We start from the raw sequence: 57,671 nt of genomic DNA, 5'->3' as shown, positions 1-57,671 counted from the left end.
TTCGGTGGCGGCCGTCTGCCGGTCCAGTACGCGGTGTGCTGTGCCGGAGCGGCGTTCGTCGATGTCGACGAGAGTTGCCCGGGGCAGCATTTTGGCGAGGGTTTCCGGCAGGGACGGGTCGAAGGTGTCGACGTTCACCACTGCTTTCACCCATGCGTCACCCACACGGGCGGCACGCGGGGCGATCTCTTCCAGGGTTCCTTCGAGCCGGACCAGGCGGCGGCCCGCATGGAGCTCTTGCAGATCGATGTGGGGGTTGGTGTCCGGGCCGATCTCAGCGAGGACGACGCACTTGGTTTCGCCGGTTTCGCCGAAGTCCATCTGCAGGGGGCTTCCGGCGTAGTAGGCGGGGAATCCGGAGCGGCCCACGGACTGGGGTTTGTGGATGTGGCCGAGGGCGCCGTAGGCGACATCGGGCAGGGATGCTGCTGCGGCCGCGTACTCGGCGTTGAGGGAGATCCGCCGCTCCGAGTAGGACGGGAGGGCGCCTTCGACGAACAGGTGGGCGGCGTAGACGAGGATGTCGCGGGGGCCGCGGTCAGCGGCCAGGCGGCGGTAGACATCGGCCTGGACGTTGCGCATCCGTTCGGCGTAGGTCGCGGTGGTCAGGTCGGGGTTGGCGAAGTCGTAGGTGAAGCGGTTGGGGTGCAGGTAGGGCAGTGCGCCGATACGCAAGGTGAAGTCCCCGTTCCTGGTCGGGTATTCGGCCAGGAGCAGTCTGTCGGGATGAGCGTCGGTGGCGAAGCGGACCCGGGTCTGGTCGTCTTCGCGGGTGCCCATGTCGCTGAGGACGTACTTGAGGAATGTCAGGACGTGGGTGGTGTCGTGGTTGCCGGCGACGACGACCACGGGTGCGATCTCGCCGAGGCGGCGCAGTGCGTGGGCGGCGCGGCGCATGTCGTCGAGACTCGGCCGGGGGCTGTCGAAGAGGTCGCCGCTGTGCACGATCAGGTCGGGGGCGTAGTCCTCGGCGATGTCGATGATTTCGGCCAGGACGGCGTCGACCTCGCTGTCGCGTCGATGGCGGCCGATCTGGCGGCCCAAGTGCCAGTCGGAGGTGTGGAATACGCGTCCCGTCACGGGTGCCTCCAGAGCAACGGCCTGCGGGGCGAGGCGGGTTGCGTCGCCGCGGCCGGAGGTTCGGTGATGCCGACTATACCGCGAATCACGGGAAGAGTCTGGAAAGCTCTGGAACTCTGGTACCGTCTGGTGCATGAGTGATCCGCTGGACGCCTTGGAGAAGAGCATCGGCACCCTGCGCCGCGCGATCCGCGACGCAGCCGCCGCCGGTGACGCCGAACGGGCCCGCGAGCTGCGTATGCAGCTGCGCCGAGCCGAGCGCGCCTGGGACGCCCTCGTCGACACCGGCGAGCCAACGCCTCCCTCGCCCCCGCCCGCTCCGGTGGCCCGGGGGTCGCAGCTCCCGGCGCGCGAACACGTCCACCGCGCCCTGATGCTCCTTGGGGCCCCGGCGGCTCCCAAACTGATCGTCGGGGTGCACGAGGCGTTCTTCCCGGGAGAGCTGTCCGCCTCCAAGCTCTCCAGCCTGCGCCGAGACGAGGAACGCTCCTACCGCTCCAGCCCGGGCGCCCGGCCCTACTACCTGTGCCCGGCACTGGCGCACGACCTGCTGACCCCGGTGCGGGCCCTGATCACCATCAGCACCTGGCCGCTGGAACGGCGCGTCATAGGCCCGCTGTCCCCTCGCGTGGACTTCCTCACCAGCGCAATCGGCATCGCCGAAGCGGTACACACCGCAGCCGATTCCACAGGTGAAGGGCCCAGTCCGGAGGCCTTGCGGCTGCTGTGGCGTTTCGCGGTGAACATCCCTGACGCCATGCCGAAAGACGCCTCCAGCCATGGCGGAGCGCTGGATCCCCAGCAGGTGGTCATTGCCGCCCGGGCCGAACTGGACGTGCATACGGATGCCGACCGTGCCACCCGTACCGCGGCCGCACGGCAGGCCCGCAAGTCCCTCGGGGACGACGAGCAGTTGTTCGGCGCGCCGTCTCAGGGTGTCACGTACCTGCGGTCGGCCCGCGCCTGACTCCCGTCCCCCACAGCCTCTCTTCCACCACAAGGATCTACGAGATCGTGAAAGCACCAGTCGACGGCCGTCTCGCCGCACTGCGCGGATCCGGGAAGCGCCTGGACTACAACGCCAGGTCACTGGCGGCTCTGGAGAACAATCCTCGCTGCACCCTGCGGGCCCTGCTGGACGCCTCCGGATCCAACAAGGCCGCGATCGCCGCACATGTCGGCCACCCCCCGGCCTTCGGCCAGTCCGTCTTCGCCATCACACGCGGCAACGCCTTCGAGGCGATGGTGAAGGACAACGGCTGCGCGGAGCTCCTGCGGGTCCTGCGCGAGACCCTGGAGCTGACACTGCCGGAGGTGGCGTACGAGGACCTGAACGACGTCGGCGGGAACGGCCGTTCCGACAAGCGCTACGAGCGCACCGAGGAAGTCCTGCTGCGGGCGGCCCGGGGCGACGGTGAGGGCACCTTGTTCGATCACCCGATGCTGCGCCTGCTGATCGGCGGGCACCCGGCGTACCTCGAACCGGACCTGGTCGCCTTTCGCATCGACGGACGCTTCCACGTCATGGAGATCAAGAGCTTCCCGATCATCGACGGACAGGCCGATCCCACGCAGGTGCGGGCCGCGACCACCCAGGCGTGTGCGTACATCATCGCGCTGCGCGACCTGCTCGGGCGGGCCGGCATCGGTGCGGAGGCCGTTTCCGACACGATCGTGCTGGTGGCGCCGAAGGACTTCACCAACCGGCCGACCGCAGCCTTCGTCGACGCCCGCAAGCAGGTGGCCGCCCTGACCCGTCAGCTGTCCCGCATCGAGCGCATCGGGGAACTGGTCGACCTGCTGCCCGACGACCTCACCTTCGATCTCTACCTGGATGAGGACGAGCAGCCCCGGCGCCCGCCCGAGGAACTGGCCGAGACACTGGATCAGGTCCTCAAGACCTACCGCCCGGACTGCCTCAACCACTGCGAGATGGCGTTCTACTGCCGCAGCCGCGCCCGCGCGGAAGCCTCGCTGGACGTCCTCGGCCCGGTGGTGCGCGAGCAGTTCGGCGGTATCGACACCACGACCATGGTCATGGGGCTGGCGCGCGGAGAGCTGAAGCCGAGCGAGGACCAGGTGGAGATGGCCGCGGCCCTGCGGCACGCCGCACGGCTGCGTGCAGAACTGGAAGATCTCGGGGGTGCGGCATGAGCACGCTGTCGGCGCTGGCACACGTGCAGGCGATGGAGTCGATGCGGGCAGTGCCCCTGACCGAGTTCCGGCACCGGCGCCTGTCGAGCCGGCCTCTGGTGATCATCCCGCTGGCCATGGCCGGAGAAGCCGGCGCTCCGCTGGCCGCGATGGTCGGCACCGCCAGGAGGAACGGGACCCTGCTGGTCGTGGCCCAGCCCCGGAACCGCGACCAGCGGTTCGCTTTCGCCGCCGGCCTCGGCCGGATCGTGATGGAGTACATCAATTCGTTCCGCCAGGACCGGTCCGGAGAAGGCGAGCGCTCCCGGTACACCGACACGCCTCAGATCCTGGTCCCCAACCCCGGCGGTGTCAGAACTCTGGCCGACCTGGGACGCATGTGCCGCTTCCGTGCGACGACCGGTCCCTACGCGGTGCCGGAGGTCGTTCCGGAGCTCGGCATGTGGCTGACGTTCCTGGTCGACAGGGCCGAACAGGCCGGTTCCTCCGTGCTGCTGCCCGTCACCGGCATGCTCGCCGAGCACTGGGCAACAGGTCAGAGCACGCTCGAGAACCAGAACCTCGCCTCGTTGATGGCCTGGATCGCTCCCCCGCCGGGTCTGAGTGTCGAGCAGGCCATGGCCGACGCGGAGAACCCGGACGTGTGCCCGCCGGCAGGCCCGTCGACCTCCCCCGAGTTCGACAACCGCGACCTGGCCCCGGCAATCAGGAACTTCGACGAGGCCAGCGCACTGGGCGACCCGCAGGCGCTGGCCGACGCCGAGAGCGACCTACGGGAACTGATCGCAGGACAGATCCAGCCCACCTGGCGCATGGTGTGGCAGGCCATATCGCTCCTGCGTTCTGTGCCCGAGGCACCGCGCGCAGCCAAACGCTTCGAGAGCGACTGCAGGGCGTTCACGGCCTACTCCGACTACCAGGACACCGGAGCCCTTCCGCAGCGCAAGCGGGATACTGCGATCGGCGCGGCCCGGCGACTGGGCCAGTTGGAGCATGCACTGGCCGAGTTCGAGGCCGATATGGCGTTCGACGATCGTTTCGTGCTGGCCGACCGGCGCAGCGCCGGTGAGGCGTTCGCCGGGACGGTCGTGGAGGCCGAACCCGGCAGGATGGTCACCACGGACAAGAACAGTCGGGTGCCGCGGCCGCTCGTCACTGTGCTCACCGAGGACCCTCTGCGGCTGGCCGCCGACACCAAGCTGATCAGCCCGTCCATGCCGACCGGTCACAAGGCCAAGGTCGTATCCGTCCGTCGTGTCGGTGGCACCACGCGAGTCACGGTGGAGATCACCGGTGGGATGGGGCGCGCCCGCGTCCCGAAGCAGGGCACTGTCCCGGAGCTGGGCCAGTATGTCGCCTACCTGCCCGATCCGGGGTGGCGTCCGTCACCGCAGTTCCCTGCCTCCGACGCCACTCCGTGGACACACAGCGCCCCCGACGGAAACGACACCGAATCGGCGGTTCCCGAGAACACCGCAGCAGAGGAGTGGGGCAATGAGGACTGACGACGGCATGACCCCCGACCCTTCCGTGCCCGACCCTGCCGCGGCCACAGAGGCGATTCTCGCGAACATGGCCGACGGCGGGCACCGGGCCGTGGTCGTCGACTCCCCACCGGGCGCCGGCAAGAGCACCCTGGTGGTGCGTGCCGCTCGGGAGCTCACCGAGGGCGGCGAGCGCCCGATCATCGTCGCCCAGACCAACAACCAGGTCGACGACCTGGTCGAGCGTCTGGCCCGGGAGCACCCCGACATCGCCGTCGGACGGCTGAGCGGCAGCAGCTACGCCCCGTCTGCTGCCCTGAACGCTCTGACGAACGCCGTCGTCGGCCGCACGCTGGCGGATCTGACCGGATGCCGGATCATCGTGGCAACCGCAGCCAAGTGGGCCACTGTTCGCGACGCGACGTTCGGGTGGGCGATCCTGGACGAGGCCTATCAGATGCGTTCGGACATGCTGCTGCAGATCGTTGAACGCTTCGAGCGAGGCTTGTTCGTCGGCGATCCCGGCCAACTGGACCCGTTCACGATCGTCGGCACCGAACGCTGGATCGGACTGCCGCACGACCCCACGCAGAACGGTGTCAGCGTGATGCTGGAGCACAATCACGGTATCCCTGTGCACCGGCTGCCGGTGTCCTGGCGTCTGCCTCTGACGGCCGCGCCAACCATTTCCCGGGCGTTTTACCCGTTCACCCATTTCACCGCCGGAACCGGTGCAGACACCCGCGCTCTGGAGTTCCGCACCACCGGGTTCGCCCGCACCGACCTGGACGAGACGCTTGCGCAGGCGTTCACCACCGGGTGGGCCCTGCACGAACTGCGCCGCCGGCACGTCCCGCGCACCGACACCGAGACCCTCCAGACCGCCACCGACCTCGCCGGCCGGCTGCTGGAACGCGGAGCGGTCGCCACCTGCGAGCGCCACCGGAGCGGCCGCGAACTGCAACCCGGCGACATCGCCATCGGCGTCGCCCATCGCGACCAGGCCGACCTGGTCCGGGCGGCGCTCGTCCGGACCGGCAGCACCGGCGCGCCGGGCGTGGTGGTGGACACCGCGAACCGGCTGCAGGGCCGCGAGTTCGAAGTCGTCATCGTCGTGCACCCGTTGTCGGGCCGCCGGGACGCAACGGCTTTCCACCTGGAAGCCGGGCGGCTGTGCGTGCTCGCTTCCCGCCACCGGCAGGCGTGCATCGTCGTCGCCCGGGAGGGCATCGCTGACCTTCTGGACAGCCACCCTTCGACGGACCCCGTCCATCTGTCCGTGCGGGCCAAGTTCCCCGACGGCTGGGAAGCCAATCAGATCATGCTGGACAAGCTTGCCCAGCACCGCGTCGCTGCCTGACCCCAGTCGGCACCTTCACCTGGGTGCACGCACCAACCGGGTTCGAACGTTTGCCCCATTGCTCCACTCTTGTCAGTGGTCGTCTCTAAGGTGTGCGCATCCCGTCCATGCGGGCGGATGCGCACATACCAGCTGTGCGATCGGAGGTTGCATGCAATTCGATCAGGTCACGGGTCTCACCAGTCATCCGGCATGGGTGCTGCTGCGAGCGGACAACGCCGCCCTGGTGCTTTCCTTATGCGGCACGGTGTTCGTCGAGGAGAACGCACGCGGCGTGCCGGAGAGCACGCTGGAGTCCCGGCTGGAGGACCAGCTCTACTTCTTCAACGAGCGTGAGCCCGGCTCCTTTCCGCGGGCGGCGGCCGCCTACCTCGCGGACTGGACAAAGAACGGCTGGCTGCGCAAGTACTACCCGCCCGGCGAGGACGAGGCGCATTTCGATGCGACCACAGCCCTGGAGAAGGCCGTTGCCTGGGTACGGGATCTGCCGGCACGCTCGTTCATCGGAACCGAGTCCCGCCTCAACACCATCGTCGCACTCCTCCGGCAGATGGCCTTCGGGGCACAGACCGACCCGCAGGCGCGCATCGACGAACTGATCAGGGAACGTGATGCGCTCGACGCCCAGATCGCCCGGCTGCTCACCGGAGAAGTGGAACTCCTCTCCCCGATCGCCCTGCGGGACCGGTACCAGCAGGTGGAGGCCACCGCAGTCGAACTCCTGCGGGACTTCCGCGAGGTGGAGTCGAACCTTCGGGAACTGGACCGGCGGCTGCGGCGGCAGGTGGCGACCGCTGAGGGCGGCAAGGGCGAGCAGCTGGCCGCCTTCCTGCTGGAGCGTGACGAGATCGCCCAGTCCGACCAGGGGCAGAGTTTCCAGGCGTTCTTCGACTACCTCCTCTCCCCCAGCCGCCAGCAGGAGCTGCGGGAACTGCTGCAGCAGGTGACCCAGTTGCCTCAGCTGGAAGGCAGAACAGACCGGACCCTGCTGAAGATCCCGTTCGCCTGGCTGGAGGCAGCCGAGAACACCCAGGACACCGTGAGGCAGCTGACCGAGCAGCTGCGCCGCTTCCTGTCCGACCGAAGCCGGGCGGAGGACCAGCGCGTGCTGGCTCTGGTCCGCTCCGTACAGCGCCACGTCACTGCCCTGGGCGGCACCGCGAAGCTACCCGGGATGGAACTGGAGATGCCCCAGGCGGGCATCTCGCTGCCCATGGAACGGCGGCTGTACATGCCAGTCGAGCGCGTCGAGCTGAACACCACCGTGCAGGAGCCCCCCGACGATCCCGAGGCGGACCTCACAGAGCTGTTCGCCGGCATCCACATCGACACCGAGGTGCTGGCCGGCCACGTCTTGGACGCGGTAGCCGCGAGCCCGAACGGCCAGGTGACGCTGGCCACCGTCGTCGACAACCACCCGCTGGAACTGGGTCTCGCAGAGCTGCTCGGCTACTTCCGTATCCAGCATCCCGAGCTGGACGTGAGCGTGGACACGGAGCGCACCGATGTCCTGGTCTATCCACGTGCAGGAACACCTGACCACACCCGGGCCGAGGTGCCCCATGTGACCTTCGTACGCAATGAGGGCGGCACAGCCGCCGGAAAGGCCGACCCTCGATGAGCGATGCCCTCACCGCCCCCGTGGTCCATCTACTGAAAGCGGGAGTGGTCTACCAGGGCGACGCCCCGCTGGTGTGGGAGCAGATCCTCTCTCAGCAGGCGGCGATCGGCGACTACCTCGGCGTCATCGGCCTCGATGTCGTCATCGACCGCTCCGAGGGCTACGCCTATGTGCGGCAGCAGGACAGCGAGGTCCGGGACGACGGAACTACGGTGCCGCGGCTGGTCACCCGCCACCGGCTCTCCTTCCCGGTCAGCCTGATGCTTGTCCTGCTGCGCGGGCGGCTCGCGGACAGCGACGCCGGCTCAGGCGATCCCCGCCTGGTGCTGACCCGTGAGGACCTTGTCGAGATGGTCCGCAGCTTCCTTCCCCCGCGGAGCAACGAAGCCCAGCTCGTCGACCAGATCGACACCCACATCAGAAAGCTCGTCGACCTCAAGGTGCTGCGGCCGACGAAACAAGCCGCAGCCTACGAGGTACGGCGCCATCTCAAGGCCCTGGTCGACGCCCAGGTTCTGAGCGATTTCAACGACCTCCTCGCCACCTACCGCGACAACACCGTCTCCACCACGGCTTAGGACGACGAATGACTCTCGCCACCGCCCCAGCGGCATCGATCCCCCGCCAGCCGGTGCCCGGTCCAGCACACATGCATGACGCCGGCCCCGGATTCCGGCTCGCCCGCCTCGAAGTGCTGAACTGGGGAACCTTCCACAACGCCCCCCGCACGTTCACCGTCGACGGGCACAGCGCGCTACTCACCGGTGGCGTGGGCTCCGGCAAGTCCACCCTGGTGGACGCGATCACAACTCTGTTCCGGCCCGCCCACAAGATCGACTACAACAAGGCCGCCGGCGCTGATGCCAAGGAGCGCGACCTGCGCTCCTATGTTCTCGGTCACCACAGGAACGAACGTGTCGAAGCAACAGGCAGTACCCGCCCCGTGGGACTGCGTGACCACACCTCCTACAGCGTGATCCTTGGTGTCTTCACCAACTACGCCCTCGACACCCACCTCACGCTCGCGCAGGTCTTCTACTGGACCTCCCCCACCCAGACCGGACAGCCTGAGCGGATCTACCTCACCGCCGAGCGCCCGCTCTCCATCGAAACCGACTTCACCGGCTTCGGCACCAACATCACCGACTTGCGTGAGCAGCTGAAAAAGCGCGGGGCCACCCTGCACGGCAGCGCGTACACGCAGTACGGCAAGGCGCTGCGCCGCGGCCTGGGCATCCCGGGCGAGCAGGCCCTGGAGCTGTTCCACCAGACGGTGTCGATGAAGGCCGTGGGCAGCCTGGACGAGTTCGTCCGCGAAAGGATGCTGGAGCCGTTCGACGCCCAGACGACCGTCGACAAGATCGTCAATCACTTCGACGCACTCACCGCCAGCCACAGCGAAGTGGTACGGGCCCGCGAGATGATCGAAGGTCTGGCGCCGATCGTGGAGGCGTGCGCCCGATACGGCATCCTCCAGAAAGACCTCACCATCCTGGAAAAGCGGCGCAGCGCCGTCCCGGCGTTCTTCGCCGGCCACCGCCAGCGTCTCCTCGCCGCACGCCACACGGCCTTGCGTACCCGCATGACGGAACTGGAGGAATCGCAGTCCACCCGCGCACGGAAGCTGGAGCAGCTGCGCGAGGAAGCTGACGGTCTGCAGCGCCGCATCGACGGCGCCGGCGGGGAGAAGCTGGTCCTGCTGACCGGCCGGATCGATGAGCTGGGCCGCGAACGCCGGCGGCGCCGTGACCGTGCGGCCGAGTACAACGGCTGGCTCGCGCAAGCGGGCATGGACCCGGTCACCGACTCCGTCTCCTTCCGCGAGCGCATGGCGCACGTCGCCACTGCCCGCTCCCAGGCTGCAGATCAGGAGAGGCTGGATCGCAAGGAGTTCGACCGCCTCGCTGTTACGCGTCGCGACAACACAGCCGCGACCGACGAGACGCGGCGAGAGATCACCAGCCTTCAGCAGCAGCGCTCCAGCATCCCCGCCCACCTGCTGGACCTGCGCCGCGAACTGGCCGCGGCCGCCGACATCGGCATCGACGCCCTGCCCTTCGCAGGCGAGCTGATCCAGGTTCGCGAGGACGAGGCCGTCTGGGCCGGCGCCGCGGAGCGTGTCCTGCGCGGAATCGCCTTGTCCCTGCTGGTCCCGCACGCCCACTACGACGCGGTCTCGTCCTGGGTCAATGACCGTCACCTGGGGCTCCGGCTCGTCTACTACAAGATTCCCGAGCACACCCCCCGCACGGCACTGCCCGACGACCGCACCCTGCTGAGCGGCAAACTTGACCTGAAGTCCGACAGCTGGGCCTGCGACTGGCTCGCCACGCGGCTCCGCTCGCACGCTGACTACCTGTGCGCTAAAGACCTGGACACCTTCACCCGCTCCACCCGGCCCACCATCACACGCCAAGGCCTGGTCAGGGCCGGCGGAGGCCGCCACGAGAAGAACGACACCCACCGCATCGACGACCGACGCAACTGGGTCCTCGGCTGGAGCAACCAGACCAAACTCGACGCCCTGCTCACCGAAGCCCAGCGCCTCACCCTCGAGAGCGCCGCCCTCACCGCGGCCACCCGCGAACTCGAGAAGCGGCAGAAGGACCGCACCAGGCTCACCCGTGCCCTCACCCTCCTGGCCAGTGTCACCACCTACACAGAACTCGACTGGCCAGCCACCATTGCCGACATCGAGGAGCTCGAGCGGCAAAAACGCGCCCTGGAGACAAAGGCGGGCCTGGACGCGCTCACCACGCAGCTTCAGCAGATCAGGGACGGCATCAAGCAGCACGACGAGACCCTCAATCAGGGACGGGAAGAGCTGGGCGCGCTGCGCCACGACGCAGAGGGCACCACCGCTCAGCTGCAAAGGACCACGAACCTGCTGGCCCAGTACGACGGGGGCTCCGTAGCCGAGCACGAGACGGCCCTGCGCCAGTTCCTGCCCGCCACCGACAACAGCCTGGAGCACCTGGACGCCGCCGAGCGCGACACCGAATCCCAGCTGCAGCGCACGATCGGCAAGCGCAACGACAGCCTGCGCCAGGCAAGCAACCAGGCCATCGGGCTGATGACCTCCTTCCGCGGCAAGTACCGGGCTCACACCACCGACCTGGACAACTCCATGGAGTCCGCCGCCGGCTACAAAGCCCTGCACCGCAACCTCACCGACGAGGACCTGCCCCGCTTCGAGCAGGAGTTCCTCCGTTACCTGCGCACCAACGTCATCCGCGACATCGCCTCGTTCCACGGACGGCTCACCGCCCAGGAACAGCAAATCCGCGATCGCATCGACGTGATCAACAACTCGCTGGCCGGCATCGACTACAACCCGGGCCGCTACATCCGGCTGAACGCCGCCGCCACCCAAGGCAGGGAAATCCGCCAGTTCCAGCACGACTTGAAGGCCTGCAGCAGCGAAGCGCTCTCCAACGAAACCGGCGATGCCTACACGGAGGAAAAGTTCCTCCAGGTCAAGGCCCTCCTCGATCGCTTCAAGGGCCGAGCCGACCACACCCGCGTCGACGCCGGGTGGACTGCCCGGGTCACTGACGTGCGTCACTGGTTCGCCTTCTCCGCCAGCGAACTCGACCGGAACACCGGCACCGAACACGAGGTCCACCCCGATTCCGGCGGCAAGTCAGGCGGCCAGAAGGAGAAGCTCGCTTACACCGTTCTCGCAGCCTCCCTCGCCTACCAGTTCCGTATCGACCCCGCAGCCGCCAGGCCCAAGACCTTCCATTTCGTCACCATCGACGAGGCGTTCGGACGTGGAGACGACTCCTCCGCCCACTTCGCCCTCGATCTTTTCCAGCGTCTGGGCCTGCAGCTCCTTGTCGTCACCCCGCTCCAGAAACTGCACGTCATCGAGCCCCACGTGACGCGCGTCGGCTACGTCGACAAGCCTGACGAAACCCGCTCGCGTCTGGTCAACCTCACCATCGAGGAGTTCCGCGCCCACAAGCAGGCCGCCCGGAAAAACCACAAGGAGCCGTCATGAAACCGGCCAAGTGGAGTCGCCCCGAGGACATTGTCGAAGCCCTGCGCCGCAAGTGGGCCGACGGCCGACTCCTCGCGGCCGCTGCAGGCGGACATCCCTTCGAACCCATTGCAGTGACGCTCAAGGGCCCGGTTGCAGCCGATGCCCTGCACCACTTCGAGGAGGCATACGTTTGGGCGCAGTCCTGGGACCCGAGCCTGCATCCCCATCTGCGCGTCCAGACCAAAACCATCGGCGGCCGCAACGGCCTTCCCTCCCAAACCGTTCCGGCACAAGCCTGGATCGAGTCCCGCCACGCCCTGTGGGCACTGCTGGGCGTCACTGCCGAGGTCGACCACTTTCACGCTCTGCACGCGCACACCGCGCTCCGCGCACCCGACCTAGCGCTGTGGATGGCCGACCATCCCATGAAAGTCCTCCGGCACAGCGCGGTCTGGCACCAGCTCGTACGCGTCGTCTGCTGGATCGGCAGTCACAGCGCTGAACAGATCTACCTGCGCGAACTTGATGTCCCCGGCGTGGACACCAAGTTCGTCGAGACCCACAAGGCGATCCTCGCCGAACTCCTCGACCACACCTTGCCCGAGGACCGGATCGACTCCGGCATCCCGAAGAGCAACCTCGCCGCCCGCTACGGCTTCCGCGTCAAGCCCACCTACGTCCGGCTGCGTTATCTCGGCACCTCTCCCCTGCCCTTCAGCGAACTCGCTGTCCGCGCTGATGAACTGGCCGACTGGTCTCCCGGAGTACGCACCGTCTTCGTCCTCGAGAACGAGATCACCTATCTCTCGCTACCGCCGGTCCCCGACGCCATCGCCATTCTCGGCTCCGGATACGCCGCGGCCCTGCTGCGGCACCTGCCCTGGCTCGACGACGTCGACCTCTACTACTGGGGCGATATCGATACCCACGGCTTCGCCATCCTGGACCAGGTCCGGGAACGCTTTCCTCACACCACATCACTGCTCATGGACCGCGCCACCCTCTTCGCCCACGAACCCCACTGGGGGCAGGAAATGACACAGGCGAACGGCAACCTGACACATCTCACCCCCGAGGAAGCCCAGCTCGCCCAGGACCTGCGAACCGGCGTTTACCGTCCGAACCTTCGCCTGGAACAGGAGCGCATCGCCATCGGTGCAGTGCGAGAGGCTCTGACACGGCACCGCAACTGACACCTGGGTGTTGCCGGCTGGCTTTGTGCACGGGTTTGGGCTCTGGCGCAACTTCTGTGGTGCCAGAGCCCCTAGAAGGGACAAACCCAGCCCCCGGTGCCGCCCGCTCGGCACGTTGTCATGGGGGGCCGTGGGGAGAGCGGATGGGGAAGTCGATGCCTGATTCACTGGCGGGTCCCCGGGCCGGGCGCGGGCGGCTGGATGCCCAGTTCTGTGAGTGCCTGGCGATGTTCTGGTGAGAGACGGTCCCATCGACGCCGGGTGTTGGTGAGCCACTGCCCAAGACGTACCGGCCCATTGGCGAGTTGCTCGATGTGGCGCTGGGGCACCTTCGGGTGGCCTTCTCTGGCGAGGAAGGCAGCCGCTGCTTCCAGTCCACGCCGGAAGGACTGTTCTCGTGCCGAGAGCAAGGGCGGCGGCATCGAGGGTGGGGTGGTGGTGTACAGCCCCAGGTCTTGCAGGAGGCGGAGTTGACCAGGGTGGGCGGGTGGTGTGCTGCGCTGGGTGCGGAGCCACTCCCCTAGGCGGACGCCTTCGAGAGTGGCGAAGGTCCGCGGGACATCAGCGAGGGTGTGACCGGCCTTCTGATGGTGGCGGGCGGCGTGATAGGTGCGTTGCCATGTCAGGGGCCAGGGTGGGTTCCAGTGCGGGTCGAGTTCTTCCAGGGCCTTGGTGCGGGCGGGGGTGAGCTGGTCGGCTCGTTTGCGTTGGGTGGCGAGCCAGCGGCCGAGGGCGAAGCCGGTTTCGGGATCGTGGTGGTCGACGGGGGCGGCGAGGTGTCCGTGGGTGGTGGCGTAGGCGGCTGCGTGGGTGAGGCCGCGGTCCCATGCTTGCTGGCGGGGGTTCCAGATGATGCCGAGTTGTTCGAGGGCGTGGGTGCGGGCGTGGTCGAGGGCGTTTTGGTTGTGGAGGTGGCGTTGCCAGGTGAGCCAGCGTCCCAGGGCGTAGCCGGCGGGGTCCTCGTATGTCTGGGGGATGTCGAGGTGGTGGTGGGTGCGGTGGTAGCGGCGGGCTGAGGCCAGGCCGCGGCGCCATTCGGCGCTTTTGGGTTTGAGGACGCGCAGGGTGAGGGCGAGGGCGACTTCGTCGGCCTGGGTGGGGCGCTCGAAGTGGAGCCAGTGTCCGGGGCCGTCGGTATCGGCGGTGGGGCGGTGGGTGCGAGGGTCGGCGAGGCGTGCTTCTAGGCGGGTGTCGTGGGCGCGGAGGGCTTGGATGGTGCGCCACAGTGGGGTGTAGGCGTCGGCGCTGAGGAGGTCGTCGGGGTTCTCGTCGGGGGTGAGGTAGACGGGGACGATCAGAGTGGCTTTTTTGTTCGCGCCGGGTTGCTGGCGTAGAGCGCGGCCGACGGCCTGGACGGTGTCGACGGGGCTGTTCTTGGGGTCGGCGAAGACGACGGCGTCGATCGAAGGGACGTCGATGCCTTCGCCGAGGACACGGGCGTTGGCGAGGACGGCGGGTTGTTCGGGGTGGGTGTGGGCGGCGAAGTCGAGGAGGATGCGGCGGCGTACGCGGGGCGGGTGGGTGCCGCTGATCCACTGTGACCACAGGCCGTCGGGCTGCAGGTCGGCGGGGAGGGCGGCGGCGGTGTCGGGGAGGGTGGTGGCGAAGGCGCGGGCGTCCTGGACGCGGTGGTGGAAGGTCAGGACACGGCGGAGTTGGTGGTCGTGGATGGCTTTGAGGACGGCGACTTGGCGGCCGGCGAGGCGCAGGCCGTCGACGCCGGCGCCTGGGCCGGTGGCGAGCCAGTCGCGCAGGGTGGTGTCGTCGATGACGGGGACGAGGATCTGGTAGTCGGCGAGCAGACCGAGGTCGATGGCGTCGGAGAGGGTGAGGCGGTAGGCGACAGGTCCGAAGAGGGTTTCGTCGTCCATGGAGGCGACGGTCCCGGCGTCTCCGGCCTGATCGGCGTCTGCGTCAGCGTCCCAGATGCGAGGGGTGGCGGTGAGGTAGAGGCGGTGGTGGGCAGGGACCTGGTCGTCGTGGTGGATGGCTGCCCAGGCTTTGCCGAGTCTGCCGGCGGTGCGGTGGGCTTCGTCGATGACCACCAGGTCCCAGTGGGGCAGTGTGTGGGTCTGGTGGGCGGCGGCGACGGCGGTCAGGGAGGCGTAGGTGGCGTAGACAGTCACCGGCTCGCCCTCTTGGCCGGCGGTGAGGGCGGTGAGTTCGGCGGGGCTGGTGGTCATGGGCAGGTCACCGGCCGGAGCGTGGTCGACGGCTTGTCGTGCCGAGCAGACAGCGACCGCCCTGCCTTTACGGCCTGCTGCGTGCCAGGAGCGGGCTGTCTGGGACAGCAGGTCCAGGGTGGGCAACAGGACCAGGGTCCTGCCCCGCGGGGTGAGGCGGGCTGTGGTGCGGGCGGCGATGAGAGTCTTCCCGGTACCGCAGGCAGCGACCACGGTGGCCCGAGAATGGATGCGCAGTGCCTTGACGGCGGCGGTGACAGCTTCCTGCTGGTGCGGGCGCAGCTCGATCTCTGGCATGGGGGTACCGCTCCAACGGGTCGGCCGACTGGTGCCGAGCAGAGGGGACGAGTTGCCCGGTCCTCTCTGCTTGGTGGGTGTCAGGCTATTCGGCTGCTTCGGTCAGGTGGGCGAGGGTGGAGCCGGTGGGGTTCTTGCGTACGTGGAGGCGGTGGGGGATGCGGCGGCGTAGTTCGGGGACGTGGCTGATGACGCCGACGGTGCGGTCGTGGGCGCGCAGGGAGTCGAGGACGTCGAGGACTTTGTGGAGGGTGTCTTCGTCGAGGGTGCCGAAGCCTTCGTCGATGAAGAGGGTATCGAGGGGGTTGCCGCCGGATTCGTGGGTGACGACGTCGGCCAGTCCGAGGGCCAGGGAGAGGGAGGCGAAGAAGGACTCGCCGCCGGAGAGGGTGTCGGTCTTGCGGGGGCGGCCGGTCCAGGAGTCGGTGATCTGCAGGCCGAGGCCGGAGCGGGCGCCGCGGGGGGCTTGGTGGTCGGAGTGGGAGAGGGTGTAGCGGCCTTCGGACATGATGTTCAGGCGGGTGTTGGCGGCGGTGACGACTTCTTCGAGTCGTGCTGCCAGGACGTATGCCTCGAGCTGCATGCGGACGCGGGCGCTGGTTGAGGTGCCGGTGACGAGTTCGGCCAGGTGGCGTGCGGTGCTGTAGGCCTGTTCGAGTGGCTGGAGTCGCTGGACGGCGGTGGCGAGGTCGGTGGCCAGTGTGGCGAGGTCCTGGGTGCGGGTGCGGGCGGCGTCGGTGGCGGCGGTGGCCGCTGCGTGCTGGTTGTCGGCGGCGGCACGGGCTTCTGTGGCTGCGGTGGTGTCGGCGGGGGGCTGGGTGGCGGCCTGCTGCAGTGCCGGGTCTTGGAGGACTGCGGTGTGGACGGCGCAGTTCTCGCGCCATTGGGTGATCTCTTCTTCGATGGCGCGCAGGGTTTCGTCGTCGAGGAGGGCCTGCTGGGCGAGTGCCAGGGTGTCGAACCCTTGGTCCTTCGCGGTGAGGAGGGCCTGCTCGGTGCGGTGGTGGAGGGTCTGGGCTGCGGTGGCGAGGGTGCGGGAGGCTTGGGCGGCTTGCTTGAGGTGGTCGGCGGTGCGGGTGAGTTCGGCGGCGCGGGCGGCGACGGTGGGGTGGGTGCCGCGGGCTGTGGTGAGCTTGGTGGTCAGCTCGGCGCGTTGCAGGGTGAGGGTGTCGTAGTCGGCGTTGCGGGCGGACAGGCCGGCGGTTGCGGTGCGGTGCTGTTCGGTGTGGTGGGTGTGCTCGGTGTCGAGCGCGTGGAGTTCTTCTTGCGCGGCTTCTTGGTCGGCAGCCCGGGCCAGGGCGGCGGCCAGGGCGGCGTTGAGCGTGGCGTGCTGGGTCTGCAGGTCGGCCAGTGAGGTGTCGCCCGCTTCACCGGTCGCGGCGGCTGCTTGTTCACGCAGGCCGTGCAGGACGGCCGCGGCGGCGTCCCGGGCGGCGTTGGCTCGCTCGTGGGCGGTTTCGGCGTCCTGTTCGTCCTGGCGTGTGGGCTGCCCGTCCTGGGCGGCGGCGGGGGCGGGGTGGGTGCAGGAGCCGCAGACCGGGCAGGGCATGCCGTCGGTGAGGGTGGCGGCGAGTTCGGCGGCCATGCCTTCGGTGCGCCGGCGGCGGATGTCGAGGTGCTCCTGGCCGGCCAGGGTGGCGATCTCTTGCGTCTTTGCCAGGCGCTGTTCGGCCTTGGCGACTTCCGCAAGGTGGGTGTCGCGCAGCTCGGCGGCTTCGATGCGGGTCTTGAGGCCGTCCAGGGCGTCGTGGTGACGGCGGCCTTCCAGTTCGGCGTGGCGGGCGGCTTCACGCCGTGCCTCGAGGGTGCGGCGCGTGCCGGGCTCCTGATCGAGCCAGTCCTGGGAGGTGCGTTGCTGGGTGTCGAAGTCCTGCCGTTCGGCGTCGATGCGCTTCAGCTGGGTGGTCAGCCGGCGGACGGTGGCTTCTTCGGCGATGAGCTCGGCCAGGACAGCGGCTTCGTTGCGGGTGGTGTGCTCAAGGGTTTCCAGCTGGTCGGCGTCCAGGTCCACGTGTTGAGGCGGCAGGTGGTGGCGGGCGCTGTGTTCGGTGCGCTGGGCGTCGGCGTGGTCGCTGGCTGCGGTGTCGGCGGCGTGCAGTTGGGGAGCCGCGTGCTGGGCGCGGCGGGCCTGGTCGCGGCGCTGGCGGAGGGTGTCCTGGTGTGGTTGTTGTTCCTGCAGCAGGTCGAGCTGTCGTCGGGCGTCTGTGTAGGCGGCCTGCTGTTGGTGGAGATCGCGTGCTGCGGCTTCGAGGGTCTGCTTTTCGAGCAGGTGGGTCTTGGCCGTGGCTGCTGCCTGGAGTGTGTGTTCGTGGTGGGTGTGGCTGGCGCGCAGGAGGTCCTGGGCCCAGGTCTGCGCGGGCTCGGTGAGGGTGCGGGGGTCTTCGGGGGTGGGTGCGGGGTGCTCGGTCGCAAGGTCGGCTCCGGCAGCCTGGTGGATGCGTTCGGCCAGGCGAAGGACGTCGGCGCGGGCGGTTTCGCGGTCCTTCTCGATGCTGCGGCTGTGATCGTGGAGCCAACGTTCGACGAAGGCGAAGCGGTGGGTGCGGAAGAGTTTCCCGAGGAGTTCGCGCCGGCCGTGGGCATCGGCGTGGAGGAACTTGGTGAATTCGTTCTGGGGCAGCAGGACGACCTGGCAGAACTGGTCCCGGCTCATGCCCAGCAGGTCGGTGATCTCGGCGGAGGCTTCCTGGTGGGACTTGCTGGATGCTTCCCAGCGTTCCTGTCCGGTGGTGTCGGTGGTCCGCTCGCTGAGGAAGGTCTCGGGCTTCTGCTGGGTCTCGCCCGGGCCGGATCGCTTGGGGCGCATCTGGGCGGGGACCCGGCGGATGCGCAGGCGGCGGCCTGCGAGGGTGACGTCGAGGGTGACTTCGGTCAGGAGGCCTTCGGGAGCGTGATGGCTGCGCAGCAGCAGGTCGCGGTCGCCGGGGGGTTTGCCGTAGAGGGCGTAGCAGATGGCGGCGAAGACGGTGCTCTTCCCGGCGCCGGTGTCGCCGTGGAGGAGGAAGAGGCCGTCGGCGGACAGGGTGTCGAAGTCGATGGTGTGGGTGCCTGCGAAGGGGCCGAAGGCCTGCAGGTGCAGAGTGTGCAGGCGCATGTCAGACGGTTTCCTTCTGCTGTTCGTTCAGGCGGGAGGCTTCGACGGCTTGCTGGAGCAGGGCGTGTTCGTCCGGGGTGGGTTCGGTGCCTCGCATGCTGTGGATGAAGTCGGTGGTGATGCCGAGGTCGCTGCGGCCGTGGATGCGTTCGCTGTAGGTGGTGTGGGTGGCCTGGGCGGGAATGCGGGCGGGCCGGTGCTTGAGTTCGGCGGTGTGGGGGAAGCGGCGGCGCAGGCGGGCCATGGCCTCGAAGGGCAGGGCGGTGTCGGTAAGGGTGACCTCGAGCCAGGCGTCTTGCAGTGGTTCGTGGACGGGGTTGGTCAGGAGGTCGTCGATGAGACCGGTGACGCGCTCCAGGCGGCGGGGAACGGGGCAGGGCAGGCGGGTGAGGGTGGGGGCCTTTTCGACAGTGAGGTCGACGAGAGTGGTCGTCTTGGTGTGGCGGGCCTCGGAGAAGGAGTAGGCCAGGGGGGAGCCGCTGTATTGGATGCGGTCGGTGATGGACTGAGCGCCATGCAGGTGGCCGAGGGCGACGTAGTCGATGTCGTGAAAGAGGTCGGCGCCCACGTGGGCGATGCCTCCGACGGTGAGGTCGCGTTCGCTGGTGGATTCCTTGGCCTTGTCGCGTTCTTCGGGCTGTCCGGTGCCGGGGGTGACGAAGGCGTGGGCGAGGACCACGCAGCGGGTGCCGGCCGGATGGTGAGTGGCGAGGTCGGTGCGGATGCGGTCCAGGGCCGCGGTCAGCACGGCGCGGTGGGAGACGGCTTCTGCTTCCAGCGGGGTGCGGGCCATCGAGGGCTCGAGGTAGGGGATGCCATAGACGGCGACGGGACCGTGGGGATCTTCGAGGATGACGGGGGTGTGGCAGGTGGCGGGGTCGGTGCGCAGGTGGATTCCGGTGCGTGCCAGGAGGCCGGAGGCGACGCCGAGGCGGTGGGCGGAGTCGTGGTTTCCGCTGATCATGATGATCGGCACGTTCAGGTCCGCGAGCTGGTGCAGGGCGTGGTTGAACAGGCGTACGGCGTCAAGGCTCGGGATGGCCCGGTCGTAGATGTCTCCGGCCACCAGGACGGCGTCGACGTTCTCGGTTCGCGCGGTGTCGACCAGATGGTCGAGGAAAACGCGCTGGGCGGGTACCAGGTCTTCTGAATGGAAACGTCGGCCCAAGTGCCAGTCGGATGTGTGGAGGAACCTCATGCGCGTACACCTCGAGCTTCGTCACTCAGTGTGATTGTCAGTGCAGGAAGAGAAGATAAGAGGCGTGGGAAGGAGGAGAGATGTCCTCTCCGAGGTCTGCTCGTGCTGGCTGCGTTCCCTCGCCAGGCGGGTGCAGATGGTGTGGGATCGACGCCCGGATTCATGCCCGGCAGTGGGTGGAATCGGTCGGCTGGCATGCGTGGGTGGCGCCGACCGACGAGCAGCGCAAAGAGCGCATGCGGTTGCGCCGGGCGCAGCGGTCGGCGTCTGGTCAGTGAGCGAGTTGCTGTAGTTGGGCGAAGATTTCCCGTAGCTGGTGTGGCACGTCCTCGGGGGTGGTGAGGGTGGTGGCGAGCCCGTAGACCATGGCGGGTTTGCCGTTGGGGCTGGTGTCCTCGGCTTCCTTTTTGATCATGTCGAGGATGTGGGCGCTGAATTTCTTGCCGTCACGGTGTGCCTCGAAGTCGTCCGGGTGCCAGGTCTGGGGTGCGGGCTTGGGCCACAGGGTGTTGGCGGCCTTGGTCCACTGCTCGTTGCTGAAGAGTTCTTCGAGTTCGTTGTAGCCCTCGGCTTCGCCGACGTAGGACACCTGCTGTTCGAGGTTGAGGCCAGTGCGCCTGAGTCGTTCTGTTTTGAAGAGTTTGTTGGTGCGGCTGTCGGCGTCGACCATCAGCATGACGGTGCGCTGGTGTTTGACGAGGTAGCTGGCCAGGTGGAGGGCGCCTTCGTTGTTCTCGCAGCCCCACAGGGCGATGCCCGCGGCCTGGAGCGACATGTTCTGGGCCAGGCGGAAGAGCAGGGGCAGGCTTTTTTGCTCGGTGTCGCCTTCGACGGCGAGGAAGCAGCGTTCGTGGAGCAGGACGGAGTTGCGCAGGCCCAGTGATGCCGCGATCTGGCCGAGATGGAAGTCGATGCCGTCGTGCTGGTCGTCCTTGAGGCGTTCGACGATGGTGCGGCCGCCGGGTCCGAGGCTGAGGTGGACCACGTCGGCGATGTCGACGCCGTCGATGAGGTTCATCGAGTGGGTGGCGACCATGACGTTCACATGAGGCAGGGCGCATTGCTTGCGGACGATGTCCATGACCGTGCGCTGGTGGTGGTAGTCGAGGTGGGTGTCGGGCTCGTCGTAGACGACGATGGTCTGGGTGGGCTGGGTGGCTGCGGGTTCTCCTGATGCGGCCAGTTCGGCGGTCTCCAGGAGGTTGCTGGTCCATTCCCATACCGCCAGGGCGATGCGTCGGGTGCTTCCCTGGCCGGCGCGTGTCAGGTCGACCAGTTCACCGTCGGCCCTCGAAACGTGCAGCGGAGCGCCTTTGAACCCTCCGCTGAAGGAGACCATGGGCTTGACGTTGACGCTGACGTACTCGCCGCAGTGCTGGCGGATGTGGCTGCACAGCGAGTCGGCTTCCTTCTCCAGCCGCTGGTTGATCTCTTGTTCGATCTCGCGGACACGGCCCTGGAGGGTCTCGTCCTCCAGGTGCGTCTTGTAGCTGCTGTTCAGCGCCGTGTGTACGGCGGCGTCGGGGCTTTCGTGTTTCCCGCCGAACGACAAAAGCCGCGGGAGCCGCTCTTCGAGGGCCTTGGGCAGCGGCTGCCATCCCTGCTCCTGGGGGAGGGTTTTGGCGTGTGCCGTGAGTTCCGCGAGCAGGTCCTCTTTGAGACTTCCTGCCGGGGACAGGCCGTACTCGGTGACGAGCTTCGCCAGTACCGGCTTGAGGAGCTGGCTCAGGTCGCGCAGCTTCGGGTCGACGGGCCGGCTGCCGAAGTACTCCAGGCAGGCTGCTTCTCCCAGGGAGGAGCGCCGGCGGATGCGTACGTGCTCGGCCAGGCCGCTACGGCTTCGTTCTTCGGCGTCCAGCCGGAAGTGGCCCTCTACCCAGGTCTCGGCGCATCGCCGGCCTGTGGCGCTCTCTTCACTCTGCGCGTAGGTGCGGTCCTCGTCGGTCAGGCGGTGGTTGCCGAGGAGGAAGGCCAGTGCGGTGAGCACGGCGCTTTTGCCTCCGTCGTTGCGGCCGGCCAGGACGGTCGGCCGGCTGACGGGGATGCCTTCGACATGGGCCAGGGAGCGGAATCCGCGCGCGGAGTAGCTGTCGAGATACACGGGAGCTGCTCCGTATCTCTCTGCCCGACGGTGGACAGAGGCGTGGCGTGCGGCAAGCGCAGATGCTGACGAGGCGCCTGTGCCACTGGCACAGGCCGTCATATTAAGTGCTGTTGAACAACTACAGGATGTTTTGCGTCAGTTGGACCGGCCAGTAGCTTTGCCGGCAGGCCTCATCGGGGCCCGTTCCCTCAGGGAGCTGGGCCCGCACACTCCCGCGTTCGTACGTAAGAGCGATATGGGCGGAGGTGTGCTGCCGGCTTGGATTCGTCCGTGGAGCTAGGTAGCAGCTTGCTTCAACCACCTTGGTTTGGTGCCTTTTTATTGTCTTCCGTCAGCCGTCTTGGGCTGCGAGAGGTCTTTCGTGTGCTTCGCCGGGGATCGGTGAAGCACCGGTAGGGGTGCCGGCGGATGTGCGCGGGCGGTCTGGGCACAGGCGAGGATACCGGTGACGCTCGGGCGGCGGTGTGGCTGAAAGCCATACGAACCGCTCGCTTCTCCGCTCGATGCGCAGGGCATCTGGCTTGAAGTGGAGGCGCCGGATCAGCTGCGGCCGGATTGTGGCGGCCGGGCGCACGCCGGGACGTCGCCCGAGCGTGTACGGCCGCTGAGGCATCCGGCTCGTTTTGCGGTGTGAGCGGTCAGCGCGGGCGCCAGGTCCGTACCTCAAGGTGTGTGATGGGGGCGTCCGGGCGGATGCGGCCCGTTTCGAGGAGCCACCTGTGAACGGCGGCTGTGACGTCGCCGCCTTCCGCATCGACGCGGTGAGCGAAGTCGGCGGCGTCGAAGCCTCCCGTCGCGGCGGATCCGTAGGAGCGTTCCTCGGTGTGGTCGGCGCGTTGGACGACATCGCGGCGGATGCCCGGCGAGTCGGTTCGGCTGCCCGAGGCGAGGGTGTAGCCGCTCTTGGGCATGCGGATGGTGAAGGCGAGGCGGAGGCCCTGGCGGGCGGCTTCGGCGATCAGTGGGCGCAGGCGTGCGGCGCCGGAGGCGATGGCCTGGGCGCCGGCGCGGCCGGTGCCGGTTCCGGCAGGGGTGATGAGAACGGCTTTGGTACGCACGCGGGCCCGGGCGCCGGAGGTGGTGGTGCGCCGGGTGATGTGGGGGGCGGCGATGCCAGCGAGTTCGTCGAGGTCGGTGATGCCCGCGGTGCGGACGGCGGCGAGAACGCGGGTGAGGGCGGGAACGAAGGCGGCGCCTTTGCCTCGTGTGTAGAACTGTGAGACGAGGGAGGGGTCGCGGTCGATGATGCGGGCGATGCTGCGCTTGGTAAAGCCCGCGGCTTGGAGATCGTCGGCGAGGCGGACGGCTTCGCCTGGCTGCGGGGCCCCGGGAGCATGGGAGGGCATCAGGTCTCCTTGAGGGCTGTGCGGCCGGCGTCGCGCAGCGCGAGGAGCTGCTCTTCGGTGGTGGGGGCGGCAAGGGGGCCGGTGAGGTGGCCCTTGTTGAGGTAGTCGCCGGGCTGGCCGTGGTAGGGCCAGGGCTGGGGGGCGGTGAGGTAGACGGCGTCGGTGCGGAAGGCGACGACGGCGCCGGGTGGGGTGTGCAGGGCTCCGGCGTAGGTGTTGTCGTCGCGATGGCGCTGGGAGAGCAGGGCGGCGCGGGCACCGGACCAGATGGCGGCGGCCCATTCGGGGTGGGCGTTGGGGTCGCGGGTGAAGCCGGTGGGCCGCTGCCAGGTGATCGTCTCGTCGGTGAAGCCGATGATCTCGGCGTCGGCGGGAACGTCGCGCTCCGCGGTGCGGGGGGTGGTACCGGTGACCATGCGGGGGCGCTGGGCGAAGGAGCCGATGCCGTAGAGGAGCAGGGAGCGGACGGCGCGTGAGGCGAGGCGTGCGGCCTGCCGCTGGGCGGGGTCGCCGTGGAGGTCGGCCTGGGCGGCGAGGGTGGACCAGGCTTCTTTGAGTTTCCTGGCCCAGTCGTCGAGGGGTTTGCCGTCGCCGAAGAGGAGGCCGTCGAGGATCTCGATGCGCCAGGGGGTGAGCGGGTTGGTCAGCGCGGTGTGGATCTCGGGGCCCCCGGCCCAGGTGGTGAAGGTGGTGCCGGGGGTGGCGGGGTAGTGCCAGGCGCGGTCGCCGGGGGCGGGGGCGGGCAGCAGGCCGACGTGGTTCCAGGTGTCAGGAACGGTGACGCGCACATGCCAGTGGCCGCAGCCATAAAGGGCCTTGACCTGCTCTTTTTCGCTCCAGGAGGCGAAGGTGCGGGCGGTGATGCGGCGGGGTGTGCCGACGGGGGATTTCCAGGTGTGCTTGGCGTAGGCGAACGTGCGGTCGTACTCCACCAGGGCGGGCAGCTGGTCGGGGACGGCGGGCGGGGTGATGAGTTCGGTGCGGCCCTGGCCGGCGGTGGCGTGCAGGAGACCGCGGAGCTCTTCGGACAGGACGGGGTAGCCGTCGGCGTGCTGACCGCGGGCGGGGATGGTGCGGGTCCACAGGTCGCGTCCGGTCTGGGAGGGCGAGCCCATCAGGACGGCGTCGTTCCAGTGGGCGCGCAGGGCCTTCCATAGCAGGACGAAGGCGTCGCGGACGGTGGTGGGTTCGGCGCCTTCGGGGTCGAACCACTCCCCCACCGAGCGGACCTCGACGTGGTGGCGGCCGTTGTCACTCTGGTAGCGGCCGACGGGGTTGCGCGGGTGGACGAAGTGCCCGGCCATCTTGTCCTTGCCGCGGCCGGTGTCGGTTCGCCAGCCGTCGATGGGCTCGTTCAGCCAGGCGGCGACGGCATCCTTGAGGAAGGGGTGACGGTCAGCCTGGTGGTGCCAAGGATCGCCTGCGGTGATGAAGATCCGCTCGGTTCCTTCGGGAACGGCGTGGAATACGGCCTGGAGGATGGTCGCGGCGCGAGTGTCGGGCAGCGCCAGGCGCAGAGTCTGGTCGCGGTGGACCAGGATGCCGGTGGCGGTGTCGAGGAAGACGGTGGAGCGGGCCTGCTGGGTGAAGTTCGGGTGGGTGGAAGCGAGGTTCGGGGTGCAGGCGAACCAGCGATCGCCCTCGGGGCTTTGAGGGATCGAGGGCAGCTCTCGCCCGTGCCCGGCCGTGGGGGTGTTGTTCGCGGGCTCCGGCGAAGGCGCGGCGGTCGGCTCCAGCGCGGCAGGGGTGGTTGCCGTCGGTGCCGCGGGCGTCGCAGGAGGTGCGGCGGGCTCGTCGACATGAGCCGCGCGGGCAGGAGCGGGGATTTCGGCCTGCCGGCCGGAGGCGGCGGGAGGCGGAGTCTCCCCGTCAGGTTGGGCTCCGGGGGCGGTGAGGTGCTCGGGGGCGAGGGCAGGGGCGATCTGGACGATGTCGGCGAGGCTGAGGCCTGCGGCTGGGGCGATGCGTTCGGCGTTGGCCTTCTCGTATGCGGCGAGTGTGCGGATCTTCTTGTCACGGGCGGCTTCGAGCCTGGCCAGAGCGCTGCGGGCCCGCTTGATCTCATCCCGGTCCGCGCGGAGTTCGGCGAGGACAGCGTTGTAGGTCTTGGTGTCCATCACGGTCCCTCGGGGTCGGGGTGGTGGGTGGAGACGTAGGCGATCGGGCCGCCGGATTCGGAGGGCAGGCGGGCCGCGAGCAGCAGTTCGGCGGCGGCGCGGTCTTCGTCGGTGGTCGCCGTGATGTGGATGCGTGGGCTGACCAGGTCGGTGACGTAGCCGGCGAGCTGCATGCCGGGGAAGCGGTGGCGTCCGCGGCCGTTGCTCTCCCAGCGCTGCAGGCCGGTGAGGACGGCCACGACGTATCCGGCGACGGTGACGGGAAGCACGCGGCCCGCCGCAATGCTGGGGGCGTCGCATCGCCACCAGCCGGTGAGCCGGTCCAGCACGGCTCGTTCGTCCAGGTCGGCCGAGAATCCGGATCCCGGGCCGTCGTCGGGCGCCTGCTGGCTGTCCGGCAGCTTGGCCGGCTCGACGCGCAGGACCGCTATCTCGCGAGCGGCAAGGTGATGCAGCGGGGCATGGCTCCGTGCGGCCAGTGCCTGGACCGCTTCCAGTGGCACGACGACCCGCACGCCCCGGGAGGTCGTGCCGGGGATCAGGTTCGCGCGGGTGAGGCGGCGGAAGGTGGTGATGGCCATGCCGAGCTCGCTGGCAGCCTGCCCGGTTGTCAGAAGCACGCCCCACCCCACTTTCATGCTCGATCAGATATTTGATTCAGCATATACTGTAGCCGATGGTGGAACGCCGCCTGCAACCAGCGGTTGGCATGTCAACATCTCGGATCCGAGCGCCGTGGCTGGGTGCCATGGCGTGACCGTGCTCGGCGAACAGGGCGGCCCGGCCAGCGCTTTCCCGTTCACCAGCATGCGAACTTGAATATCTGATCAGGCGTGATCTGCGTCGGCCGCAAAGCCGCCCGTTCCTCTTGAGTACGGGTGCCGTCCGCTGTGCCCCAGGGCATGGGGGCGCAGCGGTCTGCGCCTGTTCGGGCCCCCGTTGGCTCCGTCAGTAGTAGAACTCGAGGTAGTCGATGCGTTCGATCCTCACCGTTTCGGTGGTTCCCTGGGGCCTGTTGCGGTGGAAGTAGCAGGCGCTGAGCGCATCGCTGAGGAGGGTGACCAGTTCCTGCTCTGGTGCGTCACGGTGCCAGGCGCTGAACAGCGCCTCGACGTGGGGGGCGTGAAGGCTGAGGGTGAGTGTCCGCAATCGCGGGTCGTCGCTGGAGCCGGCTGCGGCGGTGAAGCCGAGCCAGGCTCGGAAGCTGATCATCATCTGTCCGTTGTTGTGCAGGATGGTGGCGTGAGCGCGGCGGCGGATGCGGGGTTGCCACAGGCGGATGACTTCTCGTTCGACGGCCTGTTGCAGGGCGCTGTTCTCGTGGTCTCCTCCCTGGCTGCCTGGCAGGTTGCCGAAGGACTCCAGGGCCTGGGGTGTTGTGTGAAGGCGTGCGGCAAGCGCGGTGTGGTCGTGGCCGTTCTTGCTCAGGAGGAAGGCCAGCCGCGCTCGTCGCGAACGGGGCGGGTTGCGTGTCCAGTGGCGGGCGTCTGCCCGGTCGAGGGCTTCTTGGACGGTGTTGGCGCTCAGGCTCAGAGGCGGCATCGTTCCTTCTGGCGTGTGGCTTGTGATGTCAGTGAGGAGCGGGTAGGTGCACGTGGGGATGATGGCGGTGTTGCCACGCCGGGTGGAGTTGATCCGTGGGGAGACGCTCGCCTCGTACATGTGGAGGCTCGCCGATCGCAATGGGATGGCCTTCGAGGAGTTGGCGAGGCGGATCGGCGGGCCGAGGACGGTCGGACAGGCTGACGCCGAGACGCAAGAGGTACAGCTGGGCCCGGTGGCTCGGCAGCGTCTTGCCGAGGTCAGCGGTCGCGCGGTGGAGCAGATGGAGCGGGCTTTGCCGTCGTGGGCCGCAGGCCGGATCGGGGCGCGTGCTCGTCAGCAGGTACGGATCGAGGCCTGGCCTGTGGAGCAGTGTCCGGTGCAGGCGTGTGCGCTGTGTGTGGCGGGGCGTAGTGAGCGTCCGGTGTGGCGGGTTCATGGCGAGCAGTGGGCGGTCTGTACGCGGCATGGCCGATGGACGGGGCGGGCTGATGGGCGCTTTCAGGTGGGGCTGTCGGGGCTGCCAGAGGTGGTGGGGGCGCATGTCCGCAGAGTTCGTCTCGAGCGCAGGACGGGTGTGTACGGGCGGGCGTTGATGGCGGATGCGCAGCAGGTGGCTGTGTATTGGTGGCAGTGTCGTCAGATGGGTGCGCGGGGGGTGTGGCGCCGGCGGCAGGAGGTGCTGGGGGTGGACCGGTCGGCGCTGTGGGCGGTGCCGCTGGTGGTGTATCCGGAGGCTGTGATCGTGGCGGAGTCGATGGCGGTGCGGGAGCGGCAGCGTGCGGTGGGGCGGAGTTTCGCGGGCGGCCCTGCCGGCTGGTCGACGGGCCGGTGGGTCGAATGGGTGGGTGAGCGTCTGGGGATGGGCGAGGAGATGGCTGAGGGGGGTCATCGTGCTCTGGAGGCGTGGCTGATGGCGCACCGCAACACGGTGCCGGTGGTGCAGCGGCTTGCTCGGGAGGTGCGGCCGGCGGGGCGGAGTGTGCCGCTTGCGTTGTTGGAGCCTCATCGTGTGATTCCTTCAGCCGGCCCGTTGGAGGAGGTGTCGTGTCTGCCTTGGCGGCTGGGGTCGCCGATGACGAGCGTGGCGTTCAGGGGCTGAGGGCCAGGTCTTCAGCCCCCTTGCAAGGGGTGGGGGTCAGCTGTTCTTGATGTAGCGGGCGGGGTTGAGGCCTTGGCTGTGCTGCTGGTGGAACCAGCTGATGGCCCGGGTGCCTTCCTCTTTGGCGAAGCCGGGGTTGACGCCGAGGCAGAACAGTCCGGGGATTCCTCGTCCGTCGGGTCCGGATGGGACGACGTCGAGTGCGCTGGGTGTGTGTGCGGGGTAGACGACGCAGTCGGACAGGACGGCGAGGGGGTAGCGTCCGGTGCGCTCGGCGGTTTTGATCATCTTGCGGTGTGTGTTGACGCGGGCGCGGGAGATGACAGCAGCGCGGATGTCGGGGCGCCAGGTGGGGCTGTCCAGTGCGGCCCAGCGCTGGTAGGGGGTGGTGGTCTCCCGCGGGCCTTCCCTCAGTTTGCCGAGGCCTCCCTTTCCGGTTGCTTTGATGGCGGACAGCAGGGCGAGCAGGGCGGGGTCGGCCTCGGGCAGGGTGTTCATGGCCTGCAGGAACCGCTCTTGGGGGATGTCCTGGTGGATTCCGGCCTCGGCCATGGTGGCGAGGTAGGCGTCGCGGAGCCGCTCGTACCAGGGGGTGAGGTAGGGGCCGTGGTCGTCGCGGAGGTAGGCCTCGAGGGGCTTGATGGTGGCGCCGAGGTCTTTGACCGCGTAGTCGAGGGTGGGGGTGGCGTACCAGGCGGGGCCGGTGGGCGGCTGTCCGGTGGAGGTGAACGGGGAGGGCAGGCGGGGGTCGGTGGGGATGTGGGAGAGGTCGCAGAGCCAGGTGCCGGGGATCTTTCGGTCGAAGGTCGGGTTGTGGATGTGGCGGGGCGGGGAGTTCAGGCCGACGGATGCGCTGGAGGCTGCGGCGATGAAGGCGAGGTTGATGTCGAGGCCCACGACGTGGGCGAATGCGGCGTTCTCGGTGTCGGTGGGTGTCCGGCTCCAGTCCCAGGCTTCCTCGTCCATGGCGTCCTGGGGAAGGCGGCCTTGGGCGAGGGGGTGGGCGTCGTGGGCCTCGGGTGGGGCCGGGTCGAGGGGTTCCCAAAGCGCCCCGGGGTTGGGGGACGACACGCGTCTGCGGTCGGTGTGCGACCATCGTCCGCGGGTTGGGGGGCGTAGTGCGGTCATGAGCTCCTGGCCGCACACGGCGGTCGACCCTCTCGGGGTGAGGACGCGGTCGGCGTAGGTGCCCAGGAGCCTGGCCAGTGGGGCTGGGGCGAGGGGCGGCAGGTTCCATCCGTCGCGGTCGGACAGGGCTCCCCAGCCGGTCACGGCAAGTTGCACGGATGCCCGTTTGCCGTCGGTGACGGGCAGGTAGGCCCGGGCCCAGGGGCCGAAGCCGCGGCGGGTGAGTTTGAAGCCGGCGGCGCGCAGGTTCACGATCTGCGGGTGACTGTCGGGAAGACGCAGGCGGGCCCGGTCCTCCAGGTCCATGGGGAGACCGAGGAATTGTGAGGCGGCAGGGGTCAAGACGAGGAGGGGGTCGCCGGCGCGGTCGTGGGAGCTCAGCGCGTCTCGTCCGATGCCGGCGTCGATCGCCCACTGCAGCAGGTCGACGAGGTGGTCGGCGGGAATCTCGGTGGAGCTCTGGTCGGCGAAGAAGGCCGTGAGGGCTGGGCCTGTCTGGTCGACGACGGCCAGCGGTCCGCGGGGGAATCCGGGCCTTCGGCGCGTACCGCGGTGCGGAGCGGCAGCCTGCGGGGCTGGACGTGGCTGCGGTTCGGTCTGCCGCGGCAGGCGCGGGATGGGGGCGGGTGGTTCTTCGGGTGCTCCGGCTTCGCTCTGCGGGGGCGCGTCCAGGGCGAGCAGGCCCGCCAGAAGGCGGGCATAGCCCGCGCGCTGGATGCCTTGCGGATCGCCGGCGCCGCTTTCCCAGGCTTCGATGTCCTGGGCCTGGCACTGCAACGCGTCTGCCAGCTGTTCCCGTGTGAGGTGGGCCCGCTGCCTCAGCCGGGCGCGCCCCTCGGGCGGGGGCAGGGGTGTCTGCAGGGACTCCAGAAGGGCATCGACGCGGGCGAATACCGAGGCTTCTTGTTCGTCTCGCACGACGTGGGAATCTCGCAGGTTCTGTCTGCTTGGCACATGAGTTCTGGTCATCGTCGCGCCAGCGGTCTGCGTGGTCCCGTGGCCGCCGGGAGCCACGAAATACGGACAATCCCACCCCGCGTGCTCTCATTCAACAGCCGTGAGAATGACGGGAATTGTTCACCCTTCCTTCCGGTCTGCCGCATGGTTCAGGTATCGGCTCACGCCGTCCGCAGCGGTGCGGGCGCACAAGTGTGCCGTACTCGTCACCGCGGCGGCTGCGACGCTCTGCGCTGCGCTGTGAACGTTGGCGGTGGGCAGCTGGTCGTTCGGTGCAGGGAAGCATGGATGTCGGGGAGCCTGCAGGTCGTTCACCGTGATGAGCGGGGGCGGGAGGTCAGTCTGCCTGCCGGGCAGGCAGCGGGAGTCCGGCTGACCGGAGGGGAGCCGGTGTGGGTTCCCCTCCGGCATCCTTCCGAGCGCAGCATCGTGACGTACTGGTGGTCGGCGACGACGGGCAGGCATGTGGGCTGCCGGTCGCTTGAGCGCCTGTCGGTGGCCATGCTGCTGGACTTCCATCCGAACGTGACCGAGTTCTCTGCCTGGACGGCGCGTCTGGAATGGCGCGAGCGGGGCCGCGTCCGGCGTTTTGTGCCGGACTTCTTCGTACCCACAGCAGCGGGTGAGACGGTGATGGTGGCCTGTCCACCAGCTAAGGGCCCCAGCTCGAGGTGGCAGCGGCAGGAAGATGTGCTCAAGGAGGCATGCTCCGAGGCGGGGTGGCAGCTGGGGTCTCCTCGGCTACCTCGGCCTGTGGCCATGGCCAACTTGCGCTGGATTTCCCGCTACCGGCATCCCCGGTACGCCGACGCGGTGATGGAGCGGGCGCTGCTCGACGCGTTCAAGGCGCCGGCCGGGCTTGTGGAAGGTATCGAGAATGCGGGGCTGCCTCCTCTTCAGGCGTTGCCCCGTCTGTATCACCTGATGTGGCGGCGTGAGTTGAGGATGGACTGGAGTATCTCTCTGGGGCCGGCCACGGTGGTCCGCCGTGGCGGGGGTTCTGTGACGTCGATGGGGCCGTTCCGGGTCGGAGAGCCGACGTGATGGCGAGGGCGGCTGTGGCCGAGCGGGTGTCGCGTGCGCATCATGGCCTGCTGTCGTGCGGGGACATGGTGCGCTGGCGGGGCGAGCGGTACTCGGTGGTGCTGCTGGACGGGGTGATGGTGCATCTGGCGCCGCGGCCGGGAAGCGGCCTGCCTCTGGTGGCTCTTCCGGTCGGGCTTCTGGCTTCGGCCCGGGACTTCGCTGTCCTGGACGCCGAGGGCCGGCCGGTCAAGTACGCTCCGATCGCCGACTTCGGTCTTATGGAGGGAATCAGTCCCGAGGCTGACCGTGAGGCCCGTATCTGGGAGCGGCACGTCATCGAGGTGGCGACCGGACTGCTGCCCGGGCAGGCCGAGGATGCCACGCCCCGGCCGGGGTACGCGCCAGGTGAGTTCACGCTGATCGAGCGGTACAAGACGAAAGCGGCCGAGCTCAACGCGGTGCTGGACTTCGACGTGTCGTGGCACACCGTTCAGCGCAAGCGGCTGCAGTACGAGAAGAACGGTGTGTGGGGGCTGGTCGACAAGCGGCGCACCAGGATGCCGTCGCTGTACGGGCGGTGCGATCCGCGCATGGTCGATGTCCTTTTGCAGCTGGTCCGGGAGCGGGAGGGCAAGGTTGCGATCACCGCCTCGGCGCTGTTCACGCTGGTGCGCCGCACGGTGCGCCGCGAGTACGGGCCCACGATGAAGGTGCCGCCTGACACCACGCTGTACAAGCTGCTGGACCGGCTCGGGATCAGGGTGACGGATCTGCGGTCCGCCTCGCGCCGGAAGCCGGGGGCAGGCAACACGCCCGGGCCGCCGTTCGGGACGACGACCGCGGTGGCGCCGGGTGAGCTGGTGCAGATCGATTCCACGGAACTGGATGTGAAGGTCCTGGGCGATGACGGGCTGCCGACATCGGTCGAGCTGACGGTGATGGTGGATGTCGCCACCCGCAGCATCCTCGCGGCGGTCCTGCGGCCCAAGACCTCCCGGCACCGCCGGGCACGCAAGGGCTCGCAGCGGCTGGGGCTGGTGGCCTCGCGCAAGAGTCCGGGGCGTGCCACGAAGGCGGTGGACGCCACGCTGCTGCTGGCGCAGGCCCTGGTCCCGCTGCCGATGCGGCCGGGCTTCTCCGCGGCCGCGCACGCGTCGGCTTCCGATCTTCCCTATGAGGAGTTGGTGGCCGCGGACGAACGCATGCTGCGGGCGGCGAGCCGGCCGGTGATCTTCCCGGATCTGATCGTGATCGACCACGGGTCGGTCTTCACGGGAACGGCGTTCTTCGACGCCTGCGCCTACCTGGGCATCTCGGTGCGTCCCGCCCGCGTCCGCACGCCGACCGACAAGGCGATCATCGAGCGGACCAACGGCTCGATCAAGTCGCTGTTCAGCCAGTACGTGAACACCTACACCGGCAACAGGCCCGGCTACCGGGCGCGGACCGTGGACGGGGAAGAGCTGTTCACGCTCGCCCAGCTCGACGACCTGCTGCAGGAGTGGATCGTCCTGGGCTGGCAGAACCGTGTCCACGACGAGCTGCGCAGCCCCTACGACCCGAACCTTCCTGCGCTCACCCCGAACCAGATGTACGCGGCCACGGTGCGGGCGGCCGGATATATCCCGGTCCCCCTGGGCCGGGACGACTATCTGAGGCTGCTGCCCACCGCCTGGGTCGGGGTCAGTGACGAGGGCATCCGGTTCATGAACCGTGTCTATGAGAACCCCGAGGGAAAGCTCGACCCGTACCGCAACCGCCGGTCGGGGCTCGGCGGCAAACGTCGCGGCGGCTGGCAGCTGCGCTACAACCCCTACGCCCCCGAGCATGTATGGCTGTATGACCACGAGAAGACGCAGTGGGTCGAGGCGTCGTTCCGGCATCAGCATCTGATCGGTGCGCCGTGGACGCAGTACCTGTGGGACATCGCGACGACCGAGCATCTGGCGCGCGGTGGCCGCAAAGACGATGACGACGCCATCGCCCAGGCGCTGGCTGAGCTTCTGGAGCGTGCCGGGCAAGGCCCGCAGGAGACGACCGCAGCTGTGGTTCCGGACGGATGGGGGCCGCAGTTCCCTCCGCCCGCCCCGGCGCCCGTGTTCGACCCCTACGCCGCGTTGGACGCCTCTGCTGCGGGCCAGGATTCGGGGGAGCTGGATCTGCCCGACGACGGCATGTACGGGCTGCCCGGGCCGGCCGACCTGTCACGGCGCGCTCTGGGCGGCGGTGACCCGCTGTTCTTGAGCCCTGCCTCGCAAGGCAGCGCCTGGAGCGCCGAGGCGATGGCCGCGTTCAAGGACAGCTACTTCGACGGTCTGCCGCCGCTGGACCCCGACGGTGCCGCTCGCGCCAAGCCGTCCGGCGAGCTTGGGCTGCCGGGTCTTGAAGGTGATCTGTTCGATCTTTCCGACCCTGACCTGGACCCGGAGGACTGATGGTGAAGCGGCCGAGTATCGGCGACGAGGAACTGCGCGACCTGGTCGACGGGCCTGATCAGCTGCGCCCGCCCGCGCCGGAATGGTGCGACACCCTGACGAACTGGCGTGCCTCGGTCGATCGCGTCCTTGATCCGCCGGATCTGGCGGACTGCGCTCCGCTGGGCACCGAGGTCAGCCCGGACGACCCCCGGTTCGTGTTCCACGGCAGCATGCGCCCGGTGGAGACACCGGCGATCAAAACCGCCAGGCTGGTGGTGAAGCGCCAGCTCTACGCCAACGCCAAGAGGACCTCGGGGCGGCTCGGTGTGATCATCCAGGGCCCGTCCGGCACCGGGAAGACCTCGCTGATGCGGTACGTGGGCCGGGACCTGGAAGTACGGCTGAACAACCGCTACGGCCGCAACGACGACCGGATCCCGGTCGTCGCGCTCAGCGTGCCGGACAAGGGCCGCGGAGGAACACGGAACTGGAGCGGGGCCTTCGCCCGCTTCCTCGGGCTGGAAGGGTCGCTGGGCAGCGACCCGACCGATTCGATCTGCTACGTGATGCGGCACTGCCACACCCAGCTCGTCCTCATCGACGGCATCCACCGGCTGCAGCACGGCGCCGATGTGAAGCAGACCTTCGCCTACCTCGAGCACATCAGCGATGAGACCGGGGCAACGTTCGTCTACTGCGGCCGCAACAGCCGTGCCATCGTCGACCCCTATCTGCGGGACAGCGAGACACCGCGGGACAAGAACGAAGATCCCTGGGGCGACCACCCCGTCCTGATGACCAGCCGCCTGGGCTACGACCAGGAAGGCAAGGACCGCTTCCGCCGCATCGTCAACGAGTTCGACAAGGACCTGCGGCTCTACCATCACCACGCCGGCGACCTGACCGGCCTGTCCCCCGTCCTGCACGTGCGCAGCAAGGGCTACCTGCGGGCCCTGTCCCAGCTCATCTGCCAGGCGGCCCAGCACGCCATGCTGTCCGGCGAGGAACGCATCAGCGAAGAGCTCCTCGACACCCTCACGGTCGGACGAGTCATCAACATCTGATCGCCCGCTCCGGCCCGCCGGTGCCGCTGTCGGCATCGGCGGGCCGAACAGGTCCGCTGCGCGGCGCGCGGCCTGTGCCCGCCCGAGGGTGAGAGGTCAGGCCCGGGGCGTTGCTCTGGCTTTGGCCGCTCGGGGTGTTTTACGGACACCCAATTTCGGGTCCCACACCATGTGCACGCGCGCCAGGGCCTGGCGTTGTTCTTCGGTCAGGTCGCCGGGGGCTTTGCGGATCTTGTGGATCCAGGTGCCTAGGCGGACGGGGTGGTCGTTCCACAGGGTCTCGACGTGCCTGGCCGGGACTCTGAGGTGTCCTTCGCGGGTGAGGTAGGCGACTGCCGCCTGAAGGTACTCGCGGAACTCCCGGTCCCGTTCCGTGCGGCCGTGGTAGATGCTCGCGGCGCGGGGGCCGAGGTGGATGGCGAGCAGGAGCTCTGCCTGGGCGGGGTGCAGGGTGTGGAAGTTGTTGCGCTGGCGGCTGATCCACTGCCCCAGGGGAACGCCGTCGGGTGTCTTGTAGGCGTTGGGGACGTGGTCGTTGCCGTGCTGTTCGACGTGTGTTTTGGCGTAGGCGTAGAAGCGGCGCCGGGTGACGGTGAAGGGTGGGTTCCACCAGGGGTCGATGTCGGTGAGGGCCTGGTCGTGGGCGGGGGCGAGGGTGCCGGCTTTGGCTTTGCGCCGGCATTCGGCGATCCAGCGGCCCACGCGGTGGCCGCCGTGTGTGGCGTCGTGGGGTGGTGCGAGGTGTCCGTGTTGGGCGGCCCAGGCCCGGGCGTGGTCGAGCATGCGGGGAAAGTCGTCTTCGGGCGGGAGCCACAGCATGCCGAGGGTGTCGAGTGCGGTTCGGTGTTCGGGGCTGAGCCGGCCGAGGGTGTGCCGGGTCCGCTGGTGTCCGATCCACTCCCCCAGCGCGAATCCGTCCGGGCCTGTGTAGTCGGCGGGCACGTCCAGGTGGCCGTAGGTGTCGTGGTAAGAGGTGGCGCTGACGTGGGCCTGGTCCCAGTCGCCTGTGGGGGGAAGGGTGATCTCCAGGCCGAGGGCGTGGGCGATCTCGAGGGCGCGTTCGGGCAGGTGGTAGTGGACTTTACGCGTGGGGCGGCTTGTGGAGCCGCTGGTGTGCGGCATGGCGACGCGGTCGAGGAAGGTGTCGTCGTGGGCGCGCAGGGCTTGGAGGATGTTCCACAGGCCGCCGAAGCTGGTGCCGGCCAGGATGTCGTGGGCGCTGGCGCCGTCGGGCAGGTAGACGGGGATGACGAGGGTGGCTTTCTTGCCCTCGCCGGGCTGCTGGCGAAGGGCGCGGCCGATGGACTGGATGGCGTCGATGACGCTTTTGCGGGCGGCGGCGAAGACGACGGCGTCGATGGCAGGGATGTCGACGCCTTCGTTGAGGACGCGGACGTTGCTGAGGACCGCGCGCCGGCTGGTTGCGTCGAAGCCGTGGAGCAGCCACCGGCGTTGCCAGGGTTTTTGTGTGCTGTCGACGGCGTGGGACCACAGGTCGGGGATTGTCAGGTCGCCGGTCACCTGGCTGGCGGTGCCGGGAAGGGCTTTGGCGAAGGCGTGGGCGGCGGCGATGCGGTTGTGGAAGACCAGGACGCGTCGCAGGTCGTGGTCGGCGATGGCGCGCAGCACCGCGACGTGGAGGGCCGCGGTGCGCAGTCCGTTGTGGTGGCTGGTGCCGGCGGGCGGTGTGGTGAGGATGGTGCGCAGGTCGGTGTCTTCGATGACGGGCATGACGACGCGGTAGTCGGCGAGGATTTTGCGTTCGATGGCGTCGGCCAGGCCGAGGCGGTAGACGGTGGGGCCGAAGATGTCGACGCGGTCCATGGTGGCGTCGGGCATGGACTCGAACAGCGAGGTGAGGCCGCTCGCGGGTGCGGGGGTGCGGAAGATGCGCGGGGTGGCGGTCATGTAGAGGCGGAGCTTCGCCGGGATCTGGGCGTCGTCGTGGATGACGCCCCATCCTTCGTCTGAGCGTCTCGTGGCGCGGTGGGCCTCGTCGATCACCGCCAGGTCCCACGCCGGTATCCGGTACTGCTCGTGGAGGTGCCGGATGCGGGGCAGGGAGCCGTAGGTGACGAAGACGGTCACCGGGCCGCGGGCCTGCTCGATCAGCTGGGCGGCGGCATCCGTGTCGGTGGTCATGATCGCCTGCTCGGTGCCCAGGCCGCTTGTCGTCTGCTTCATCGACGAGACACCGATCGCCGTGCCGTCCCGGCCCGCCTGGCGCCATCTTTGGATGGTCTGGGCGAGGAGTTCCAGGGTGGGGACGACCACCAGGACGTGCCCGTCCCCCGCGGCCTGCTCGGCGATGTGGGCGGCGGTGAGTGTTTTCCCTGTTCCGCAGGCCGACACCACGGTGGCGCGGCGCTCGCCGGATTGGAAAGCGGCCAGGGCCGCGTCGGCGGCTTCGGTCTGGTGCGGACGCAGGCGCGGCGGAGCGGGTGTCACGTGGTGTTCCTCGGGCTCGCTGACGGGCGCCCGGCCCGGGCCCCGGTGTGGTGCTGGCGACGCACCGTACGAGGCGGGCCCAGCGGGAAGTCGGGGATCTTGGAGATCCGGCCGGATATCGCTGGTGGCGCGGGGAGTCTGAGACATTCTGCGGTTGTCTCCGGCCGAACTGGAGCGGGGTGAGGGGGCTGAGACGGGTGGCGACAAGGAAAAGCACGGCGCGGCGCAAGGCGTGGAAGACGCCAGAGCGCCTGCCGCGGCAGGCGCGGCTGATCGCGGACGAGTCGACGGGGTCGTTCATCGGCCGGCTCGCGCAGCTCAACCACATGCCGCTGGACGACCTGATGGGCCTCGTCGGCGAGGGCGGCAAAGCGATGCATCCGCGATACACCGAGGTGTACCTCAACCCGGGCGCGCTCGAGCGGCTGGCGGCACTGACCGCGCACGGCCCGGAGGTCCTGCAGCGGGCGCTGCCCAGCCTCGCGCCGCATCGCCTGCTCAAGGCGGGGCCGGGACCGGTGTGGAGGTGGCCGCAGTGGGAGGCTAGGGGCGTCTTTCTCGTGCGGGCGTGTGATCTGTGTGCCGCGGCCAGGCGGCATCCGTCGGATGTGTACCTGGTGTCGGTGACCCGGTGGAGAGTGTGCGCCCGGCACCACCGGTGGCTGGACAACCTCCGCGAGGACGGTGCGACCTGGCTGCCTCTGCAGAACGTGCCCGAGGTGGTCCGGGCGCACCGTGACCGGGCGGGGCTGGAGCGCAGGCTCGGTGCCGGCGGGCGTGCCCTGTTTGCCGATGCCCTGCACATCACGGCGTTCTGGTGGAACGTCCCCGAGCTGGGCCCGCCGGTGTGGGAAGCGCGGGGGCGGCTCCTGGGCGAGGAGGCTGGCGGTGACCTTCGTCTGGCGCCGCTCGTGTCCTACCCCGAGACCATGCGACTGGCATGGATGCTCGCGGCCCGGGAACGCCGTCGCATGCGGCGCACCTGGAGCGCCGAACACGACACGGCATGGCTTGCTGCGGTGGGCGCCATGCTGGAGGAATGGCAGATGCCCGCGGATCTCGCGCTGACGCCCGTGGACCTCTGGATGCAGCACCACAGCATGCCCCCGCTGCACCGGAGCGTCAGCCGACCAGTGCAGGGCAAGTGGCGCCAGCTGCCAGCGCCGCATCCTCACGAGGACGCCCCATCAGACACTCACCTGGAACGGATCACGTGTCTGCCGTGGCGGTTCGGCGACGAACCCCCGGAACCAGATGACACGATGACCTGGTCTGTCGCCGGCCGCGCCTGATCTCACTCCAGGTCCCGGCGGAGCCTGTGCCGGGGCACCGGCTCGCCGGCATCCGGTCCAGTACCAGTTGCGCTTCCCCGGCTTGGGTGGTGGCGACATCCGCAGGACAAGCACCACATCAGGGGGCCGAGCGCTGCCGCGGCATCGGAGTACGTAGTGATGCGGTGACCGCACCCAGCGCAAGGCACTCCTCTGCCTTCACGTCGCGATGATGCCGGGGCAGTGCGCAGCAACCTGTCCAGCAGGGGTGTCATCTGCACTTTCGGGGCGCCGTCGGTGTCGGCTGAGAACCGGAGTTCACGCTCAAGGTGGTGTTCAGCGACGGCCGGCCGGGGAGGCAGCCGGGAGAGCCGGTCCTCCTCGGCACGCTTTCAGGCGCGTGACCAGGCGGCGAGTTGGGAGCCGCTCCTGTCGCCGCAGGCCTGGACGAAGGCCAGGACGAATTCCTGACGGGGCCGACTCTGACGGCTGAGGACCCGGCCGACGGTGGCGTGGGGAAGCTGCCCGTGACCCCCGGCTCGTGCCTCGAGCTGCCGGTATGGAGGACTTCCTTGCCGGTGGTAGAGGTCGATCAGCGCGGCGTGCAGGTCAGCGTAGGTTCGCACGCAGTCCACATGGATCCGGTAGCGGAGGGGGCGCTTCTTCGCCGTCGAGTCGTACCAGGCTTGCTTCCACAGGCGTTCGGCTTCATCCGGGTCGGCGCCGCACGCTTGGGCGTAGGCACGGACCACGGCCAGGGACGGGACCCTGTTTCCGGACGCGGCGCGACTCAGCGTGGAGGCGCTGAGCGATGTGCGCTGGGCGAGGTCGAGGTAGCTGAGCTGGGCCGCATGGCGTCGGGCGCGGAGCCAGGCGGCAAGTGCGCAGGCCGCGCCGTCGGCGATGGGCGTTTCAGGCCGTGACATGTCGGCGTCCGTAAGCGCGGTCCCTCACCTGTGGCGCGCGGGGGTGTATGCGGTCTGGGGCGTTGTACAGGTTCAGCAGGGCCTCGATGAGGACAGCGCAGGTGACGGCCTGAGCCGCAGCCGGGCGCCACAGCACAACGATGAGAGCGACGACGCAGACGACTGCCGGAATGCGTAGGTGGTGAGAGGCCGCGCGCCGTCGGGTGGCGCGGATCATGCGATCAGGCATGGGGGTAATCCTTCCGCGAGCCTGCCAACAACTGGGCTGGCCTGGCTGCTTTAAGCATGGGGACCGCTGCGTGGAGCGATGCTGGCATCAGGCTCTGCTGCGGCCAAACGAGGCCGGTGTCGTTATTGCACTGGTGTCTCACCGGCTCTAAGAGCGCCCCTGTGGCCCCGCTGAGCAGTGCCTGTACGACTTGTCCGCAGGTTAATGCTTATACGTCCCAAACCTGGATGTCACCCGCAGCCCGTAGGTGATGCCGGCCTGCTTTACCGGGGTGGCAGACCGCCTCGCTCGGGCGCGGGGGCTCGGTGTGAGGCATCGGCACAGCTCGTGGCCTGATGGCCCGCCGACGCTGGCCGTCTCGCAGGCGGCGCTGTCGCATACCAATGTGGGCATGACCTGACCTGACAGATGCCGTGTTGTGTCCCACGTGAACAGTCCAGACACGGACTGCCCGCGGTGCCTGCATGGGGGTGTGTAGTGGCGAGGGCGAGTTCCGGCTTCGTGACCGGTGCCCGCTGTACCGCCGGGGATGATGAGTGCGCTGATGCACAGAATGGGGGCTGATGGCCTTTGCAGACGGTGTCCGCCGGGCAGGCCGGTGGCAGGACGCGGTGCGGCTGCTGCTCCTGATCGATGCTTCCGCCCAGTGAGCTTCTTCAGAACATCGATCGGGTGACGGCCTGATCCGTGACAGCTGAACACCGCTGCAGTTCAAAGGCCGGTCAACCCCACAGGATCATTCACCCTCTAGGGCGGCCGTTGAAGAAGCTCAGTCGGTCCCTGCAGGCCTCGTCGCCCCGGTCGAGGCAGTGGGGGTGGTGGGACACAGGTGCGTCTACAAAAGCTGGATCTCTGGCTCCGGTATCCCGGCTACCTCACCTACGAGCTCATGAACGAGTACGAGGCGCGCCCGGATGACAGCGGTCTGCTGGATCTGGCTGAGGAGATCCTCGGTTCCGAGGAACCCGATCTGCGGCGGTTCCCCATGCTCAGGAACCGTTTCGGGGCGTTCGAGGAACTGGATGAGGCGTTGGGCGCCTCTGGTGGGGAAATGCCTCATCAGCAAGACCCAGATCCTTGGCGCGAACCGTGGGGCGGAGCATGTCCATTCCTGCTGCAGCGCGGACGCGAGGTGGCAGGTGTGTCGTGAGCCACGCTCCCGGACCTACCTGCGCCGGCAGGGGGGATCCTGCGGGCTTCACGTCGAGTGGGGAACACGCTGCCTTCGTTCACAGCAGGCTGGCGAACCCTGATTCCCCGGGTTCGCCAGTCTGCTGTGCCGTTGAAGGCCATGGGAGGCCGTTCTCATCAGGGGTCTGGGTGGCTGGGAACGGATCACACGCACGAAAGGGGCCTGCCAAGGCGTTGGGACACTCAGGGGCAGAAGTAGCAGTTGTGCGCGCGAGTCGTTCTTGAAGCCGGCGTCAGGCAACCCGATGGACGGGACCAGGCCTAGCGGATCAGAAGATCAGGAGCTTCTGCGGTGGACTGTCGGGCGTCTCACTCACCATGATGGAGCCGCCCTCACTCAGCACCTGCTCGATGTAGGCGTACACGGACAAGGCTCGGTTGATGCTGTCCGTCTTGCTGTCCCCGGTCAGCTCAACGGTGCGTTCGAGTGCCTTGGACGCCCGCCCCGTGAGGTTGACGGTGACCCTCTCCAGCGGGCTGGTCGATCGCCCCGAAGCAGCTGGACGGCCTCCGTCAATAGTGGTGCCCCCAGCACTTCTCGGCATGACAGTTTCCTTCCCTTCGCGGATCCCGACCTCGCCGATCAGGAGCCAGTTGCAGCCGTTTCCCCTCGGCGAGATCGGCTTGTAGGAACACTGTGCTCTCAAAATGTGCGCGAGTCAAGCTAACGATGCAGGTTTTGAGCATCAAATTGCTGCTCCAAAGCGACCACCGGAAGCGTCAGCTCGGTCACTCACAGTGAAGTAGCACGGGAGCTGTTTCCAGCCCCACTCACACCATCACGACGGTCATCAAGACTCGCAGCACGCACCGCCGAGGCGGGGCTCCCCAGCAGTCTGAGCAACACCCCTCGACCTCCCGTGCCCCCACGCGCGCACCTTGGAAAGATTGTTGCAGCAGCACATCATTCGCACTTCTACCGCACTGACATGCACATATGACTCTGATGACATACGGCGTTCATGCATACGGCTGGTAATCTTCAAGGTGGGACACTCCCCGTCAGCCGGCGGGGGGCCGAAGTATTAGATGAGACGAAGGGGCCGAAGATGGCCGTAAGGAAGAACGTCGACCTTTCCAACGAGGAGCCGACGCGCCGGGCAGACCCGGAGATGGACCACGTCGACCTCGAGCTGACCCCCCGCGGGCTGCGCCTGCGCAGCACCCTGCGCGAGGGCTCTCCGATCTCCGTGGGCGTGGTGAGCCTGCTGCTCATGCTGGTGGTCTTCGTGCCGCCTTCTGCGGCGGGCGCGCTGGCGATGTGGGTGGGCTTCGGCCCGGTCGGCATCGCCGTCACCGCCGGCGTGACCCTGGTCGTCGCGGTGGGCCTGCTGTTCTTCGTGTACAAGAAGACGGGGTCCCATACTGACGGCCCGGCGCCGACGCGCCGTCCCCCCGCCCGGCGGCAGAAGAAGGGTGCCGGGGGCCGGGGCGGCAACCGCTCCCGGTAGTACCTGATCATCCGGCCGGTGGCCCCGGGCAGCATCGCTGCCCGGGGCCACCGGCTTTTTCATGCGTGCGCTCCGCCGCAGGTCACCAGGTGTACCGCACGGAGACAGGGCCGCCGGGACGGTCTGCATGCTGCCACGGATGCGGCCCCCAGGAACCCCGCGCGAGAAGGGCTCGGCATGCCCATGGAGATCTCCTCGCCCTCGGACACGAGCCAGGCCCACACCGCCGCGCTCCCCCACGGACTGCTCCACGCCGCGACCTTGCCGGCCCCCGCGCGTCCGGGCGGGAGCCGGCACCCGGACATGCACGCCGGAAGGCGGGCATGCACAGCCGCCGGTGTTCGGGACATCCGGACCGGAGACGAACGGCAGGGCATCGCGACCGTGGCGTCCAGTCCGGCCGGAGGGCCTCATGACCGGACCCGGCACGGCGGTCGAGACCGGTGCAGGAACCGTAAGGCGGAGGCCTTCGGCATGGCGTAACAACAGGGTGCGCGACGGCCGCAGGAGGCGATGGAGACTTCCGCCTCGCGGGACGGAGACAGGGACCAGGTGCACCTGAAGCCGAGGAGCGCGGGATCTTCGCGGCGCGGCCCAGCAAGATCCGTTCACCCCCGGGCATCTCGAAGCCCGTCTCCGTGGTCTCCGGAATCGTCCGGCGTGATTCCCCCTCGGTCTCGGCATCCACGACCGGTCGTCGCCGCTCCCCGGGAGCGACGACCGGGCCCCTGCAGCATGCCCTGCCAGGCCGCAAGCTGCCGCGAGCACGATTCCGGCACTCGACGGCACGTTTGCCAGGGCAAAGCAAGGTGCCTGGTCGAGTGCTGCTCTGCCACCCCGGTATGGGCCGGGTGAAGCCGGACACGGCGTGATGCGCCGGCTCGGGGAGGCCGAGGCTGTCCGGCCAGAAGGGCCACCACCGCCGCCTCCGCCGGCAAGGATTTCAGGCCATGGCACAAACAGGATGGTGACTGTGCGTGTGCGCCGAGGCCTCAGCACCGACATGACGGCGTGGACTCTCGCTCTCTGGGCCGCCGCACGGATTTTGGGAGTCTGCCATCCGTCCGCACACTTGCGGGGCCCTGCGAGAGTTCCCACTACGGCGGAGCCCTCGGCACCTCTTACCTCTTGTAGGGCAGTGGCGCTGTACCGGTCTGTCGCCAGCTGGACCAGCCATCAGGATCATGAGCGCGTGCAGGGCCGGAGTCCCACGCTGGCGACGACACCACCTGCCCGGCGGCTGTAGCTTCGCACGTGCAGGCAGGCCGCTTCCGCTGCCCTGCCGGCTGGGGTTCAGAGTTTCTCGCCGCGGTGCTGTTCTTCAACGTGATCACAGCCGACTAACAGGAACATGAGCGCCTCCTTGGTCCCGTACGAGTTCGTGCGGGACCAAGGAGGCACGTGGCCAGCAGCAGTCACGGACCGGCAGCTGGGCAGGCACCGTACGCGCGGGCGCTTGCACTCCCAGGCCCAACTGAGGGCGGGCACCTCGTCCGTCGGTAGCTGGCGCTTCTCGGGCTGCTTGTCAGCCGGCAGTCAGGGCGGGATCAGGCGGCAAATCCAAGGTGGGATACATAGCTGTACGCATTGTGGTCTGATCCGAGGTCGCTGACGATCGACTGCCACAGGTCATCGAGTGCGGCGTAGTCGTTGCTGCTCCAGGCGTCCACGATGGCCGCCCATTGCCTCCGTACGGTGATGCGGCGCATGCGGAGCTCCCTGCGCCGGCTGGAATCGACCTGCTCCTGGTCGACCGGGTGGATCTCGATGCGCGTGCCGCGGCCGTCATCCCACAGGCGCCGCTTGTAGTACTCGGCCAGATGGGCGCGGCGGCAGGTCCAGAACGCCCGGTCGATCTTCTTCAGGCTGGCCGGTCGGGGGCGTTGCTGTCCGTTCTTCCATCGGGCGATGGTCCGGTCTGTGGCGGTGATCCCGGCTCTGCGTAGCCAGTGGTCGTCTCGGTTGTTCCAGGTGAGGTAGCGGAGCCTGATGATCAGTCCGCGCGCGGTGTTCACCGAGGGAAGCCGACTGCTGGCCTGGTAGTCGAGCTGGCGTGCCAGTGCTTCGCCGCCGGACATGCCACGTGCTCCGTACAAGCCCAGATCACCCCAGCGTTCCTCCGGCGTGAGCGGTGCCGAGCGGGAGTCGTTTCGCATCGTGTCTTCGGCGTCCTTTCCGTGGGCGAGGTCTCACAGACTTACCGTGCGGTGAGCAGCTCGACGATCACATCAGGACAGTTCCTGGAGCGGCGGCAGAGTCGGACGACCTCTTTCGCCCTGGGCTTCGGCCGGGGCGAGACCGCACGCACGGGTGCGGCCTCCTTGTAGCCGGGAGGGCGGGATGGTCTTCTCTGATGGCTTATGGTTCTTTCTCCACCGTCCACACTGCCTCTGCCGGACTGGGCGAGTGTGGACCTGCCCTCGGGGCGCCGTCGGGAGGGATCGCAAGAAGGGTCAGGCTAGGGCCGAGTTCGTCTGCGTAATGATGGCCAGCATGGATGAACAGTGGGCGGTAGTGGTGGCTGCAGTGGCGGGCGGGGTGCTGGCGGGTGTGCCGGCGCTGCTGAGCGGCTGGTGGAGTCGCAGGAGCCAGCGGGAGCAGATCCGGAGCCAGCAGGTCTTGATGGCGGGCCAGTTGCAGTCGGCGCATCTGCTGCAGGCGGTGGAACCGCGGCGGCGTGTCTATGGTGACTTCGTGGCGCTGGTCTACCGGATGCGTTCGCGGCTGTACGAGGCGTGGGGCGACGGGCCTGGTGATGGATACGGCCGCGTGCTGCTTGTCCTGGAGGACGAGCAGTTCATTGACGAGTTGGAGCGGGTGCGGGCTCAGGTGGCTTTGGAGGGTCCTGAGGAGGTCGTTGAGGCGGCTGACAGGGTCATGGACCTGTTCTCTGCTCTGCATGGTCGGTTGCACTCCCTTGTGGAGAGTGGCGTTCTGGGCGAGTTCGCCGCTGAAGGCGAGGAGCTGGGTGTTCCCCCGGAACTGGGGGAGCTCAAGGTGCGTCTGGACGGCATGATCGCAGCGGCGCGAGAGGCGTTGTCTCAGTTCGGGGCCTCGGCTCTGCTTCCGGGGGTGCCTCGCTAGGCCGGCATCTCGTTTGTGCCTGGCTGCCCATGGCGGCAGGTCCTGAGTGGCCGCAGAGGGCCTTCGTCTGCAAAGGCATGGCGCACTCTCCAGTCCTGGGGGTAACGGGTAAGGGCCGGCGGCTGGGCGTCGATGTCAGTGGCCGTCGCTATGCTCGCGCCACCGCTAGGGGGAGGTTGCATGTCGTACGGTCTGCTGACGCCGGACGTGCCGCTCGGTCCGTTCGAAGGTGCTGTTGTCACTCTGTGGTCGGCGCAGGCGAAGGACGCGAAGCTGCACTCCACGTCCTCTTGTTCTTACGTGCGTTCCGCTTTTGTAGCTGAGCGGAAGGTGCAGCTGGACGCTTCGGCTGTCGGCCGACTGTGCACCCAGTGCGCGTCGTACGGATCGTGGGCGCGCCCCGGGACGGGGCTGGCCGTCTTCCTGGACGCGGTCACCGGCATGGGCCTGCTGTATGAACTGGACCGCTGCTGCGACGGCGAAGACGGCTTCGATGATGTGGAGCTGGACGAGGCTGCCTCGTTGCTCTTGTCTTCCTCTGTACGCGGCGAGGAGAGCGCTCAGACCGGTGGGGAGGACGCGGAGGACGATCACTGGGAGGAGGTGCGGGAAGCTCGGCGGGTGCGGGAATCCGTCGTGGCCGAGTGGCTCGACGCGCTGGTCAGCCTGCACCGCGTGCTCCGCGTCGTCGCGATGTTTCCCTGGCTGAGGTCCTGGGCTGAGCCGCGGGTGCAGCGGAAGTCGGACCGCCTTCAGGTGTTGCGGGCACGGGCCGGTCGGCTGGTCGCCCCAGATGCGCTGGTCTTGGCGGCAGCGGTGTCGGTCATGAAGGAACCGGATCTTCCTGTCGATGATCCCGCTTTCGCCCTGCTGGGTACACGCGGCGAGGTGGCGGACTCGTTGATGTCACTGTGGCGGCAGTGGCGCAGCGCGGTGGAGGACAGTTGGGACCATCCGCGTGAGCAGGAGTATCTCGCCTACCGGCTGTCCCGAGGGATGAGCAGTCGGCGCAAGGGGCGGGATCAGATGCTGGAGCGGGCCCAGGTGCTGCTGGGGGCCTGGGCGGAGGAAGCTGCCCGGCCGGTCGCAGGCGACTGCGGGGAGCGGGTCCTGGCCGTAGCTCTTGACGGGGGTTTCCTGTCGGCGTCCGGCCGGAGGGCGTCTGTGCTCGAGCAGCTCAGTCAGTGGGAATGGGGTGTGCTGGCCACGTATACGGTCTCGGTGGATTGGGCGGGGGCTGAGCCGGTCCTCTCCCTGCGAGTGCCGGAGCCGATCGCGGCCCGCCTGCTGTTGCAGCGTTCCCCGCTCGTGTACGAACATCGGGACGATGAGAAGCCCCTGGCCGGAGACAGGATGACGGCTCTGGAGATGAGCCCTGCTCTTGGGCCCGGAGTGTTCGACGACACTCCGGTGCATGGCCGCCAACTGCTGAGGCAGGAGCACCTGCGGGCCTTGCGCGACACAGCAGGCGGTACGGAACAGCTGTACGTGGTCCTGGGCCTGGGCGCCGGTGTGGAAGTGATGACACTGGGCGCCCTGGAACAGCGCTGCGCGGCCGGATGGCAGGGTGTCATTCTCGCCGCCGCGAGTGACCTCCCCGACGCTCTGATCGATGCTGCCTTGCGGCCGTCCGCCGCAGAGGCGGTTGAGAACGACGACGTGTGGGCTCGGCCGGTGTACGACCCGGAGGAGGAGGCGTTCGGCCGGAGTCTGAGCGCAGCGGAGGGCGAACGGGTCCTGGTGCGGCTGTGCAGGGAGAAGCGGGAGGTTCGTCAGGCGCTGAAATCTCTGGCTCTGGCGCGTTCGTTGCCGGATCTGCGGGATCTCGAGGCCGTCGCGGAAGACGAGCAGGGCTATCCACTCAGGCCGTTCGCCAGGGCAGTGTGGAACGGACTGCTGGCGATGGAACAGCTGGACCTGGAGCCCTTCGCACCAGAGGGAGACGAGCACTGGGCCGATGGCTCTGGCCTTCCTCTGGGAGTACTCGCCTCCGTGCAGGCATACACCACGGATGCGTTCGGTCGCTTCCAGGGCCGGGCCCACTCCCCCGGCTGCGCGCACCGACGCCCCTACGCCGGAGTTGATCGGCACGACGAGAAGGTGAGCATCGAGGAACTGCTGTACGCCAAGGGCTTTAATGCCTGCAGCAAGTGCGGCGGATACGCGGTGCGTCGGCTCAGCGATGTCCAGGTCGCCTACTACCGGGCAGCACACCGTCTGCACCACCTCATCCAGATCTCAGTTTCTGACTCTGGCACGGCCGATGTGGAGAAGTACTTGAGTCGGCTCGACGGGCTCTGCAGCCTGGATGCTCAGGCTGAACAGGCGTGGTTTCCCGACCGAGGGCAGGCCCGCCAGTGGCGGCAGGTCATCAACCGTCTGCGCGCCGGACTGCAGGCCCGCGCATGACTGTGAGCCAAGTGCGGTCGCGGCACTGCCACAGCATTGCGCGGTGGTCGCCGCGTGCCGCGATGCTTGTTGGCATGTCTATGGGTTGAGCAGGACTTCGGTGATCGGGCCGCCGGCAACACCTGGCTCGAGCACGAGGGCTGGGGCGTAGAGGGGCTTCCCAAGGGTGGCGTTGTCCCATTCGTAGACGACGGTGCGCAGTGTGTTGAGGTGTCGCCCTACAAGTAGAGCCATCGTGTACGGGCCGTGGAAGGCGAGGTGTACCTCCGCATGGCCATGTCGTGCGGCCAGTCTTTTGATCTGTTGCGCGGCAGTTGTGCTGAGCCGTGCGGCTTCGCGCGGGTCGAGGCGGTCCTCCCCGACGACCGTGAGTATGGCGGCCTCGGTGAAGCCGCCGCCGGACTGGTCCAGGAGCCGTTCGAATGCGGTGAGGTCTGGATCTGGGGTCAGGCTGACCAGGACCGCGACGCGGTTCTGGCCGTCGTGTGACTCCGATTTCCCGAAGTCGACAGGCTGCGTGTGCAGTTCCCCGGTCAGCGGATCGTCACCGGCTTCGGCAGATGCCCACAGAGCGTTTTTGGCATCGACCACCTCAACGTTGCCGATCTTGGTTTCGGGTAGGGCCGCGCCCAGGGCAAGAGCCACGGACAGATGTGCTCCGCCGCCGATACGCACTGTTCGCGCGCGCGTGGCATAGACGGCGTCGCTGGTCAGGGGCAACGTGGTCTGAAGGAGCTGGAGGCCGGTTCGTGACGGCAGGCGCCCTTCGTTGGCGGCTTGGATGCGGATGTGCAGGTCGTCCTCGCCCGCGTCCATGGCGAAGGGTACGGGGCGGGTCTGGACTCGGATCGTGAAGGGTCGGTCCTCGCTGTGGGTGGCGGGCTTGCGCTGTTCGGTTCGGTGCATCAGGAGGTCGCGCACGATCTCGCTCTCGCCGGTCGGCTGGAGCATGTTGTTCTGTTTTTTGTCGGCGAGGGTCCGGGAGGGGGCGAGTCTGAGGAGTCGGTCGGGTGCGTCGTAGTCACACTGTGTGGGGCTTCCCGCTCTGGCGGTTGTGTTCGCGATGCACAGGCTGAAGGCGGGGTGTTCGTCGAGTTGGAGCAGCCGCGGCAGCTCGCGTTCCCGGACGATGTCGCTGTGGGCGATCTCCGGTGTCACGACGAGCACGGCTGCTGAGAGTCCTTGGGTCAGGGCCTGCTCGAGACGGTCGGTTGTCGTGCCCGGGCGCAGGTCTCTGTGGTCTCTCCACACGACGAGACCGGCGGCTCTGAGCAGGTTCTCGATCGACTCGGCTTGCGGGGTTCCGTCCGATTGCCGGTAGGAGATGAACACGGGGCCGTCAGCTCGTACAGCGTCGGCGGGAAGGGGGCCGAGTGCTTCGAACCTCGGCGGCGGCGGAAGGACCGTGACTGCTTTGCTCGTGACGCGTCCCCATCGTTGGCGCCTGGTGATCCGTCCGAAGAGCGGGTGCGTTCCTTTGGGCGTGTAGACGACGAGTGCGAGGGGGCCGTCGTGGTCCCTGGCGATTGCTTTCATGGCAGTGATGTCGGTGGGGCTCGGTCCGACAGGGGCGGGATGGCTGTGCCACTCGCCGATGTAGCCGGTTGGATCGTCGCTGGCTCGCTCGGTCAGGAAGGCTGCGAGGAGCGCGTTCGCTGTGACGTCGTCTCGCACGTATCTGTGGGTGGATGCTCCTTCTCCGTCGACCTCGAGGGCATGGGTGACGACGATGTCGGTGTCTTGTCCGTAACCGAGAAGGATGCCGCCCGTTTCCTGTGGCAGCTTTTTGGCGGTGGCTACTGCGATGACCTCGTACGCCTCTTGGCGCAGATCGATCCGTGTTGCCGGCCGGGTCACTGGTGGCTCTTTTCCGGTGGGAGGTGGAGGTTGTGCGTCTCGCCTGCGGGGTGGAGAGGGCGGTTTACGAGGAGGCCGAGGGCGTGGCGGACGGTTGCGGCTGCTGCCTCGATCACTGCGTGGGGTGGTGTGGGGGATATCGGGCTCCCGCAGCCTGCTTCGAGCAGTGGGGGTGTCTCGGTGTCGGTGCTGGTTGCCGAAGGCGGGAGCGGTGCTGCGTTGCCGAGGGGCGGCAGGACGTCGATGCGGTAGGTCCTACCGTCGTTCTGGAGTGCTGCAGAGAGGATGTGTATGCCTAGCGTCTGGGCGCTCAGGTGCAGGAGGGCAGTGGTGGCGAAATCGGCTGTGGCGTTCACGACGAGGTCGTGGCTTTGCAGGTGGTCGAAGACGTCAGCGGCTGATGTGAGTGCGTGGTTGATGGTGGTGATGTTGTTGGCCAGGGTTCTGTTGTGCTTGACGAGGTGTTGCTTGACTGCTTCGGCTTTCAGCAGGCCGACCGTTTCTGGTCCCACAAGGTGGCGGACGAGGTTTCCAGGCATGACGACATCGCCGTCGATGAGAGTGAGGTGACGCACGCCGGAGCGTGCCAGCGTGTCGGCGATGAAGGATCCCAGGGCGCCGGTGCCGACGATCGCGACCTTGGATTCACGCAGTTCGGGAGCAAGGACGCCTGCGCGGATGGTCCGCGCTATTTCGGTGTCTGCGGCCGAACGCAGTCGTGTGACCGCTGTGCCTGCTTCCTTCGTGGGTGCTACGTCCAGAAGGATCACGCCCTCGTGGGTGCCGCGCCGGTAGAGCAGCACGACGGCGGTGATCGAGTGCCGGCGAATTTTGCGGTCCAGGTCCGCGCTCGAGGCGAGCCGGGCGGAGATGTCCGCCCAGGTCCGCGGCGGTGCGTCCAGCTCGCCCAGATCGGCTACATATCCGAAGCGGTGCTTGTTGCGCGTACGGGGCTTCTTGGGACTGGTGCCGGGCCCGATTCGCATCGTGTTGTTGTTGGAGGGGCTGAAGCGGACGAAGTGGCCAAGGTATGGGCGGAGGTCGCCATAGAGGTAGAGACGGTGGTCTGCGGATTGCTGGAAGTACCGGTCGAGGTCCAGGTCGGGTCGGTCGCCCCTCCAGCCGTTGTCCGCCTGGTCGAACCACGCTGTGACGTGGGCGAGGAACGCCGGTGCCTCTGCCCACCACAGCCCTTCGTGATCGTCTTCGGCGACCAGGCACAGGCCGCCGTCCGGTTCGCGGTGCCAGGACCAGGGCACCGCGTCGTGATCGACCGGCTCTACTCTCGGGGGCACGAACGGAAAGCGGGGCGGCAGGTTGATCAGGACACGGGTCGTTCCTGTCGCGCGCGGGACAGGTCCTTCCCATCCTGCTTCGACCTCCTTGAACCTGGCGCGGATCAAGCCTTCCTCAAAGTGCTGCCGGGCGTAGGCGACGTTCTCGTCGAAGTCGTCAGGGGTCACCCGAAGGTCGCCCTGCCGGCAGGAACGGCGCGAGCGCCGGGCGAGATGGCCGATGCCTTCTTGCTGCCGTCGTCGTTGAAGCCGTTCGGCATCGGGAACACCGTGTCTCCATCGCCGTTCGTTCCCAGCAGTTTCCGGAACGCCAGTGCAGCCTGCCCCTCGTCCTCCTCCGCTAGCGCTGCTTCCGCCGACGCTGCAGCGTCGGCGAAACGCTCACGCGCGGTGTTCAGTTCGTCGTCGGTTGCTCGGATGCTGATGGTGTGTCCCGGCAGTGTCGGATCTGTCACCGCAATGCCGTAGGTCACGAAGTTGTCGACGATCTTGCTGACCTCCCGCAGAGCGGAGACGTAGTACTCCGCCTGGTCGTCGCCCGAGACCAGGCCCGAGGCGAATGCCTGGTAGGCCGCCATCTCGATGAAGAATCCGCCGAGCTTCTTCTTACCGAGCAGGGCACGACGGGTCTGGCGGAGCAGCTTGACGGTCGGTACGTAGTACTCCTCGTGGTCCGCGTTCATCGCGCTGGACAGTTCCGTCAGCCCGTCGGGGTTCGTGCGCACCCACTTGTTGTCCTCGCCTTTCTGCGGGATCTCCCACGTACCGTCGCCGTAGGGCCGGGCCGGCACCGCGTCGACGTAGAGGTCGTAGTCCGGGAAGGAGACCTGCAGGCTGCGGTCCTGACGCTTGGTACGTCGGCGCCCGTCGGCGTCGGTGCGGAACTCCGCGTGCAGGACCTTGAAGAACCTGTCGAGGATGTCCTGCGAGGTCACGTCCCGGGGGACATCGGCGAGGCGCACGAATACGTCGACGTCCTTGATCCTGCGGATCGACACGTTGCGCTTGTAGGAGCCGATCAGTACCGGGCTGACGCCGTACTCGGCGAGCTTCGGGTCGGCCTTGAGAGCATCGCTGACGAGGTGATGAGCCTCCGGCGCGTTGTCTTTGTCGGCGCCGGGCTCGATGGAGCTCAGCGCCGTCTTGAACTGCTGCTTGAGGTGAGCCATCAGGCCCTCCGATCCTCGTTGTCAATGCGTCGGACAGCGGTGAGTCTGGCTCACCGGTGACAGGGTCAGGCTGGTCAGATGGAGGCAGCAGCCTGGTGGAGGAAAAGCCGTTGGGGCTGCGTCGAGCAGCTTGTCGGTCCCATGCCACGTGCCTCCTCGGCGAGTCGTTCAGCCAGGGTGCACCCTGCGGTGTTCAGCCCCCGGGTTGGAAGCTGGTGACCGCGAACCGGCATCTGTGTGGCTGCTCCTTCACCACATTACGACTCACCACTGACAAACCCGCTGCACCGGAACTAAACGATCACGCAGGGGGGCTTCTCTCCGTGTCGGGCCCACGGATCCGTGCAGGTGGGAGGCGTATTCGCCGGTCGACTGTCTCCTGCTGGGAAGCTCCGCGAACGAGCCCCGGCGCCCAGCGTCGGCCGGCAGGAGGCCAGGAGCGCCGCGGGCAGCTGGAAGATCTGTACTCCGCCTTTGGAATCCGGGGCGCGCAGCAGCACACTGCGGTACGTAACGGTGGCCAGAGAGAGTGGGGGCGTGTGTGAGATGGCATCGACAGCTGAGAAAACTGCTGTTCTCCCGGGAAGGCTGCGGCACCGTACTGATGGCGGCCTTCACAGCCGTTGCGCTCGGCGTCGTGCCGAGCATCCTGGAACAGTGGACCACGCGCCTGTGGGTGTTCGGCGTAGTCTTCGCCGGCGCTCTCGCCCTGGTGCTGGTGGGGTGGGTTCTGCAGCGCCCGCGCGGGCTCGGCGTGGTGGTCAGTCTCTACCCGGCAAGCCGTACGCAGGGTTCGCGGGTCGTAGCACTCAAGAACGCTTCTCGCGGTGCACACAACGTGACGCTGGTCGTCGACCGAGCAGCCCTGTGGCCAGGTGAAGGGTCCACGCAGGGCGACTCGGACGTTGTCGACTTCGTCGCCCGGCTGATCGATGCGCAGGTTGAGGAGTTGCGCTCAGGAAACCGGACCGAGCCCGAAGTGGTGCTGTATGTACTTGCGCATCTACGGGACGGATTCCGTCTGGGGCGTCGTCTGGCCGACGATCCCCAGTTGTCGCTGAACGTCATGCATCTGTCGCAGCAGGCTGGTCGTTCGCTGGTTCCTGGAGTCGGCCTGAGCAGCTCGCTTCGTACCCCGCTCGATGCCCATCAGCGCAATCAGGTCAGCCGGCACCTGGACGCTGCCGGGACAGGCCGTCCGCGGCTCGTGGAGCTACCCGCCGAAGCAGGACAGCGACGCCATCACATCGCGGTGATCGTACGCCTGGCATCAGCCGGCTCCATGGTCGACGACGCCCTTCACATAGCGGCAACCGGACAGACCACCTACGGGTCGGGACACCACACCGGCTATCAGCTGCCAGGCACGGACACAAGCGGTGTAAACGGTCCGTGCGGCGCCTACGTCGTCAGCGACATCGGAACCCCTTACTTGCCCGACGATTCGGCTCTCCACGCCGCGGTGACCACCTACGTCTGGGAGTGCTGGCTTGCCGCGCGGCAGGAATGGGCCCAGCGCCTCGGCGGCAACGCGGCAGTGGAGGGGTTGTTGTTCTTCCATGGCCCGCTCCCGATCGCGGTCGCACTGGGCTGGCTTACGGCCCGCGACCGCATCACGCTGGTCCACCACGATCTGCAGCTTGCACAGGGCGCAGCACCACCTCCCCCAGCGGATTCACCGTGAGGATGCGCGGCTCCTCACGCGTCTATGGCGAAGGCCTTCTCATACACCTGAAGTGCGTTGACGTCCTCGTACACGATGGTGGGGCGCAGTCGGTTCCACCGGTTGCCGAGCAGCAAGGACAGGCCCATCGGGCCGGCCTGGAAGAGGTGGATCGCGGGGTTGGCACGACACTCACGGCGCAGAAGGTCCCGAATGCCGACGGCCAGCGCGTTGGCGGCAGCCGCATCCGGCACGGAGTTGTCCTTCGCTCCCGCAGGCGGGCGCAAGACCAGCAGCCGGGACACAGGCACCTGCTGTTCGCGAAGAAAATCCAGCACATCCTGCGTCGGGTCGGTGGCGACCGCCACCGCCACGGCGAGATCGGGCCCGAGTCCGAGGGCATGCTCGTCGACGGCCGGCGCAAGCGGCGTCTCGTACTGCGTCGTGGATGACCACAGCTGCCCACGCTGGACCACGGCCAGGTCGACACCGGCCACCATCCGGAAGGCTGCCCCGACCACGAACGCAGGTGCCAGACGAAGGCTGCCGGTGACAGCAACCGCGGTCGTGCCAGGCGGCATCCGGTGCGGCGCGGATTCGATGTCCGTCTGCAGTTGAGCCCAGGTCGCCGGGGACAGCGGGCGCCGCTTCAGATAGGCCGAAGCTCCCTCGAAGCGGTCCGTCCAGTCCACCGCATAGTCCGCGTCCTCAGCCATCGGATCCGGCTTCAAAGTGGCAACGGACACCACCGCACGCGATGAGCCGGCTTCCAGACGCAGAGCCCGGATCGCCTCTTTGATGTCTGCCAGCGACAACCGACGCTGCCCTGCGGCAACCTGGCGCGCCACCCAGTCGGCGCCGGCGTGCATCGACTCCTCGTCGAACCGCAGTCCTGCAGCGAACATCAACATCTGCAAGTGCTCGTGCAGGTGCCCCACGTCTCGCGCCAGGTCGAAGCGCAGCACCTTCAACAGCTCCAGCAGCTCCTCCTCGGTCAGCCCGGCGCCGTGGGCCCAGCGCCCGCGTGCCTGCCCCCGCTTCGATCTGGGCCCCTGTTGCGCCGCCTTGGGCAGGAGCAGTTGAGTGCGGGAATCCCGAAGTGAGACCAGCGGATCGCCCGCGTCCGGGAACCGGTTGCTCAGCAACGCGAGATCCACCGGCGTACTGTCCTTGGCGAGCTGTCGCCAAGCCTTCGCCAGCTTGTGCAGGATCGACGGGCCGCCCTGGTCACTGGGGCTGAGTAGATAGTCCTCGTTGACCGGGGTGGAACTGTCTACGGCGTATTTGACCTGCATGTATGTGTGAGGCGGCGCCTGCCGCCACAGGACGACGTCATCCACGTTTCCCACGCCGCCCACCTCGACGCCGACCGCCACCACCGGGTTCGGGACGCGCAGCTCGAAGTCCCGCACAGCCGTGACACATCCCTGCCACGCAACCAGCCACTGATAACGGTCACCAGCAATACGAACCCCCGTCGAACTCGGGGCCGGAAAGTCAGACATAGAGCGCAATCCCCCACAAGCATCAGGCCGGCAGAGTCAGAGAACCCCGGCAGGTCCTCCACATGGCGGAGTTCTCCCGGAAGGGGCGAGTATGGCACCGCGCTCTGACAGTCAGGCAAGGCCGCCCTCAGCAGCAGGCGTGACCGGAACCGCGCAACTCAATGGATTGACATGGACCATGCATTTCGCGCCTCAGTGGCGGCTTCGCGGCGTGCACGGCCGGCCGAGTCGATGCCCCCCGGGGGAAGCTGTTCAGCTCTGGTTCGCCTACGCACGCCTGCGGAGGGTCTGGCCCTGGTAGGCGTGGGAGAGGGAAGCGAGGTGCTGTCGGGCGTTGCGCAGTTGGTCTGACGGTTCGCGCAGTGCGGGGTCGAGGAGCTGGACATCGTCGGTGAAGTCGCGGAAGCCGATACTCCGCCACAAGGCGGCGATCTTCTTCGTGGCTTGCTCGCGGTAGGTGCGGGGGACCTTGTGAGCGCCGTCCGGCAGCTCTCCCAGCCCGGGTTGGGCTGCCACCGCGCAGCAGCCGCCGGCCAGGCGCCGGATCGCCTCCGCGGCAAAGACCGGTCCCAGTCCGAAGCCGCGCCACTCCTTGTCCAGGAACACCCGGTCCAGGATGAGCAGATCGCCGACCGGGCACTCGATGAACTCCTCGAAGTCCTGCGAGTACTCGTTGGTTCGGGCGTCGAAGACAGTGGCGGCGATGGACTCCAGGTCACCGGACTCCGCGTCGGCCGCCTCCCACCGGTTGTCGCCGGTGTAGTCCCTCAGCCGCCACAGCTGAAGGTGGCCGATGCTGCTGCCGTTGTCGATCCGGTCCTGACACGCTTCGGTACAGCCGCCTTCACACTCGTCTTCCTCGAAGTGGTAGGCGCGGATCGACACGTGCCACGCCTCGAGGGTGTCCTCGAAGTCGTAGGGCTCGGCAGGGTGCTGGTGACTGTAGGACAGTCGAAGGTGCGCGGGGTCGGCAGGCAGTTCGGAGGCGGGACGACGCGTCGTGGTCATAGCGGCGAAGGCTATCCGTGGGCACTGACAATCCTTCGTCGCCCGGGCGCAAGGTGTCGCTGTGCAGCCGGGCTGGAGTGGCTTTCAGGCGCCTACCTGCGCCGGCGGTCCCCGCCTGCCGGGCACGGCCTCGGCGTCACTCATTGACACGCCCCCGACATCTTTCGCGTCCCCGCCAGCGTCCCTCCTCAAAGGATTTACCTCTGTAGTTGCAACATCTCGAATTCAAACTGCCGCATCACAGTTCAGAGGCATGATCCGATCGAAGCAGGATGTAGCCATGCAGGTCAGGCCACCTAGAAATTCCCACCATTAGAAGTGCAACAACCCAGCTCAAGGAGATAGTCATGTTGCAACTACACAGGTAACCGACACCCGTCATGAGCGCCATCGCCGCCACCGCCCTCGACATCCGCCACGGCATCACCACCGCCGTCATCGTCAACGCCGCCATCGTCCTCACCGGCACCCTCACCACCGCCCTCTACCTCCGCACCAGGACACCCGGGACGGCCGCGCCCTCGGGCAGCTCCACCTCGTGACGAACCGGTCATACGGCCGCCGGGGGCCGCGGTCCGCATACGACGCCCTCACGAAAGGAACGTCCGATGGCTCCGCATACCCGGCTTCAGTCGTCTCCGGCCAGCTGGAAGCGGGTACGTGTCCCCGCACCTGGCCGCCCCGTCCCGGGGCTCGTCCTGAGGCCCGAGCGGCCGCGCGCCGGCAGATGGCTGGTGTGGGCGCACGGCGGAAGCCGGCACGCGGACATGGTCCGCGACCTTCTCTCCGGTCTGGAATGGGCGGAGCCGGTGCGGAACCTGCTGCTGTGGCGGGCCCGCGCTTTCGCCGAGCGCGACCTCGGCGATCCGGGGCCGGCCCCGTCGGCCGTGGCCGCCTGCCGCAACGGCTCCTTGCGCGGCCTCCACCAGGTCTTTCAGGGCGAGGGCGTCCGCGGCTGGATCAGGTGGCGGCGGCTGGAGCGGTGTCGTACCGCACTCGGTGGCGAGGGCTCTGGCGCCGGCCAGGTGCGGATCATCGCGGCGCGGTGGGGATTCAGTGGCCCGGCGGTCTTCGGCCGGTGGTTCCGTGAGGCGTACGGGATGGGTTCCAGCGGGTACCGCGCGCCGCGTACGGCGGAGCCCTGCGCCGGGAACCGGCCGTCGGGACGCCTGAGTCGGCGGCTTGAACGGGCGGTGCCCCCGCCGGTTCGGGACCGGCGGGGGCGGCCTGTGTCAAGCTGCTCCGGGCTCCGGTGGGCGGGGGGTGTCGGGTCAGTTCCAGACCTCGCCGTAGAAGTAGCCGCCCGTGCCCCGCAGGTAGTAGTGCTGTCCGTACAGTCCTCCGGTGCAGGTCTGCTGCCAGCGGAAGCCGTTGGTGGCGATGGAGCCGACCATCACGCCGGTGTCCGCGTCCCAGAGTTCGGCGCGTCCCCACTGGGCGATGGCGTTGTGCTTGCCCCCGAAGCAGACCTGGTGGCCGCTGTTGGCCGGGATGCTGGAACTGGTGCAGAGCGTCCCACCCGAGGTGGAGCACGAGGACGTCGCGGCGCTCGCCGTGCCGGCGGTGACCAGCCCGAGCGCGGCCACCGCGGTCGCGGTCGTGACGATCTGGGCAAGTCGCTTCTTCATGTCGATTCCCCCATGTGGTGTACGAAGTCGTTCGAACGCGAGCGAGCCTATGAGGGTGATCGCGCTGTCGCTGTGCATCCCGCGC

The 57,671-nt window shown here is 68.2% G+C and carries 38 protein-coding genes (1 of these 38 running past the window's edge); 19 read left to right on the top strand and 19 right to left on the bottom strand.

The window, feature by feature from the left end; all coding sequences use genetic code 11:
• Nucleotides 1-1,080, bottom strand: the 5' portion of a protein-coding gene (locus IE219_RS29940; RefSeq protein WP_189983208.1) for a metallophosphoesterase family protein. Its footprint begins 243 nt before the window's first position; 1,080 of the gene's 1,323 nt are visible here — the first part of the coding sequence; its start codon is at nt 1,078-1,080; its stop codon lies beyond the left edge, outside the window.
• A gap of 133 nt (nt 1,081-1,213) precedes the next feature.
• On the opposite strand from IE219_RS29940, the gene IE219_RS29935 reads away from it, so the two are divergent.
• From IE219_RS29935 to IE219_RS29900, 8 genes are all read left to right on the top strand, one after another.
• Nucleotides 1,214-2,047, top strand: coding sequence for a hypothetical protein (locus IE219_RS29935; RefSeq protein WP_189983206.1), 834 nt, complete (start codon nt 1,214-1,216; stop codon nt 2,045-2,047).
• Nucleotides 2,048-2,094: 47 nt separating this feature from the next.
• The gene (locus tag IE219_RS29930; RefSeq protein WP_189983204.1) at nt 2,095-3,234 is read left to right on the top strand and encodes a hypothetical protein; all 1,140 of its coding nucleotides are present in this window, start codon (nt 2,095-2,097) and stop codon (nt 3,232-3,234) included.
• Nucleotides 3,231-4,739: a hypothetical protein gene (locus tag IE219_RS29925; protein WP_189983202.1), complete on the top strand. Its 1,509-nt coding sequence runs from the start codon at nt 3,231-3,233 to the stop codon at nt 4,737-4,739. Before IE219_RS29930 ends, IE219_RS29925 begins: the two co-directional genes overlap by 4 nt.
• Nucleotides 4,729-6,078, top strand: coding sequence for an AAA domain-containing protein (locus tag IE219_RS29920; protein WP_229850207.1), 1,350 nt, complete (start codon nt 4,729-4,731; stop codon nt 6,076-6,078). Before IE219_RS29925 ends, IE219_RS29920 begins: the two co-directional genes overlap by 11 nt.
• A gap of 151 nt (nt 6,079-6,229) precedes the next feature.
• On the top strand, nt 6,230-7,699 hold the full coding sequence (locus IE219_RS29915) for a DUF3375 domain-containing protein (RefSeq protein WP_189983200.1): 1,470 nt from the start codon (nt 6,230-6,232) through the stop codon (nt 7,697-7,699).
• Nucleotides 7,696-8,277: a DUF4194 domain-containing protein gene (locus IE219_RS29910; RefSeq protein ID WP_189983198.1), complete on the top strand. Its 582-nt coding sequence runs from the start codon at nt 7,696-7,698 to the stop codon at nt 8,275-8,277. The genes IE219_RS29915 and IE219_RS29910 overlap by 4 nt, the downstream gene beginning before the upstream one ends.
• A gap of 8 nt (nt 8,278-8,285) precedes the next feature.
• A complete protein-coding gene (locus IE219_RS29905) occupies nt 8,286-11,702 on the top strand; it encodes an ATP-binding protein (protein ID WP_189983197.1) in 3,417 nt (1,138 codons plus the stop codon).
• A complete protein-coding gene (locus IE219_RS29900; RefSeq protein WP_189983195.1) occupies nt 11,699-12,877 on the top strand; it encodes a Wadjet anti-phage system protein JetD domain-containing protein in 1,179 nt (392 codons plus the stop codon). Before IE219_RS29905 ends, IE219_RS29900 begins: the two co-directional genes overlap by 4 nt.
• A gap of 164 nt (nt 12,878-13,041) precedes the next feature.
• Here IE219_RS29900 and IE219_RS32375 read toward each other — a convergent pair whose 3' ends face one another.
• The 8 genes from IE219_RS32375 to tpg form a co-directional block, all read right to left on the bottom strand.
• Entirely contained in the window at nt 13,042-15,357 is a 2,316-nt protein-coding gene (locus tag IE219_RS32375) for a DEAD/DEAH box helicase (RefSeq protein ID WP_189983193.1), read from the bottom strand.
• An 85-nt stretch (nt 15,358-15,442) separates the two neighbouring features.
• The gene (locus tag IE219_RS29890) at nt 15,443-18,451 is read right to left on the bottom strand and encodes an AAA family ATPase (protein WP_189983192.1); all 3,009 of its coding nucleotides are present in this window, start codon (nt 18,449-18,451) and stop codon (nt 15,443-15,445) included.
• Between the two features lies 1 nt (nt 18,452).
• Nucleotides 18,453-19,649, bottom strand: a complete 1,197-nt coding sequence (locus IE219_RS29885; protein WP_189983190.1) for an exonuclease SbcCD subunit D — start codon at nt 19,647-19,649, stop codon at nt 18,453-18,455.
• Nucleotides 19,650-19,920: 271 nt separating this feature from the next.
• Nucleotides 19,921-21,750: an ATP-dependent nuclease gene (locus tag IE219_RS29880; RefSeq protein ID WP_189983188.1), complete on the bottom strand. Its 1,830-nt coding sequence runs from the start codon at nt 21,748-21,750 to the stop codon at nt 19,921-19,923.
• 641 nt (nt 21,751-22,391) lie between these two features.
• On the bottom strand, nt 22,392-23,099 hold the full coding sequence (locus IE219_RS29875; protein ID WP_189983186.1) for a helix-turn-helix domain containing protein: 708 nt from the start codon (nt 23,097-23,099) through the stop codon (nt 22,392-22,394).
• Nucleotides 23,099-25,216: a hypothetical protein gene (locus IE219_RS29870; RefSeq protein WP_189983184.1), complete on the bottom strand. Its 2,118-nt coding sequence runs from the start codon at nt 25,214-25,216 to the stop codon at nt 23,099-23,101. The genes IE219_RS29875 and IE219_RS29870 overlap by 1 nt, the downstream gene beginning before the upstream one ends.
• On the bottom strand, nt 25,216-25,797 hold the full coding sequence (locus IE219_RS29865) for a DNA-binding protein (protein WP_229850205.1): 582 nt from the start codon (nt 25,795-25,797) through the stop codon (nt 25,216-25,218). The genes IE219_RS29870 and IE219_RS29865 overlap by 1 nt, the downstream gene beginning before the upstream one ends.
• Nucleotides 25,798-26,164: 367 nt before the next feature.
• A complete protein-coding gene (tpg, locus tag IE219_RS29860; RefSeq protein WP_189983181.1) occupies nt 26,165-26,758 on the bottom strand; it encodes a telomere-protecting terminal protein Tpg in 594 nt (197 codons plus the stop codon).
• A 46-nt stretch (nt 26,759-26,804) separates the two neighbouring features.
• On the opposite strand from tpg, the gene IE219_RS32370 reads away from it, so the two are divergent.
• Nucleotides 26,805-27,860, top strand: a complete 1,056-nt coding sequence (locus IE219_RS32370) for a TniQ family protein (protein ID WP_189983179.1) — start codon at nt 26,805-26,807, stop codon at nt 27,858-27,860.
• A 36-nt stretch (nt 27,861-27,896) separates the two neighbouring features.
• Here the strand turns inward: IE219_RS32370 and tap are convergent, their stop codons facing one another.
• Complete coding sequence (gene tap, locus IE219_RS29850; protein WP_189983177.1) at nt 27,897-29,906, bottom strand: telomere-associated protein Tap; 2,010 nt, start codon at nt 29,904-29,906, stop codon at nt 27,897-27,899.
• A gap of 327 nt (nt 29,907-30,233) precedes the next feature.
• Here tap and IE219_RS29845 point away from each other — a divergent pair, with 327 nt between their 5' ends.
• From IE219_RS29845 to IE219_RS29835, 3 genes are read left to right on the top strand one after another with little or no spacing between them, the layout of a single operon-like run.
• Complete coding sequence (locus tag IE219_RS29845) at nt 30,234-30,989, top strand: TnsA-like heteromeric transposase endonuclease subunit (RefSeq protein ID WP_189983176.1); 756 nt, start codon at nt 30,234-30,236, stop codon at nt 30,987-30,989.
• Between the two features lie 14 nt (nt 30,990-31,003).
• Entirely contained in the window at nt 31,004-33,406 is a 2,403-nt protein-coding gene (locus tag IE219_RS29840) for a DDE-type integrase/transposase/recombinase (RefSeq protein ID WP_189983174.1), read from the top strand.
• Entirely contained in the window at nt 33,406-34,452 is a 1,047-nt protein-coding gene (locus IE219_RS29835; protein WP_189983172.1) for an ATP-binding protein, read from the top strand. Before IE219_RS29840 ends, IE219_RS29835 begins: the two co-directional genes overlap by 1 nt.
• Nucleotides 34,453-34,548: 96 nt before the next feature.
• Here IE219_RS29835 and IE219_RS29830 read toward each other — a convergent pair whose 3' ends face one another.
• Complete coding sequence (locus tag IE219_RS29830; RefSeq protein ID WP_189983170.1) at nt 34,549-36,900, bottom strand: DEAD/DEAH box helicase; 2,352 nt, start codon at nt 36,898-36,900, stop codon at nt 34,549-34,551.
• A gap of 197 nt (nt 36,901-37,097) precedes the next feature.
• Here IE219_RS29830 and IE219_RS29825 point away from each other — a divergent pair, with 197 nt between their 5' ends.
• Nucleotides 37,098-38,192, top strand: a complete 1,095-nt coding sequence (locus IE219_RS29825; protein ID WP_189983167.1) for a TniQ family protein — start codon at nt 37,098-37,100, stop codon at nt 38,190-38,192.
• Between the two features lie 371 nt (nt 38,193-38,563).
• On the opposite strand, the gene IE219_RS29820 is transcribed toward IE219_RS29825, so the two are convergent.
• Entirely contained in the window at nt 38,564-39,097 is a 534-nt protein-coding gene (locus IE219_RS29820) for a helix-turn-helix domain-containing protein (RefSeq protein WP_189983165.1), read from the bottom strand.
• Between the two features lie 1,118 nt (nt 39,098-40,215).
• Between IE219_RS29820 and IE219_RS29815 the strand changes: the two genes are divergently transcribed.
• Both IE219_RS29815 and IE219_RS29805 read left to right on the top strand, forming a co-directional pair.
• On the top strand, nt 40,216-40,476 hold the full coding sequence (locus IE219_RS29815; RefSeq protein WP_189983164.1) for a hypothetical protein: 261 nt from the start codon (nt 40,216-40,218) through the stop codon (nt 40,474-40,476).
• Nucleotides 40,477-41,566: 1,090 nt separating this feature from the next.
• Nucleotides 41,567-41,968, top strand: coding sequence for a hypothetical protein (locus tag IE219_RS29805; RefSeq protein WP_189983160.1), 402 nt, complete (start codon nt 41,567-41,569; stop codon nt 41,966-41,968).
• Between the two features lie 1,547 nt (nt 41,969-43,515).
• Here IE219_RS29805 and IE219_RS29800 read toward each other — a convergent pair.
• A complete protein-coding gene (locus IE219_RS29800; protein WP_229850204.1) occupies nt 43,516-44,046 on the bottom strand; it encodes a transcriptional regulator in 531 nt (176 codons plus the stop codon).
• Between the two features lie 415 nt (nt 44,047-44,461).
• On the opposite strand from IE219_RS29800, the gene IE219_RS29795 reads away from it, so the two are divergent.
• Nucleotides 44,462-45,052, top strand: coding sequence for a hypothetical protein (locus IE219_RS29795; RefSeq protein WP_189983156.1), 591 nt, complete (start codon nt 44,462-44,464; stop codon nt 45,050-45,052).
• Nucleotides 45,053-45,232: 180 nt separating this feature from the next.
• A complete protein-coding gene (locus IE219_RS29790; RefSeq protein ID WP_189983153.1) occupies nt 45,233-47,461 on the top strand; it encodes a hypothetical protein in 2,229 nt (742 codons plus the stop codon).
• A gap of 78 nt (nt 47,462-47,539) precedes the next feature.
• Here IE219_RS29790 and IE219_RS29785 read toward each other — a convergent pair whose 3' ends face one another.
• From IE219_RS29785 to IE219_RS29775, 3 genes are read right to left on the bottom strand one after another with little or no spacing between them, the layout of a single operon-like run.
• A complete protein-coding gene (locus IE219_RS29785; protein ID WP_189983151.1) occupies nt 47,540-49,318 on the bottom strand; it encodes an SAVED domain-containing protein in 1,779 nt (592 codons plus the stop codon).
• On the bottom strand, nt 49,315-50,781 hold the full coding sequence (locus IE219_RS29780; protein WP_189983150.1) for a ThiF family adenylyltransferase: 1,467 nt from the start codon (nt 50,779-50,781) through the stop codon (nt 49,315-49,317). The genes IE219_RS29785 and IE219_RS29780 overlap by 4 nt, the downstream gene beginning before the upstream one ends.
• A complete protein-coding gene (locus tag IE219_RS29775) occupies nt 50,778-51,782 on the bottom strand; it encodes a nucleotidyltransferase domain-containing protein (protein WP_189983148.1) in 1,005 nt (334 codons plus the stop codon). Before IE219_RS29775 ends, IE219_RS29780 begins: the two co-directional genes overlap by 4 nt.
• Nucleotides 51,783-52,386: 604 nt before the next feature.
• Here IE219_RS29775 and IE219_RS29770 point away from each other — a divergent pair.
• On the top strand, nt 52,387-53,466 hold the full coding sequence (locus IE219_RS29770; protein WP_189983147.1) for a hypothetical protein: 1,080 nt from the start codon (nt 52,387-52,389) through the stop codon (nt 53,464-53,466).
• A 14-nt stretch (nt 53,467-53,480) separates the two neighbouring features.
• Here the strand turns inward: IE219_RS29770 and IE219_RS29765 are convergent, their stop codons facing one another.
• A complete protein-coding gene (locus tag IE219_RS29765; protein WP_229850202.1) occupies nt 53,481-54,857 on the bottom strand; it encodes an SAVED domain-containing protein in 1,377 nt (458 codons plus the stop codon).
• Nucleotides 54,858-55,217: 360 nt separating this feature from the next.
• Nucleotides 55,218-55,958: a hypothetical protein gene (locus IE219_RS29760; protein ID WP_189983143.1), complete on the bottom strand. Its 741-nt coding sequence runs from the start codon at nt 55,956-55,958 to the stop codon at nt 55,218-55,220.
• A 380-nt stretch (nt 55,959-56,338) separates the two neighbouring features.
• Here IE219_RS29760 and IE219_RS29755 point away from each other — a divergent pair, with 380 nt between their 5' ends.
• Nucleotides 56,339-56,500 (top strand): hypothetical protein, encoded by a 162-nt coding sequence (locus tag IE219_RS29755; RefSeq protein WP_189983141.1) that lies wholly within the window; start codon nt 56,339-56,341, stop codon nt 56,498-56,500.
• Between the two features lie 729 nt (nt 56,501-57,229).
• On the opposite strand, the gene IE219_RS32090 is transcribed toward IE219_RS29755, so the two are convergent.
• Nucleotides 57,230-57,586, bottom strand: coding sequence for a hypothetical protein (locus IE219_RS32090; protein ID WP_229850200.1), 357 nt, complete (start codon nt 57,584-57,586; stop codon nt 57,230-57,232).
• Nucleotides 57,587-57,671: the final 85 nt, after the last annotated feature.

The sequence above is a fragment of the Streptomyces termitum genome (assembly GCF_014650175.1).
GTDB classification, from domain to species: domain Bacteria; phylum Actinomycetota; class Actinomycetes; order Streptomycetales; family Streptomycetaceae; genus Streptomyces; species Streptomyces termitum.
The sequence above is the reverse complement of the archived record's forward strand: the minus strand, read 5'-3'. Positions and strand labels throughout refer to the sequence as shown.

Coding starts and splice junctions, on each gene's coding strand:
- IE219_RS29865 (WP_229850205.1), bottom strand. CDS start 25,797: ATGGCCATCACCACCTTCCGCCGCCTCACCCGCGCGAACCTGATCCCC.
- IE219_RS29900 (WP_189983195.1), top strand. CDS start 11,699: ATGAAACCGGCCAAGTGGAGTCGCCCCGAGGACATTGTCGAAGCCCTG.
- IE219_RS29915 (WP_189983200.1), top strand. CDS start 6,230: ATGCAATTCGATCAGGTCACGGGTCTCACCAGTCATCCGGCATGGGTG.
- IE219_RS29910 (WP_189983198.1), top strand. CDS start 7,696: ATGAGCGATGCCCTCACCGCCCCCGTGGTCCATCTACTGAAAGCGGGA.
- IE219_RS29905 (WP_189983197.1), top strand. CDS start 8,286: ATGACTCTCGCCACCGCCCCAGCGGCATCGATCCCCCGCCAGCCGGTG.
- IE219_RS29885 (WP_189983190.1), bottom strand. CDS start 19,649: ATGAGGTTCCTCCACACATCCGACTGGCACTTGGGCCGACGTTTCCAT.
- IE219_RS29775 (WP_189983148.1), bottom strand. CDS start 51,782: ATGGCTCACCTCAAGCAGCAGTTCAAGACGGCGCTGAGCTCCATCGAG.
- IE219_RS29770 (WP_189983147.1), top strand. CDS start 52,387: ATGGCGGCCTTCACAGCCGTTGCGCTCGGCGTCGTGCCGAGCATCCTG.
- IE219_RS29870 (WP_189983184.1), bottom strand. CDS start 25,216: ATGGACACCAAGACCTACAACGCTGTCCTCGCCGAACTCCGCGCGGAC.
- IE219_RS29790 (WP_189983153.1), top strand. CDS start 45,233: ATGTCGTACGGTCTGCTGACGCCGGACGTGCCGCTCGGTCCGTTCGAA.
- IE219_RS29875 (WP_189983186.1), bottom strand. CDS start 23,099: ATGCCCTCCCATGCTCCCGGGGCCCCGCAGCCAGGCGAAGCCGTCCGC.
- IE219_RS29795 (WP_189983156.1), top strand. CDS start 44,462: ATGGATGAACAGTGGGCGGTAGTGGTGGCTGCAGTGGCGGGCGGGGTG.
- tpg (WP_189983181.1), bottom strand. CDS start 26,758: ATGCCGCCTCTGAGCCTGAGCGCCAACACCGTCCAAGAAGCCCTCGAC.
- IE219_RS29890 (WP_189983192.1), bottom strand. CDS start 18,451: ATGCGCCTGCACACTCTGCACCTGCAGGCCTTCGGCCCCTTCGCAGGC.
- IE219_RS29920 (WP_229850207.1), top strand. CDS start 4,729: ATGAGGACTGACGACGGCATGACCCCCGACCCTTCCGTGCCCGACCCT.
- IE219_RS29835 (WP_189983172.1), top strand. CDS start 33,406: ATGGTGAAGCGGCCGAGTATCGGCGACGAGGAACTGCGCGACCTGGTC.
- IE219_RS32375 (WP_189983193.1), bottom strand. CDS start 15,357: ATGCCAGAGATCGAGCTGCGCCCGCACCAGCAGGAAGCTGTCACCGCC.
- IE219_RS32090 (WP_229850200.1), bottom strand. CDS start 57,586: ATGAAGAAGCGACTTGCCCAGATCGTCACGACCGCGACCGCGGTGGCC.
- IE219_RS29800 (WP_229850204.1), bottom strand. CDS start 44,046: ATGTCCGGCGGCGAAGCACTGGCACGCCAGCTCGACTACCAGGCCAGC.
- IE219_RS29935 (WP_189983206.1), top strand. CDS start 1,214: ATGAGTGATCCGCTGGACGCCTTGGAGAAGAGCATCGGCACCCTGCGC.
- IE219_RS29815 (WP_189983164.1), top strand. CDS start 40,216: ATGAACGAGTACGAGGCGCGCCCGGATGACAGCGGTCTGCTGGATCTG.
- IE219_RS29925 (WP_189983202.1), top strand. CDS start 3,231: ATGAGCACGCTGTCGGCGCTGGCACACGTGCAGGCGATGGAGTCGATG.
- IE219_RS29755 (WP_189983141.1), top strand. CDS start 56,339: ATGAGCGCCATCGCCGCCACCGCCCTCGACATCCGCCACGGCATCACC.
- IE219_RS29805 (WP_189983160.1), top strand. CDS start 41,567: ATGGCCGTAAGGAAGAACGTCGACCTTTCCAACGAGGAGCCGACGCGC.
- IE219_RS29760 (WP_189983143.1), bottom strand. CDS start 55,958: ATGACCACGACGCGTCGTCCCGCCTCCGAACTGCCTGCCGACCCCGCG.
- IE219_RS29820 (WP_189983165.1), bottom strand. CDS start 39,097: ATGTCACGGCCTGAAACGCCCATCGCCGACGGCGCGGCCTGCGCACTT.
- IE219_RS29845 (WP_189983176.1), top strand. CDS start 30,234: ATGTCGGGGAGCCTGCAGGTCGTTCACCGTGATGAGCGGGGGCGGGAG.